Consider the following 55,962-nt stretch of genomic DNA (forward strand, 5'->3'; position numbering starts at 1 on the left):
CCAACGTGGCGCTGTTTCACCGCTTCGACACGGCGGAGCGGTCGATGGCGGGCTTCGACGTCGGGCCCAGTCTGTTTGCCGTGGCGATCGCCGGTGGCCTGCTCGTGAGCCTGCTCGCCAAGTGGGCACCGACGATCCGCGGACATGGGATCCCCGAGGCGATGGAGGTGATCCTCACCAAGCAGAGCAGGATCGCGCCGCGTACCGCGGTGGCCAAGCCGGTCTCGGCCGCGGTGGCCATCGGCACCGGCGCGCCGTTCGGCGCCGAGGGCCCGATCATCGTGACCGGCGGAGCCCTCGGCTCGCTGGTCGGCCAGATCCTTCCGGTCTCGCCCTCCGAGCGCAAGATCCTCCTCGCCGCCGGCGCTGCCGCCGGTATGTCGGCGACGTTCGGCGCTCCACTCGCCGCCGTCGTGCTGGCGATCGAGCTCCTCCTCTTCGAGTTCTCCGTGCGCGCCTTCGTTCCACTCGTGGTCGCCACCTCGATCGCCGGGGCGATGCACTCCGCCCTGTTCGAGGACGGCCCACTGTTCCACGTGCCATCCCACGACGTCGCCGGCCTCGACGTCCTGCCGGCGTTCGTCCTGCTGGGGCTGGCCTGCGGCGTGCTCGCCATCGTCATCAGCCGAGGGCTGTTCCTCGTCGAGGACGGCTACCGGCGTCTGCCGATCTCCGAGTTCTGGCACCCGGCGATCGGCGCCGTCGGCTTCGCCACGGTCGCCCTCTTCGTCCCGCGTGTCCTCGGCGTGGGCTACGACAGCATCGGCGACATCCTCGACGAGCGGCTCGCCCTCGGAACCGTCGCGGCCCTCGGCGCCGGGAAGCTCGTCGCCTGGTGGCTTGCCCTCGGCTCGGGCACGTCTGGCGGCACCCTCGCCCCGGTCCTGATGATCAGTGCCTCCTTCGGCACGGTCGTCGGCTCGGGTATCAACCACGCGCTGCCCGGCCCCGACGTCGCCCTCGGCGCCTTCGCCGTCGTCGCCATGGCCGCCACGTTCGGCGCCGCCACCCAGGCCACGTTCACGGCGATGGTGTTCGTGTTCGAGCTGACCCGCGACTACGACGTGATCCTGCCCCTGATGCTCGCCACCGTCGTCGCCGATCTCGTGTACTCGGCGGTCAACGACGACAGCCTGATGACCGAGAAGCTCCGCCGCCGGGGCCTGCGCATCGGCCGGCACTACGCCGCCGACCCGTTCGCCAGCGCATCGGTGGAGTCGATCATGACCCGCCGGGTCGACACGCTCGACGCCGCGTGCACGGTCGGCGCTGCTCGGGACCGCTTCGCCGGTGGCCGCCACGGCGCCTACCCGGTGCTCGACGGCGGCCGGCTGGTCGGCATCGTGGCTCGCGGCGACCTGCTCGAGCTGGACGCCGACGACAGCGCGCCGCTCATCGACCACACCACGCGCGACGTCGTCACGGCGCGGCCGGGCGATTCGGCGCACGACGCCTTGCGGCTGATGGTGGACGAACACGTCGAGCACGTCCCCGTCGTCGACGACGACCGGCTCGTCGGCATCTGCACCCGCACCGACCTCCTCAAGGTCCGCCGCAGCCAGCTCGACCTGGAGCGGCGACCAGCCCGACCAGCGCGGGCCGGACGCGTGTTTTTCAGCTGACCGCTAGATATACCGGGTGCGTGAGGACACCGCACGCCGATCTCGACACCGCCGAGGCGATCGACACGCTGGTGCGCCGGTTCTACGCCGACGTCGCCGTCGACGACGTGCTCGGCCCGATGTTCAACGACGTCGCCCGCGTCGACTGGTCCGAACACATCCCCAAACTGGCGGCGTTCTGGCGGCGAGCCCTCCTCAGCCGTCCCGGGTACGAGGGCAACCCGTACCGTGTCCACCAGCTCGTCCATGCCAAACGGCCGATGACGCCCGAGCACTTCGTGCGGTGGCTCGAGCTGTTCCACGACGTCGTCGACTCGGGATGGCGTGGCCCACGCGCCGAAGACGCCAAGGACCTCGCCCGCCGCGTCGCCGACGTCCACTGCCGGCAGATCGTCGGCCGTCCCGTGCCGTTCTCGCCGCCTCCGGTACCGGGCCGGGGCGATCCCCTCGACGAGGGCGGAGAGGCCGCGTGCTGGGCGCACCTGTTCCTCGTCGACAGCGAGGGCGAGCCACGATGAGCCCCGATCGCCGACAGCGCGATGGCCGGCTGTCGGAGCAGGCACGGGCGCTCGGCGACCCCACCCGGTTCGCCGTGTTCCGCTACATCGACGAGTCGACGCTGCCGGTGGGCGTCGCCGAGCTGACGCGACACTTCGGGCTCAACCACAACGCGATCCGCCAGCATCTCGCCAAGCTCCGCGACGCCGGGCTCGTCGTCGAGGAGAGCAACGCCCCGAGGGGACCGGGACGTCCGTCGCTCTCGTACCGGCCGACGCCCGGCGCGGCGGAGCGTTGGGAGGGAAACGGCGCCTACCAGCGCCTCGCATCGCTGCTCATCGACGTGCTGGGCGGGGCGAGCATCCACGACGTCGGCTACGCCGCCGGTCGCGAGCTCGCCCGATCACTCTCCGGCGACGTGCCGGCGGCCGATGCCCTCGAAACCATCACCCGCCGCCTCGGCTTCGAGCCGCGTCGCGCCACAGGCGACGGCGACGGCGACGGGGTGACGATCGTGCTCGACCACTGCCCGTTCGCCTCGCTGGCCGAGCACGCCCCGCACGTGGTGTGCGAGCTCCACCGCAGCCTCGCGGCCGGCATCGCCGACGGGACGGCCGCCGACATGGCCGTCACCGGCCTGGAGATCCGGCCGCCCGCCCTCGCCGGGTGCCGCGTCCAGCTCACTGCCGTCTGATCGGTCGGCGCCCGACGCCCCTTCGGTCCGACATCGGCGCGTCTTGCTCAATATTTCGATCGTTGACTAGATTTATTAAGTGACGATCGCAGACCCCCGGTCGACCACCCCGGTCGGCGCCCCCTCCCGTTCCCTGCCGCCCGCTGCTGTCGAGACGGCCCCGCCCGGCACGTGGCGCGGGCGTCCGGTCTCGGGGTGGCGAGCGTGGCTGGTGACCGTCGACCACAAGCGCATCGGGCTGATGTACGGCACCGCGGCCCTGGCCTTCTTCGTGATCGGCGGTGTCGAGGCCCTACTGATCCGGGCCCAACTCGCCGGACCCGACGGGCGGGTCCTGTCCGCCGACCTCTACAACCAGATGTTCACGATGCACGCGACCTCGATGATCTTCCTGTTCGCCATGCCGATGGCCGCGGCGTTCGGCAACTACCTCGTCCCGCTCCAGATCGGGGCACGGGACGTCGCCTTCCCCCGACTCAACGCCTTCAGCTTCTGGTGCTTCCTGTTCGGCGCGCTCGTCACCAACTCGTCGTGGATCCTCGGCGGCGCCGCCGACGGCGGCTGGTTCATGTACGCGCCCAACTCCAGCGTCACGTTCTCACCCAGCCACGGGATCGACCTGTGGGCGATCGGGCTGCAGATCACCGGCATCGCCTCGCTCACCGGGGCGATCAACCTCATCGTGACCGTCCTCAACATGCGCACCAAGGGGATGACGATCATGCGCATGCCGACGTTGACGTGGATGACGATGGTGACGCAGTTCATCCTGCTGTTCGCCATCCCCGTGATCACCGTGGCCCTGTTCCTGCTGACGTTCCAGCGCACGTTCGGCGCCCGGTTCTTCGACGTCGAGGCCGGCGCCGACCCGCTGTTGTGGCAGCACCTGTTCTGGATCTTCGGCCACCCCGAGGTGTACATCCTCATCCTCCCCGCCTTCGGCATCGTCTCGGAGGTCCTGCCGGTGTTCTCGCGCAAGCCGCTGTTCGGCTACCCGTTCGTGGTCCTGTCGGGCGCCGCGATCGGTTTCGCCGGATGGGGCGTGTGGGCCCACCACATGTTCGCCTCAGGCGTCGGCCCCGTGACCGTCGCCGTGTTCTCGGTGTCGAGCATGGCGATCGCGGTGCCGACCGGCGTCAAGATCGTCAACTGGACGCTCACCATGTGGGGCGGCAAGCTGTCGTTCACGACGCCGATGCTCTTCGCCGCGGCGATGATCGTCGAGTTCACCATCGGTGGTCTCTCCGGGGTCACCCACGCCGTCTCGCCGTCGGACACCCAGCAGACCGACACCTACTACATCGTCGCCCACATCCACTACGTCCTGTTCGGCGGTGCCGTCCTCGCGTTCTTCTCCGCCTTCTACTACTGGTGGCCGAAGATCTTCGGCAAGTGCCTCGACGAGCGGCTCGGCAGGTGGAACTTCTGGCTGATGATCGTCGGCATGAACCTGACGTTCGCCCCGATGCACATCATCGGCCTCCAGGGCCAGCCCCGCCGGATGTACGTGTGGACCGAGGCCCGTGCCGGCAGCGGGGTCTTCGACCTCGGCTTCTGGAACCTCGTGGCGAGCATCGGGGCGTTCGTCCTCGCCGCCGGCATCGCCGTGTTCTTCCTCAACGTCGTCCGCACCCACCGCCGGGCGCCACGGGCACCACGCGATCCGTGGGACGCCCGCACGCTCGAGTGGCTCACCGAGTCACCGCCGGCGCCGCACAACTTCGACGTGCTTCCCGAGGTGCACCACCTCGACGAGTTCTTCCACCGCAAGTACGCCGACGTCGGCACCGGCTCGACCCACGACATGCGCCGCGTGGCGACCGCCGACGAGGTCATCGCCGCCGAGGCGCTGCGGCCGCGACAGCCCATCCACCTCCCGTCGCCGTCGTACTGGCCGGTGCTGGTGGCCCTGATGCTCCCGGTGATCGCGTTCGGGGTGATCTTCTTCGTGCCGGCGGCGATCGCCGGGACCGCTGGCGTGGTGATCTGTCTGTTCGGCTGGGCCCTCGAGCCCTCCGTCGAACCCACGCCCCACTGACGTTCGCATCGCCAGCGCGGAAGCCGCATCCGGTCGGCCTCCGTGCCACGCTCCGACTCCGTCGGGGGGTTCGGGGGGCGGTAGCCCCCCCGATGCGGCGGAGTAGTCAGCTTGCTGGCTACCGCCAGCACGGCCGGCTTTGCCGGCCGCCGCCTGCAGCTGAGCGCGGCGAAACCGCTCTTCGCAACTCGACCGCTGCAGCGAGGAGCGAAGCGACGATGCGGAAGCGGTCGAAACTAGACCAGACCTAACGCGACCATGGCGTGGGCGACGCGTTGGAAGCCGGCGATGTTGGCGCCCTTGACGAGGTCGCCGGGCGCTCCGAACTCCTCGGCGGTCTCGTCGCAGAGCTGGTGGATGTTGCGCATGATCTCGGCCAGGCGGGCCTCGGTGTGCTCGAACGTCCACGAGTCGCGCGAGGCGTTCTGCTGCATTTCGAGCGCCGAGGTCGCCACACCGCCGGCGTTGGCCGCCTTGCCCGGCCCGAAGGCCACACCGGCGTCGGCGAACACCCGGATCGCAGCCGGCGTGGTGGGCATGTTGGCGCCCTCGGCGACGGCGACACATCCGTTCTTCACCAGGGCCACGGCGTCGGACTCGTGCAGCTCGTTCTGCGTGGCGCTGGGGACGGCGAGGTCACACGGCACCTCCCAGACCGAGGCGCCGGCGACGAACCGGGCATCGCGCCGCCGCTCGGCGTACTGGCTGATCCGGGCCCGCTCGATTTCCTTCACCTGCTGCAGGAGCTCGAGGTCGATGCCGGCCGGATCGTGCACGTACCCCGACGAGTCCGAGCAGGCGACCACCTTGGCACCGAGCGCGTGGAGCTTCTCGATGGCGTAGATCGCCACGTTGCCCGAACCCGACACGATCGCGGTCCGGCCCTCGATGCCCTCGCCGCGCCGCCTCAGCATCTCGTTGAGGAAGTACACGGCGCCGTACCCGGTGGCCTCGGTACGCACCAGGGCACCGCCCCAGTCGAGTCCCTTGCCCGTGATCACGCCGGATTCGTAGCGGTTGGTGATGCGCTTGTACTGGCCGAACAGGTAACCGATCTCCCGGCCGCCGACGCCGATGTCGCCCGCCGGCACGTCGGTGTACTCGCCGAGGTGGCGGTACAGCTCGGTCATGAAGCTCTGGCAGAAGCGCATGATCTCGCCGTCGGAGCGGCCCTTGGGGTCGAAGTCGGCGCCGCCTTTGCCGCCGCCGATCGGCATGCCGGTGAGGGCGTTCTTGAAGATCTGCTCGAACCCGAGGAACTTGACGATGCCGAGGTTGACCGACGGGTGGAAGCGCAGGCCGCCCTTGTACGGCCCGAGCGCGCTGGAGAACTCGACCCGCATGCCCCGATTGATGTGCACCTCACCGCGGTCGTCGGTCCACGGCACGCGGAAGATGATCTGCCGCTCGGGCTCGCAGATCCGCTGGATGATCTTGTGGTCGGCGAACTCGGGGTGCTTGGCGATGACCGGACCGAGGCAGTCGAGCACCTCACGGGCCGCCTGATGGAACTCGACCTCCGCCGGGTTGCGGGCGATGACCTCGTTGAGGATCAGTTCGATCCGCTCGTCGAGATCGGCGTGGTGGGCAGCCGGCGGGGAGAACGTCGTGGACATCGGGGACCTCATCAATCAACTGGAACAGCGACACGAAGTTGCCGACGAGGCGCGCTCGCCGGCGCACGTGTTCGCGGGCTCGACGACGTTGGCGAGGCACCGACCGTGCAGGGCCGCACTGTAGGGACCACCCTCGGCGCCGCCCAGCGCCGACAGCACTGCTGTTGTGGCGCGACGGCTCAGTCGCGCACGATCCAGTAGAACGACGCCGGATCGGCCCGGAGGTTGCGCCAACCGCTGAGTGGGGCGGTCGTGGCGAGCAGCGAATCTCCCGCCCGCAGCACGGGTGTGTCCTCACCGACGTCGACCTGCACGAGGCCCGACGCGATCGCCACCAGCTCGGTCCCTTTGTGGGCGAACGGCGGGACGCCGCGCTCGTTGGCGTCCAGCGTGACGAAGTAGGCGCGCAGGCCGAGCGCCGGGTCGTCGGCCAACGGGGCGACCCGCGAGTCGGTCCGCACACGGCGGTCGTGCCGGGCCAGTTGGTAGCCGGGTGACACGGTGCCGCTGACGAGACGATCGAGCGACACGCCGAGGCGATCGGAGAGGGTGAGCAGGGTGTCGAGCGACAGCCCGCGGGCGCCCGATTCGGCCTGGGAGACGGCGCTCGGTGTCACGCCGGCGGCGGCGGCGAGCTGGGCCTGGGTCAGGCCGAGATCGCGCCGGGCCGCCGCGAGACCGCGGGCGAGACGACCGCCGGCGACGTTGGGCGACAGGGTGAGTGGGCCCCCTCCCTCGGGCGCGATGTGGTGCACCGAGTCGAGCACCGTCGCCGGCCGCCCCTCGGCCTTGACGACGCGCAGCCGCCCGTCGCGGACGTCGAGGAGGCACTGAGTGACCTGACGCACCCGATCGATGAACGGCGCCCCCAACGTCCGCGGGATCCGCCAGTACGTGATCGCCCCGGCCTGCAGCATGCTCGGGCAGGACCGCACGAAGAAGGCCAGGGCGGCATCGCGTCCCCACCGACGGGCGAGGAGGGCCAGCCCGTCGATGAGGATCGTCCAGCGCCGCCCGTCGTGGAACCGCTGCTCGAGCTCGTCGGCGAGCGGACCGGGCCGGGCGAGACGTCCACCGGGCGAGGCGTCGATGACCTCCACCGTGCCCGGCCACGCGCGACGGAGTTCGGTCCGGCTGACGGCGACGACCAGGGTGGGGGCGGGCGCGGCGGCGACGAACGCCGTCTCGATCGCCGCGTAGGTCTCGTCGCGCTCGCTGACCCACACGACGTTGTCGCCGGCGATCAGTCCGCCGAGCAGCTCGTCGAGGGCGGCGACGCCGGTGGTGGCCACACCACCACGTTAGCGGTGCTAACGAAGCTGCGTCAGACCGTGACGGCAGCCTTGCGGGTGAAGCCGCCGCGGACGGCGTTGTCGACGATCGCCTCGATGATCTCCTCCCAGCGCGGGCGGGGCAGATCGTGGCCCATGTCGGGGAACATCAGCAGTCGTGATCCGGGGATGGCCCGGGCTGTGGCGATGCCGCCGCTCGGCCGGACCAACGGGTCGACGAGCCCGTGGACGACGAGCGTGGGGGCGGTGACGCGGCGCAGGTCGGCCGTGCGGTCGGGGCTGGCGAGGATGGCGAGCAGCTGCCTCGACGTGCCGTCGGAGTCGAAATGGCGGTCCAGCGCCTCTTGGGCCATCGCACGGATTTCGGCCTCGTCGAAGTGCGGTCCCGAGATCAGCCGGAACACCTGGACGGTTCCCTCCACGTAGCCCTCGGGCCCCGTCGGCCGAAGGCGCCGGAACTGGCGCAGCAGGGCGGGCGCCGGTACTCCGTGTCGTCGATCGCCGGTGTTCGACATGATCGAGGTGAGACTGGCCACCTTGCCGGGGTATTGGATGGCCACGGCCTGACTGATCATGCCGCCCATGGACACGCCGACGAGGTGGGCGCGCTCGATGCCGAGGTGGTCGAGCAGGCCGGCGGCATCGTCGGCCATGTCGCTGATGCGGTACGGGGCGTCCGATGTCCGGTGGCGCCGGACGATCGCTCGGGCCAGGCGCGGGATCCCCACGGGGCCGGCGGCGTCGAAGGTGGTCGACAGCCCGATGTCGCGGTTGTCGAAGCGGATGACCCGGAATCCGGCGTCGACCAGGAGATTGACCCAGTCCAACGGCCACGAGATCATCTGCCCGGCAAGTCCCATCTCCAGGAGGAGGGGCTCGCCGTCGCCGTAGATCTCGTACTCGATCCTGATCCCGTTGACGTCGGCAGCAGTCATGCCAAAACGTTACGCGCCGTTACACCGGTCCGCTCCGCGACACGGGCGCTTCTCTCCCCACGCGCGGCTCACCGGATACGGTGGCGGCCGACATGTCGTTCTTCGGCCGCTCCAAGAAACCCAACGAGCTCGCCCGCGTGCGGGCCGAGGTCGCCCGTCTCCACCAGGCCTTCGTCGAGCAGGCAGAAGCCCGCGCCGCCATGCAAGAAGCGCTCGACGCCGCCAAGGCCGACCGGGCTGCGGCCGAGGCCGCCGCCGCGGAGGCCGCCGCCGAAGATCCCGTGGCCACTCTGTACGCCCGAATCGACGGTCTCGCCGAGCAGATCGCCACGCTCGAGGCCAGGCTCACGTCGGTGTCCACCGAGCTGGTCAACCAGCTGAGCGAGCTCGGCAGCGACATCGACGCGCTGCAGAACCGGCCCGACCCCCAACCGCTCGACGACGAGACGATCGAGACGCTGCGCGACACGCAGACCCGTCTCGCCAACGAGCAGGCGAGGTATCAGATCGCCTTCCGCGCCGACCTCGCCCGGCTCGCCGAGCAGGTCCGCAAGGCCCGCTGAGCGGGTCGCCGCGTCACTCGTCGCCCGTCGTCGGCGTTGGCACCGACGATGCCGGGAGCGATGCCGACACCTCGGCGAGCACGTCGTCGGGGAGGTACTGCTGCAGCAGGGCCGTGGCCTCGTCCACCTTATCCTGATAGGCACCCATGTCGGGAAGCGCGGCGTCGGCCTCGTTGAGCAGTTGGAACACGCGGCGGAGCACGTCGTCGGGGACGTCGTCGGGCCCCACCGTCGTCGTCGGCTCGGAGGAAGCGGGCTCCTCATCGGGGTCGATCACGTCGGGCACGGGCTCGCCGAGCTCGCTCTCCTCGTCGGGCGAGCCGATCCGCTCGCCGACGTCGAAGTCGTCACCGAGCGATGGGAACAGCTGGGCGAGGGCGCCGCCGATCGTCTCGGCCATCGCCACCTCGCCGTTGTGGACGATGATGATCTGCTGGTAGCGGACGACCACCGTGGCCGAGTCGGGCTGCTGGCTCGCCACGTAGAACGGCCGGGCCCAGATGAGGCCGTCGGCGACCGGGACCAGCTGCAGGTCGCCGAAGCGCACGCGGTTGGAGCCGCCGGCCTGGACGTTGGTCACCGCCTCGGTGACCTCTTGGTCGGCCTCGACGGTGGTGGCGATGTCGCGCGGCCCGCGGGGCCGCTGGCCTTCGGTGACGTACACCGTCAGGGTCCCATAGCTGTCGACGTCGCTCGAGGCGGTCATGAAGGCGGTCAGTTCGGTGCGGTCGTCCTCGCGAGAGAACGGTACGAACGGACGGAGCAGCACGAAGTCCTCGTCGCCGTCGACACCCCCGCCCTGAACCCCGTCGAAGAGCGTGTAATACGGAATGAACCGGGCGTTCGACGACTCGGTGGCCAGTTCGGCGGAGCCGGCGCTCTGCGCCTCGGCGGTCTCGGCGGCCGTGACCGCGGAGTCGCGCACCGCCCCGCTCGGCGACTGGGCGATCGACCACGCGCCCGTGCGCTCGAAGAAGTCCTCCGCTTCCAACCGGTACTTGGAATACACGTTGGTCTGCACCCGGAAGAGATCCTCCGGGTAGCGCAGGTGCTCGCGCAGCTCGAGGGGCATCTCCTCGCCCGGCGTGAAGAGGTCGGGAAAGGCCGACATCCACGCCCGCACGATCGGGTCCTCGTCGTCCACGACGTAGAGCTGCACGCTGCCGTCGTAGGCGTCCACGACGGCCTTCACGCTGTTGCGGATGTAGTTGGCGTCGCGCGGGATCCCGCTGTCCTCGAGGAGCTGCACGTCACCCCCGACCGCCTCGGCGTACGGATACCGGCTGGTCGACGTGTAGGCGTCGATGACCCATTTCACGCCACCATCCACCTGCACGGGGTAGGGGTCGCCGTCGTAGGTGAGGAAGGGAGCGAGCTTCTCGACCCGGTCGCGCACGTTGCGGTTCCACAGCATCTGCGCGTCGCCACTTCCCACGGCTCCGGAACCGATGAGGTTGTAGTCCATGAACGCCAGGCCGAACGCGGCCTGACGCACCCACGACGAGAGCTCGACCCCAGCCTCGCCCGAATAGCGCTCCTCGTCGGGACCGCAGGCCTGCTCGGTCTCGTCGGTGCCGGCGACGGCCCAGCCGTCGATGCCCGGGCTGAAGTAGATCTGTGGTCGGGTGAGCTCGACGTCGAGGAAGTCGGGGTCGGAGTTGGCGCGCACCCGGCTCGCCGGAGCCATCACGAGGCCGCAGCCGTGGGTGTAGATGAGGTGGCGGCCCTGCCAGCTCTGGTTGGCCGCACCTTGCAGGTCGAGCTCGCGCGCGGCGATGAGGACCTGCTGCAGCTCGCCGTCGCCGTCGATGTCGTAGCGGTCGACGTCGAGGTCGTTGATGCTCAGCCCGGCTTCCTCCCCTTCGGCGCGCTGGAAGCTCGTGCGCGCCTCGGTGGGGTTGAGGAGCCGGACCCGTTGCAGGGGACGCTGATCGGCCTCGATCTCAGCCCCGCTGAGCGACCCGTACTCGACGGCGACGACCTGGATGTCGTTGATACCCATCGCCGCTCGCGTGGCCTCGACGTTGTGTTCGATGTACGGCGCCTCGCGCGATTTCTGGTTGGGCCGCACGACGAGTGACTGGATGACCGCCGGGTAGGCATACCCGCCGACGATGGCCAGCACCATCCAGACCGCCGACGCGACGAGCGGGATGCGCCACGCCTGCGTCTTCAGCGTCGAGAGGTAGAGACCGGCCGTGACGAGGGCGACGACGGCGAGCAGCAGCAGGGCCGGCATCTGGGCGTTGACGACCGAGTAGGTGGGCCCCTGGACGAACCCGCGACGGACGTTGGTGAGTTCGTAGCGGCGGATCCAGTAGTCGGCGCCCTTGAGGGCGGCGATGACCGCGACGAGCACGGCGATGTGCCCCTTCATCGCCTGGCTCAGCGACGGGATCGGCGACGCGAAGACGACGCCGCCGTTGAGGATGTGGGTGATCACCGTGATGACGAGCACGATGATCATGGCGAAGAACCACCAGTCGAGCACGAAGCTCAGGAACGGCAGCTCGAACACGTAGAAGCCGACGTCGGCCCCGAACCGGGCGTCGGGCGTGCCGAACGATTGGCTGTTGCGGTAGAGCAGCCACGACTGCCATTGCGTGGTCGTCGGCAGGGCTATCAACACGGCGACGAGAGCCGCGGCCAGGTACCGGTACAGCCGCAGGCGGCGTCCGAACAGGTCGTGGAAGCGCTCGACGAACGGGTGCACGTTCACCGGAAAGCGCGAGGGGGCGAGCCGGTCGGCGACGAACAGGTTGACGCCGGCGGCGATGGCGAAGGCGACGAAGAAGATGGCGAAGAGGGTGAGGCGGGCCCAGAGCGCCGACCAGAACACGCCCGACTGGCCGATCGCGTCGAACCACAGCTCGTCGATGTAGAAGCGGGCCAGTGCCCGACCGAGCACGACCACCAGGATGAGGAACGCCGCCGCGCCGATCACGGTCCATCGGGTGGCCTTCCGGAGGCGCGTATGACCCCGCGGCCGGCGGGGCAGATCGGACGGTCGCCGCACGGGCGCGAACGCTACAAGCGGAGCCGGTGAAGCGGCGGTCAGCGCTCGGCGAGCACGACGGAACAGCGGCAGCCGGAGTGGGCGGGCGCGGTCACGTGGCCCGTCGGGAAGGCGTCACCGGCGGGAACGGCACCCTGCAGGGTGTTGTCCTCGCACTCCGAGCAGGCGCCGACCGACGGGTCGGCGATCCAGCGAACCGGCGTCCCGGCCGGCACGGCCGCCAGCGCGCCCCGGTTGTACGCGATGCGCAGGAGATCGTCGAGATGGTCGTCGATGTGCTTGGTCTTCCACTCGCGGTAGATGGCCCGGGCGCTCTTGGCCACCGCTTCGTTGTCGCCGGCGCCGCTGGCGATGCGCTCGGCGAGACGTTCGCGCAGGGGGCGGATGAGGTCGTCGCGCAGCGCCTGTCCGGCCGGGGCGAGGACGGTGCCGGCCACGTCACCCGAGCCCAGCGACGCCGATCCGGCCGTGGCCGCGGTCATCAGCTCGGTCGAGATGGCGTCGTAGTAGCGACCGAGATGCGTGACCTCGTCACCGACGAGGGCGTCGAGGGTGGTGATGGGATCGTTGCGCCGCAGGAGGTCGAGGGCGGCGTTCTGCTCGTCGGCGAGCACCCGCTTGACCTTGCGACCGCTGGCCACGATGAGCGGGGTGAGGGCTTCGTCGCGGCGCTCGAAGACGGCGCTGGCGGTCGGTCCGGCGGCGTCGGCGGCGACCGGCACCGTTTCGTCCTGTTGGGCGCGCAGCCGGGCGAACAGGCTGTCGACGTCGGACGCCGTGACGTCGTCGTCGTCGATCTCGTCGGCGCCGGTCACCTCGGCGTCAGGTGTGTCGGCCGTGTCCGTCGCGTCGGCCGTGTCGTCGACGCCGGGCGTGTCGTCGGCCGGGACGGCGGCGACGCGGGCCGCCGGGAACTGCAGGACGGTCGCGTTGCGCCCCACGCCCTCGGCGGAGGCCTTTTCAGCGGGCGCGTCCTCGGCGGCGTTCTCGCTGACGGGGGTGGTCGGCTCGTCGGCAGGCGCTTCCGCGGGTTCGACGGCGTCGGGTGCGACCGCCGCCTGCGCCGGCTCGGCGTGGGCGGCGGCGTCGGTGATCGCCGGACCGCCCTCGGTGGACTCGGCGGGCTCGGTGGCCGCCGAGTCGTCGGCGTCGGCGCCCGTGACGTCTCCTTGCGCCCCCGTGGCAGTCGGCTCCGCCACGATCTCTGCGGTCGAGTCGCCAGACGTGTCCTCGGCGGGTTGTTCGTCGGGGTCGGCCCGGAGACGCAAGGCGTCGTCACTGATCGCCGAGGCATCGGCCAGGCGAGACGCCGGCACCATCATCGGCACCGGGCCGGTGGTGGGCGTGAGGTTCACGTACTCGTCGAATTCGCCGAGCGGGGCCAGTTCGGCGACCACGTCGGCCGCGGCGAGGCGGGCCCGCTCGAACGCCTGCACCAACCGCTCTCGGGCGTGGACGAGGTGGTCGATCTGCTGGCGGGCGAGGTCACGGCGACGGGCCAGTTCGCTGAGCGCCTTCTCCCGGTAGGCGCGCGCCTCCTCGACCATCTCTCGACCCTGCTGCTTGGCACTCTCCAGCTCGGCGGCGGCCTCGTTCTCCGAGTCCTTGCGGCGTCGGGCGACCTCGGTCTCGATGTCCTCCCGCATGCGCTGGGCTTCCTCGCGAGCATCACGCAACAGTCGGTCGGCGGCCTCCTCGGCCTTTGCCCGCGTGGCCGCCGAGCTCTCCCTGGCGGCCTGGAGGATACGCGTGGTCTCCTCGCCGAGGAGGCGGGCCACCGTCTCGTCGTCGAGCTCGACGGGGAGGGCGGCGGCCTGAGGCTCCTGGCGGCGCGCCCTCACTTCCTGCTCGAGATAGCGCTCCCGTTCCTGGGAGCGGGCGAGCTCGGCCGCGACCATCCGGAGGAAGTCGCGAACCTGCTGCTGGTCGAAGCCGCGGCGAGACGTGGGAAAGTTGGCGTCGGCAACCGCCGCCGGTGAAGACGGGTCGGGCCGCGAGAAGGAGATGGCCACGCCAGGCAGCGTAGATGCGTACAACACCCAGATGGTGGCAATGAATCGCGCCGGCCGGGGTTTCCGGCCGGCGTCGCTCGGGCCGGTTCAGCGGACGAGGATCTCGGGCGGATCGCCGCCGAGCTCCTCGAGGGCGGCGATCGCCTCGTCGACGGTGCTCACCGGGATGATCTCGACGTCGTCGCCCGCCACCTCGCGGGCCCGTGCCAGGTCGTCGTCGCTCTGTGTCGCCGGAACGATGAAGTAGTCCAAGCCGGCCTGCCGGACGGCCGAGGCCTTCTGGGCCAGACCGCCGATGGCCCCGACGTTGCCCTGGATCCCGATGCTGCCCGTCACGGCGACGTCGAGGCCGCCGAGCAGATCGCCGCCGGTGAGCTCGTCGAGCAGCGTCAGCGTGAAGGCCAGGCCGGCGCTCGGCCCGCCGATGTCGCCGGTGTCGATCCGCACCTCGAACGGCAGCGACACCGCATCGGTGTCGAACGGGGCGAAGCCGAAGATGACACGGCCGGTCCCGTCCTCGGCTGAGATCAGCTCCACGGCATCGACCTCGACCGACGCGACATCGCCGGTCTGGGCGTCGACGCGGTCGACCACCACGTCGACCGTGTCTCCCGGCTGCTTCCCGTCGAGCACGGCACTGAGATCATCGCGGTCGGCGATCGGCGTGCCGTCGACCTCGGTGATCGTGTCGCCGACCTCGAGCTGGGCCTCACTCGGCACCCACGTCCCGCACGTCTCGTCGTCGATGACCTCGAGACAGTAGAAGTACTCCACCTGCACCGGACCGGGCACGATCTCGGCGTCGAAGCCGGCCCGGCTCAGCGCGACGTACTGGGCCACCTGGCCCGAGGTGCGCATCATCTGGAGCGACACGGTGCGCCGCTGCGTGGGCGTCTGGTCGCCGTACTTGTCGCGCCGGCTGAGCGTCTCGATCTCCGGCCCGCCTCCCCAGAGGAAGTGGCCGAGCACCGACTGAGTGGGCTCTTGGATCGTGACGAAGTACACCCGGCCGTCGGGATCGGTGTCAGCCTCGACGCCCTGCATCCCTGCGGCGTCGAGATCCCCGAAGGACACCCGCTCGGCCACCGGCTGGGCCGCGGCCGGCACCCTGGCGTAGGGCGCGGCGACTTCCACGTACTCGCCCGGGTTGTCGGGGTCAGGATCGAGGTTGGTGGCGACGAGCGACGCCGGCAGGAGGGCCGTGACCACGATCACCACGACGATCAGCCCGGCCAGCACCGCCAGCGGCACGGCCCAGTAGCGGTGTGAGCGCCGCGGGGCGATGACCGCGGTCGCCGCCCAGCCACCGCCGAGCGGGCGTGCCGGTGATCCGGACGCTTCGCCGTCTAGCGTTGGGAACTGCGTGTCGGTCAACGATCTCACCATCCGTGCGGCGCTCGTCGTCGGGCTGGCGCTCGTTGCGCTGCTGCTGACGGGCTGGCGTAAGACTGCCAGGGCGACGCCGAAAACGTCGCGCGGCGGCCAGTCGGGTCCCCGCCAGGTTCCGTTCGCGGTGGTGCGCGAGCCGACCCCGGCCTACACGCCGCCCAATCCGCTCAAACGTCTGTGGTCATTGCTCGCCAGCGGCGGCCTGGCCCTCGTCGTCGGCGCCGTGATCGCCACGTCGCTCGCCTTCGCGGTGTCGCTGATCGTGATCCGCATGACCGATCTGCTGAAGCAGTGAGCGCAAAGCGAGCCCGCCATCGACGCGCCGCCTGACCGGCGGGCCGTCGCCCTGGCCGGACACACCGGCGACGCCCGCACCGCCCGGGCCGGCCTCGTTGCCGACGACCCGTCGGTGCGCGCCGCCGCGCTCGGCGCGCTCGCCCGGCTCGACCTGCTGGACGACGACACGGTGCGCGCGTACCTCACCGACCCCGACGCCGGCGTCCGCCGCCGCGCCGTCACGCTCGCCGCCACCCGGCCCGGTGTCGACCTGATCCCGGCGCTGTCCGACGCCGACGCGTCCGTCGTCGAGGTGGCGGCGTGGGCGTGCGGCGAGCGGGACACGGCGCCCACCGCGGTGGTCGACCGGCTGGTGACCCTCGCCGGCTCGGCCGCTGACCCCCTCGTGCGCGAGGCCAGCGTCGCCGCCTTGGGTGCGCTGGGCTCCGACCGCGGCCTCACCGCCATCCTGGCCGCCACCGAGGACAAGCCGGCCGTGCGGCGACGCGCCGTGCTCGCCCTCGCCCCGTTCCTCGACCCGGAGTACGGGCGCGCCGCCGAGGTCACCGCTGCGCTGCAGCGCGCACTCGCCGACCGCGATTGGCAGGTGCGCCAGGCCGCCGAGGACCTGATCCCTCACGACGAGTGACCGGTCGTCACCCGTCAGTCCGCTGACGCCGCGGCTCGGACACGGTCGAGCAGGCCGGCGAGTTGGCGCAGCTCGGGGTCGGCAAGCGCCCCGTCGATCGCCAGGTTCACCGACGCGAACAGGGCACCGGCGCGTTCTGACGCCTGCCGACCGGCGGCCGTGAGCTCCAGCGTGCGCGAACGCCGGTCGGACCCCTCGACGCGCCGCACCATGCCCTCGGCCTCGAGGCGCTGCACCATCGGCGTGACCGCTGACTCGTTGATCGCCAGCTGGGCGGCGACCCGCCGCTGCAGGACCGGCCCCTGGTCGCCCACGATCGCCAGCACGGCGAGCTGGGACGTCGACAGACCCGTCGGCGCCACCACGGTGTCGGCGAGCTTCTTGAGCACGTGAGCGGTGGTCTGGATCCGGTGATACAGGCGGAGCTCGTGGGCGGACGTCACCGCCGCATCGTACGCGTCCTTCATTTCTGAAGTATTATTGCTTCAGAACTGAAGTCATGAGAGACGTCAAGGAGGACCGATGTCGCACACCGTGGATGCCTGGGCACAGATGCCGACCGAGCGGATGCTGACCGAGCCGTGGCTGGAGCCGCTGCTCCGCTGGACCCGCCAGACGGGCGAGGCACTGGAGGCGACGAGCGACGCCACCGTCGCCGCGATGGATGCGGCCGGCGTCGAGCTCGCGCTCTTGTCGGCTTGGTACGGACCGACCGGGAGCCTGATCAGCAACGAGGAGGTCGCGGCGCAGGTCGAGAGCGCACCGACACGGTTCCGCGGGCTTGCCGGGGTCGACCTCCGGCGGCCGATGGATGCCGTGCGCGCGATCCGCGACGTGGCGACCGACGAACGCTTCGTCGGCGTGCGGATCGTCCCGTGGTTGTGGGAGCTCCCGCCCGATCACCGGTCCTACTACCCCGTGTACACCGCGTGCGTGGACGCCGGCTTCCCGATCTGCACCCAGATCGGCCACACGGGGCCGCTGCGGACGTCGGAGACCGGCCGGCTGATCCCCTACCTCGAGCGGGTGATGCTGGACTTCCCCGAACTCGTCGTCGTCGGCGGCCACGTTGGGGCCCCGTGGATCGACGAGGTGCACACGATGACCGCCAAGTTTCCGAACTTCTACGTCGACACGTCGGCGTACGCCGTCCACCGCCTGCCGCCGGCGTTCGTCCAGCACCTCCACGGCATCGGTCGCCACCGCGTCATGTTCGGGACGAACTGGCCGATGCTCTCGCCACAGCGCTGCCTGGCCGGATTGGCCGAACTCGGCCTCGACGCCGACGGCGAGACGGCCTTCCTCGGCGGTACCGCGCGCGAGGTGTTCGGCCTCAACTGACGGGCGGCGCGGTCAGAGGGCGTAGCGGTAGACGTTGGTCGTGCGCGGCTCGAAGCCGATGCGGGAGTAGAGGCGATTGGCCGCCTCGCGATCGGGACGGCTCGTGAGGTCCACCGACTTGGCGCCGCGCGCCCGAGCCTCCTCGATGGCGGTGCGGCTCAGCAGCTCGCCGATCCCCCGCCGGCTCGCTGCCGAGTCGACAACCACATCGTCGATCCACGCCTTGAGACCGGTGGGGATGCGGTAGAAGGCGAGTGTGAGACTGCCGACGATCTCGCCTCCCAGCCGGGCGACGTAGAGCACCGTATCGGCGCACGACACGATCTGGCTCAGCTCCTCGCGCCCCGGCGGCGGTGACGACCGCGACAGCTGCGGGACCAGTCGGGCAAATGCTGCCAGCAGTTCGTCGTCGACGGCGTCGACGACCTCGATCGTCACGGGGCGGTCGTTGTCGGCCTGTTCGGTCACGTCGTGACGCTACCGCTGGTCAGGCGTATCGTTGAGGTCGATGGAGCACGTCCGCCTGGCGGCCACCCCCAACCTGCGCAACCCCGTGATGCTCTACGCCTTCTCCGGGTGGAACGACGCGGGCGAGGCGGCGTCCACCGCCGTGCGCACGATGGTGTCGCATTGGGGAGCGGCCCCGCTCGGCGAGATCGACCCCGAACCGTTCACCGACTTTGCCACCGTCCGGCCGGGCGTCTACCTCGCGGACGGCCGACGGCGCATCCGCTGGCCCAGCGTGCAGCTCTGGTCGGCATCGCTGCCGGGCGCCGACGCCATCTTCATCCTCGGCCCCGAGCCGGCGCTGCAGTGGCGCCGGTTCTCGCAGCAGATCGTCGGGCTCGCCGAGCACTTCGACGCGTCGATGACGATCAGCCTCGGCGCCCTCCTCGCCGACTATCCGCACACGTACCCGGTGCAGGTCATCGGTACCGCCACCGACGCCGAGCTGGTCGACCGTCACGATCTGCGACGCTCCACCTACGAAGGACCGACGGGAATCGTCGGTGTGCTCGGCGACGCGTTCAGCACCGCCGGTCGCCCTGCCGTGTCGCTGTGGGCCACGGTGCCCGGCTACACCGCGCAGATGCCCTGGCCCAAGGCGTCGGCCGCGCTCGTGAGCGCAGCGTGCGGCATCATCGGCGCCGAGCCGCCCATCGACGCGCTCGGTCCGGCGATCGCCAAGTACGACCAGCGCGTCGCCGGCATGATGGCCGAGAACGAGGACCTCGCCGCCTACGTCACCCGCCTCGAGGTGCTGATGGCCGACGCCACCGAGGACGACCTCGATGACGATGACGACGACGACACCGTCGGCGGCGAGCGGGGCGCCGACGAGCGCGTCGGTGACGAGGCCGACGTCGAGGACCTCGTCGCCGAGGTCGAACGTTTCCTGCAGCAGGGCGGACCCGAGGGCGCCACCGGCGACGACTGACCGCGCTCGGCGGCCAGTCGCCCGTCGACCGGCGACGACTGGTGTCAACTCCTCCAGATCGGTGACCGCACGTCGTCGAACAACGTCGCCGGCCGTTCGCCGGTGATCGCCGCGAACGCCATCGGCGCCCACCAGTCGGCGCCGGCCGTGGCGTCGGGAAGCCGGTCGGCGGCGAACCAGCCGACGTCGGCCGTCTCCAGCGGGTGCCCCTGCAGCGAGCCGCCGACCGCCGTGCAGTGGAACAGCAGCATGTACATGCCGAAGCGGCTGAAGCCACGCCGCTGACCATCGACGACCGAGAGCAGTTGCACCGGCTCGCACTCGATGCCCGTCTCCTCGTGCACCTCCTTCACCGCCACCTCTGCCGGCGAGTAGCCGACGTCGGCCCACCCCGTGGGGAACAGCCAGATCCCCGAATCGGCGCGCTGCACGAGCAGGACCTCGCCGGCGTCGTTGCCGACGATGACCCCGATGGCCACCTTGGGGGTCACGTATCCGGGCACACCGTTGCCGACGGACCGCAGCCACTCCTGGACGTGCTGATCGTGCTCGACTGGTGTCGCCGTGGGGTCGAGCAGGCGATCGACCGCCATCTTGATGTCGGCGGCGACGTGGAGCACCTCCTCGAACCGCTCGCGCTCGTAGAGGTTCTGCGTGAACCCCAGCCCGGTCCGGGCGATCGCAGCCAACGCCTCGCTCCAGCGGACCAGATCTCGGGTCAGGAGGGGCTCGGCGGAATCGGCAGACACGACGTCAAGCTAGTGCCGTGGTCCTCACGGCCGGCGAGGCGCCGGCACGTCACGCTCGCCCCCTTCACGCCCGCCCGTCACCGCCGACGGCGCTGTCGCCTCCTCCGGAGGCCGACGGATCAGTAGGGTGGAGCTGATGCGTCGCCGGCCGGGTTCTCTGCTGCTCGCTCCGGCGGCGGCCGCCGCGCTCGGCCTCGTGTCGTGCGCGGCCGGCCCCGGTTCGGCCAGCGTGACGCCGGCAACGGGAACGCCTGCGAGCGCCCCGACCGAACCAGCGATCGAGCCCCCGGCATCCTCCGACGGCTCGCACGTCGACCGCGACGACGGCGTGTTGCGCATCGGCCTCCTCCTCCCGCAGACCGGCGCCGGCGCCGACATCGGCATTCCCGCCAACAACGCCGCCGAGTTCGCCATCCGGCGCATCAACGACACCACGATGTTCCACGGGGAGCCCGTCGAGCTCGTGAAGGCCGATGAGGGCGCCGACGCCGAGTCCGCGTCTGCGGCCATCGACGAGCTGCTCGCCCAGGGGGTCGACGCCGTGGTCGGGCCGGCCTCGTCGACCGTCGCCGTGCAGGTGCTCGGGCAGCTGACCGAAGCCGGCGTGCTCACGTGCAGCCCGACGGCATCGACGATGATGCTCGACCTCCACCCCGACCGCAACGGGCTGTTCTTCCGCACCATTCCCAGCGAGTCCGGCCAGATGGCCGCGATCGCCTACTCGGCGAACCGCGAGGGTGTGTCCAACGTGGTCGTGCTCTACCGCGACGACGAGTACGGCCAGGGACTCCGCCGCGCCGCCGCCCGCAACCTCGAATCCTGGCGTCTCAACATCACCGACGAGATCCCGCTGTCGACCACCGACACCGAGTTCGACGACGAGATCGCCCGGGTCGCGACCGACTCGCCGGAGAGCACGATCATCGTGCTGTCCGACGGCATCCAGGGCATGCAGGTGATGGACGCCATCGCCCGCAACGTCGAAGTGCTCGGCGGTGACGACCTCCCGCGGGTCATGGTGAACGAGGCGATCACCGCGGCCGATCCGTCGGTGTACGCCTCGTGGCCGCAGGCCCTGATCGACAACTGGGTCCGCTATGCCCCCGTCGCAGGCGTCCCCGCCGCGCCGGCACCCGTCGTCGAGCCCACCCCCACCGGCGCCGACTCGTCGCCGCCGACCACCGAGGCCGATCCCGACGCGACGATCCCCGAAGGTCCGTTCGCCCTCAACACGTTCGACTGCATCAACCTCATCGTGCTCAGCGCGATCACCAAGGACACCGACGATCCGACGCTCATCGCCCAGCAGATGCCACTCACGGCCGATGGCGGCGTGCCGTGCGACACGTTCAATCACTGCATCGCCCGCCTCGATGAAGGCCGCGAGATCGACTACAACGGCGTGAACACCACCAACGTCGTGAAGCCGTTCACCGCCACCGGCGACCCCGGCCGTACGACCGTCATGACGTACGTGATCGATCCCGGGCTGATCGTCGAGGTGACCTACGGGACCGTCACTTCCGGCACCGGCTGAGCCGCACGAACATGTGCGGCGCCCGCTCAGGCGCGGCCGAGCGCTTCGGCGAGATCTGTGAGGTAGCCCACGTAGAACCGGCCGAACTCGCCGTAGAGCGCCGAGGCCTTGTCGAAGCGCATCGTGTACACGACCTCCTTGACCACCTCGGGAGTGACGGCGAACAGCGTGACGCCCCACTCGAAGTCGTCGAGGCCGGTAGACCCCGTGATCAGCTGGGTGACCTTGCCGGCGAACGTGCGGCCGCTCGCCCCGTGCTCGCGCATCATCTCGTTGCGCTCGTCGTACGGCGTGGCGTACCAGTTGGCGGTGTCACCGCGCCGCTTGGTCATCGGGTAGAAGCAGAAGATCGGCTTGCCCTCGGGCGGCAGCGACGGGTAGAGCCGCTCGCGGAGCATGTGTTCGGGCATGCCCTTGGCGTACTCGCTGACCTCGGTGATGCTGACGTAGCTGTCGACGACACGGAGCCCCGCCACCTGCAGGGCGGTCTGGAGGCGGCGCAGCACCGTCCAGTCCGGGTGCAGCGCCATGATCGCCACGTCGCACTTGTGGCCGAGGATCGACGACACCAGCACCTGGGCGTCGGACGACCGGGCGTCCTTGATCGCCGAATCGGCCGCCTCGACATCGACGTCACCCGCGGGGACACAGAACAGGTGGAGGACGCCAAGTCCGGTCTCGACACGCATGCCTCCACCCTATGGGGCACCGCCGGAATGACCGCAAGCTCCCGGCCGCTGGGACTAGGGGGCGTAGACGTTGAAGCCGTCGGCGCGGACGAAACCGGCGAGCACGAGGTTGGCTCGCTGCGCCGCTTCGACGGCCAGGGAGGTCGGGGCACTGACGGCCACGAGCGCCCGGAACCCGCCGGCCCAGGCCTTCTGCACCATCTCGATCGACGCCCGGCCACTCACGAACAGACCGCGCGCCGGTCCGTCGGCGGCGAGCGCCGGCAGGACGCCGTCGAGGAGCAGGCGACCGATCACCTTGTCGACGGCATTGTGGCGACCGACGTCCTCGCGGGTCACCAGCACAGTGCCGTCGGCGTCGAACGCAGCGGCTGCGTGCACCGCCCCCGTCGACGTGAACAGTCCCTGGCCGCCGAGCACCCGATCGGGCATCCTTCCGAGCACGGCGACGTCGATCGACGGACCCTCGGGCAGCGGCGCGAGGCGGCCGGCGAGCTCGTCGAGCTGGTCGCTGCCGCACCAGCCGCAGCTCGACGACGTCGACACGAGGCGAGGGGCGGGGATCGGTGCCCGCCCTCCCGTCTCGACCGTGACGACGTTGAACTCGCTGGCCATCGCCGACCCGTTGGCGCAGTAGCGGACGCCGGTGACCGGGGCGCCGCCGAGCAGGCCCTCGGTGAAGCACCAGCCGACGGCCAGCTCGAAGTCGTTGCCCGGCGTGCGCATGGTGGTGCTCACCACCTCACCGTCGAGCTGGATCGTCATCGGCTCCTCGACGATCAGCTCGTCGGGCCGCCGTCTGGTCCCGTCCGGCGTGACTCGGGTCACGAGCAGGCGTTTCGTCCGCGATCGAGCCACGGCCGCCACGGTACCCGCGGCAATACTGGCGCCAATGGAGATCGCCCGCCTGCTCGACGCCAACGCCCACTACGCCGGGGCACGCGCCCGCGTGCACGAGGCCAGGCCGAGCCGCCAACTCGCCGTCGTCACCTGCATGGACGCACGCATCGACGTGTTCGCCGTGCTCGGCCTGTATCTCGGCGAGGCCCACGTCATCCGCAACGCCGGCGGACGGGTGGACGACGACGTCGTGCGCAGCCTCGCTCTGTCCAGCCACGTGCTCGGCGTGAACACCGTGGTCGTCATGCAGCACACCAAGTGTGGTCTGGCGGGCGTGACCGAGGAGCAGCTCCACGAGCTCACCGGCGCCGACATCGAGTTCCACGCCATCGCCGACCACCACGAGGCACTCGCCGAGGACGTCGAGATCATCCGCTCGTCGCCGTACCTGACGCCGATCAACGTCATCGCCGGCTTCGTGTACGACGTCGAGACGGGGGAGATCACCGAGTCGACGCGGTACGAGCGGATCCCGACGTGATCCGGGGCGCGGTGGCCGCGGCCGTCGCTGCTGCGCTCGTGCCGGTCGGCGCGGGTATCGCTCTCGCCGCCACCGCCACCGCCACCGCCACCGCCACCGCCACCGCTTCACCCGTCTCGACCGCCTCGACCGCCTCCGATGACGTCACGCTCACGTTCGACTGGCCACTCGACTGCGCCGTCGCCGTGACGCAGACGTACGTCGACGCCCAGCTCACGATCGACGTCGACTACGAGGCGACAGCCGACGTACGAGACGGCGTCGTCCTCGTCGAGTTCTCCGACGCCGTGCTCACGGCCACCGACGGCCTCGGCGGTGATCGCGACGCCGAACTGGCGGCGTTCTTCACCAACCCGACCATCGAGGTCGAACGCGACGGCTCACCCGTCGAGGCGGCCGGCTTCGAGCAGTGGTTCGAGAGGTTCGAAGCCAGCGGCGCGACGGGCGACGAGGCGGCCCTCGAGCGGGAGGTGATGCACCGCACGGCGACGATCGTGTGGGACACGTGGGCCGGCCTGTGGGCCGAGCTCGGGTCGGTCGGCGAGGAGCTGCGGTACGAGGACGTGCCGTACCTCGACGAGGGTCTCGACGAGCGGGTCGCCGACCTCGACGTCGTGGCCGATGCGAGTGCTGCCGGCGAGGTCGCCCTGGTCGCCGAGCGATCGGTCGATGACCGCACCGAGACCATCACGGCGACGGGCGACCCGGCGACGCTGGCCCCGTCGTCGGCGGGGTACGAACTGACCGAGGGCGACGATCTCGTCCTGGCCTACGAGTGGGCGTTCGACTGGCCCGACGACTGCGACGGTCCGTCGGTCGCCGACGCCACGTCCACGACGCCACCGCCGACCACGTCGACGGGCCAGGCCGAGCCGGACGGCGAAGGCGGCGTGGACGTCGTCGTGCCGCCGGGATTCGACACCGTCACGTACAACGAGCTGCCACCCGAGGCGCTCGACACCCTGGCGCTGATCGCATCGGACGGGCCCTTCCGGTATCGCCAGGACGGGGCGGTCTTCCAGAACCGCGAAGGCATCCTCCCCGACGAACCCGACGGCTACTACCACGAATACACGGTGGAGACGCCGGGTAGCGACGACCGCGGAGCCCGGCGGATCGTCACGGGCGAAGGAGGCGAGGTGTTCTACACCGACGACCACTACGACTCGTTCCGGGTGGTGGTGCCGTGACCGGCCTGGCCACGTTGCTGACCGGACCCGCCCCGGCCGGCGTCTACCGCCTTCCCGCGGCGTCGAGCGCCGACACGGCGCGGCGGGTCGCCGAGGCGGCCGGGTGGCGCGTCGTCGACGCCGACACGTCGGCCGCCGCCGACCGTCGCGCCGTGTTCGCCGCCCTCAAGACGGCGTTCGGCTTCCCCGACTGGTTCGGCCACAACCTCGACGCCCTCGCCGACAGCCTCGGCGACCTCGACGCCGAACCGGGCACGCTGCTCGTGTGGTCGGGGTCGACCACCTTCGCCCGGTCGGCGCCCGATCAGTTCCGCGCCATCCTCGCTGTCCTGCGCGACCGCGCCAACGACGCCGGCGCCCCCACCCGCCTCCTCACCCTCCTCGCCTGAATCTCGATGCTCAGCTCTCGTTCGTCGCGTTTTCGGGCGCTCCTGTCGCTTCGTGGGTCCTGAACGGTGGAAGTGCCTACGGGGTGTGCCTCTGGAGCGCGCCGGGTCGGCACTTCGGCGGGGCCGTCGCGCCTCTCTCGTCTTCTGCTCGCGGGAGGTCGGTCCGCTTCGCCGGTGACGGCTGCTGCTCCGAAGGTGACGTGATCGACATCAGTGGCCGGGTGCACGCTGGACACCGTCGAGAATCTGGGGCTCGATCGTGCCATTCGGTGATCGAGGGCTGGATCGTGACGAAAACCGTCACGATCCAGCCCCCGAAACATCGACGTGAGCAGTACAGGAGTTGCGGGGCGTCGGTTCAGGCGGCGCGATAGACGCTGACGTGGCGAACGGAACGGGCGTCGAAGGGTTCGCCACGCCAGCCGCCCCACCGCTCGACGAGACGGAGGCCGGCGAGACGGGCCATCAGGTCGAGCTCGCTCGGGGGTGCCAGGCGGCACACGATCGGCCCGAATCGGATCCCTTCGGGCGTCAGCTCGACGTGGTTCTCGTCGAGCAGTTGCGTCACCGGGTCGTAACGGCAGACGTCGAAGACGACCCGGTCGACCCCGACGTGCTCGGCGTCGACGTAGTTGTCCCGGCGCACCCACGCGTCGGGAATGCCGGCCTCGACCACGAACGCGCCGTCGGTCGTCAAGTGGTGCGCCGCGTTCTCGAAGCAGCGCACCTGATCGTCCTGGGTCAGCAGGTTGAAGATCGTGTTGAACACCAGGTACACGAGCGAGTACCGGCCGTCGAGCCGCGTCGTCGACATGTCGCCGACCGTCACGCCGATCGCGTCTCCGCCCGGCTTGGCCCGCAGCCGCTCGATCATCGCCTCGGACACTTCGATCCCGTCCACGGCGATCCCGCCGGCAGCGAGCGGCACGGCGATGCGCCCGGTCCCGACGGCGAACTCGAGAGCCGGCCCGGCGCCGGCGACGCGAACGAGGAAGGCGACGGCGTCGTCCTCATCGCCCCGAAGTCCGTCGTCGTACCGGCTGGCGACGGCCGGCCCGAAGGCCCGGAACGGATCGAATCGCTCCACGCCGTCGAGTCTCATCGCCCGACCCCGCGCGTCACGAGCGCGTTTCGCGGCTCGAACCTGATTGATCGGTCGTCGGCCCGCACGCCAGGCTGGCAGGATGCCGCAGCTGTGGACCGAGGAGCCGCGCCTGGTCGTGACGTACGACGTCGAGTGCGCCGGACGCGTGGACCACGACTTCTATCTCGCCCTCGCCGCCCAGTTGGGCGCGACCGACGTCGTCGACATCGGTTGTGGCACCGGCGTATTCTGCACCGACCTCGCCACCCGCGGGTTCCGGGCGACCGGTGTCGATCCGGCGACGGCGATGGTCGAAGCGGCGCGGCGCCGCCCCGGGGCCGAAAGGGTGACGTGGATCCACGGAACCGCGGCCGACGTGCCGCCGGCGTTGGCTGATCTGGTCGTGATGTCGGGCCACGTCGCCCAGTACTTCGTGACGGACGAGGAGTGGACAGCAACGCTCGCCCAATGCCGGACGATGTTGCGACCCGGCGGCCATCTGGCGTTCGAGAGCCGTGACCCGCGGGCCCGGGAGTGGGAGCGCTGGACACCCGACGACACGCGGCGGACCTACCCGCATCCCGACGGCGGCACGTTCGAGTCGTGGGTCGAGGTCGTCGACGTGTCGGGACCGGGCGATGCGCCCATCGAGACCCACCAGGGTCACACGGTCCTGCCCAGCGGTGAGCACCTGGTGAGCACCGAGACGCTCCGCTTCCGCTCGGCGCCGGAGATCGTCGGGACGCTCGCCGGGGCCGGCCTCGATCTCGTCGAGATGTGGGGCGACTGGCGACGGTCCCCGGTGTCCGATGCGACCGGCGAACTGATCGTGGTCGCCGGCCGCCCGGCGTCGCAGTCGCCGGGCTGAGAAGTTCGGACGACGATGTCGATTCGGGCTTCCCAGTTCGTGGTGGTGATGAGCCGGCAACCGCCGGACTGATCACTCCACCAGGAGGACACCATGCCCGCCACCTACACGTACGACATCTTCTCCACCCTCGACGGGTTCGGGTCCTACGGCCCGGGCGGCGACTGGGGCGGGTACTGGGGCAAGCAAGGCCCCGAACTGCTCGAGCACCGCTACGCGATCTACGGCGAGCCTCAGCGACTGGTCCTCGGGGCCAACACGTACCGGGACTTCGCCCAGATGCTCGCCGAGAGCAGCGAGGATGCCGATGTCCGCGACCCGTGGGTCACCCGCATGCGCCATCTGCCCACGACCGTGGTGTCGACCACCCTGGAAGCACCACTCGACTGGCCCGACGCCACGCTGGTCCGCGGCGATGCGATCGACGTCGTCGCCCAGCTGAAGGCGGAGTCCGACCTGCCGCTGCGCTCGCACGGCAGCGTGTCGATGAACCGCGCGCTCCTCGACGCCGGTCTTGTCGACTTCGTCCAGGTGACCGTGTTCCCCGTCATCTCCGGCCGCGTCGGGACCGTGCCGATCTTTCGCGGTGCCGCCGACTTCGATCTCGACCTGGTCGACAGCCGGACGTTCGACGGTCGCACGCAGGAGCTCACCTACCGTCCGACGCTGCACTGACCCGGCTGCCCGACGACGACCGGCCGGCGTGGTCCGGGACGTGCCGACAGTCGACCGACGCCGTCCCGGCACGCACGGTCCCGGGGCTGTGGGGCAACATGACCGTCATGGTGCCCAGGCCCGACGCCGCTCCCGACGCTTCCGCCACCTCCGCCGCTTCTGCCGCTTCCTCCGCTCCGGCCGGTCCGCCCGGTCCGGCGACGACCGGAGGGTTCGCCGGCTCCGCCGGTTCCCTCCACGAGGCCGTCGCCGAAGTACGACGGCGGTTCGCCGCCCGGCGGCCGCGGAGCGCGGCGCTGCACACCCGGGCGGCGGCCGTGATGCCAGGGGGCAACACCCGCACCGTGCTGTTCCACGAGCCGTTCCCGTTGCGGGTGTCGCACGCGTTCGACGCGAGGATCGTCGACGCCGACGGCATCGAGTACGTCGATCTGCTCGGTGACTACACGGCCGGGCTGCTCGGACACTCGGCCGCGCCGATCCAGGCGGCAATCACCCAGGCCGCGGCGGGCGGGCTGAGCTTCGGAGCCCACGGCCGCCGAGAGGTGGAGCTCGCCGAACTGGTGTGCCGCCGGTTTCCGGCGATCGAGTCGGTGCGGTTCACCAACTCGGGCACCGAGGCCAACCTGATGGCCGTGGCCACGGCGCGGGTCGCCACCGGTCGCAGCGACGTCGTCGTGTTCGACGGCGGCTACCACGGCGGCCTGCTGTCGTTCGGCGGCGGCGGCTCGCCGCTCAACGCGCCGTATCCGTTCCACGTCGCCACCTACAACGACCTCGACAGTGTCACCGCTGTCTTCGCCGAGCACGGCTCGCGGATCGCCGCCGTCCTGGTGGAGCCGATGCTCGGCTCCGGCGGCTGCCTGCCCGCCGCCGCCGGGTTCCTCGACGGACTGCGCCGGCTCACGAGCGGGCACGGCGCCCTCCTCATCGCCGACGAGGTGATGACGTCGCGGCTGTCTCCCACCGGCGCGGCCGACGCCGCCGGGGTGCGCCCGGATCTACTGACGCTCGGCAAGTACGTCGGCGGCGGCATGTCGTTCGGTGCGTTCGGCGGCGCCGCCGACGTGATGGCTCGCTTCGATCCGTCACGGCCCGGGGCGCTGGCGCACGCCGGCACGTTCAACAACAACGTGCTGTCGATGTCTGCCGGCGTCGCAGCACTGACCGAGGTCTACCCGCCCGAGCTGGCCGTCACCCACAACCGACGGGGCGACGAACTGCGTGCCCGCCTCAATGCCGTGTGTGCATCCCGAGAGGTGGCCGTGCACATCACCGGTCAGGGGTCGCTGATGAACGTCCACCCGCTCGCCGGCCCGCTCGCGTCGGTCGCCGCCCTGGCTGCCGCCGACGACCGCCGGCGTGAGCTGCTCTATCTCGACCTGCTCGAGGCGGGCTGCTACATCGCCCGCCGCGGCTTCATCGCCCTCAGCCTGGCCCTCACCGACGCCGACCTCGACCACTTCGTCGCCGCCTTCGACGACGTCCTCACCTCCCGCCGCCCCCTCTTCGCCGAAGTGTGACGTCATGACGCGGAAACCTGCCGTCGGAACTCACACTTCGGCGTCGGGTCCGGCGGGGCGATGAGCGATGAGGCCGGTTGGCGGCCTCATCGCTCATCGCGGCCGGAAATGGGCGAGGCCCCGTGGGCGCCGGCCGGAGCCGGGCCCACGGGGCCTCGTCGGGGGGACTCGGTCGAGTCGCTGGGACTTCCTCGCTTCGCTCAGAAGTCGAGTCGCTGGGGACTTCCTCGCTTCGCTCAGAAGTCGAGTCGCTGGGGACTTCCTCGCTTCGCTCAGAAGTCCATGTCACCGCCGCCGCCGGGCATGGCGGGGGCGGGCTCGGGCTTGTCGGCGACCACGGCCTCGGTGGTCAGGAACAGGGCGGCGATCGACGCTGCGTTCTGCAGGGCCGAGCGGGTGACCTTGGCGGCTTCGATGACGCCGGCCTTCACCAGGTCCTCGTACTCGCCGGTGGCGGCGTTGAGGCCGTTGGCGCCCTTCAGGCTGCGCACCTTGTCGACGATGACGCCACCCTCGAAGCCGGCGTTCTCGGCGATCTGCTTGAGCGGGGCCTCGAGCGCCTTGGCGACGGCGGCCGCACCGGTCGCCTCGTCGCCCTCGAGCTCGGCAACGGCCTTCTGAACGGCGGTCTGGGCACGAAGCAGCGCAACGCCGCCGCCGGGCACGACGCCCTCTTCGATCGCAGCCTTCGCCGTGGAGACGGCGTCCTCGATGCGGTGCTTCTTCTCCTTCAGCTCCACCTCGGTGGCGGCGCCGACCTTGAGCACGGCAACGCCGCCCGACAGCTTGGCGAGACGCTCCTGGAGCTTCTCACGGTCGTAGTCGGAGTCGGTGTTCTCGATCTCGGCCTTGATCTGGTTGATGCGGCCCTTGACGTCGTCGCCGGCGCCGGCACCCTCGACGATGGTGGTCTCGTCCTTGGTGATGATGACGCGCTTGGCCGAACCGAGCAGGTCGAGCGTGACGTTCTCGAGCTTGAGGCCGACTTCCTCGGAGATGACCTGGCCACCGGTGAGGATGGCGATGTCCTGGAGGATGGCCTTGCGGCGGTCGCCGAAGCCGGGGGCCTTGACGGCGACCGACTTGAACGTGCCACGGATCTTGTTGACGACGAGCGTGGCGAGCGCCTCGCCCTCGACGTCCTCGGCGATGATGACGAGCGGGCGACCACCCTGCATCACCTTCTCGAGCACCGGTACGAGGTCACGGACCGACGAGATCTTCGACGAGACGAGGAGGATGTAGGCGTCGTCGAGGCTGGCCTCCATGCGCTCGGTGTCGGTCACGAAGTACGGCGAGATGTAGCCCTTGTCGAAGCGCATACCCTCGACCAGGTCGATCTCGATGCCGAACGTGTTCGACTCCTCGACGGTGATGACGCCGTCCTTGCCGACCTTGTCGATGGCCTCGGCGATCTTGGCGCCGATCTCCGTGTCGGCGGCGGAGATGCCGGCGACCTGGGCGATCTGCTCGGTCTCGTCGACGTCCTTGGCGATCTTGCGGATCGTGTCGACGGCCGTCTCGACACCCTGCTCGATGCCGCGCTTCAGGCCCACCGGGTTGGCGCCGGCGGCGAGGTTGCGAAGGCCCTCGTGGACGAGCGCCCAGGCGAGCACCGTGGCGGTGGTGGTTCCGTCACCGGCGACGTCGTCGGTCTTCTTGGCGACTTCCTTGACCAGCTCGGCGCCGATGCGCTCGTAGGGGTCCTCGAGCTCGATCTCCTTGGCGATCGAGACGCCGTCATTGGTGATCGTGGGGGCGCCCCACTTCTTCTCCAGCACGACGTTGCGGCCCTTGGGCCCGAGCGTGACGCGCACGGCGTCGGCGAGCTTGTTCATGCCCGCTTCCAGCCCCTTGCGAGCCTCGGTGTCGAACGCGATCAGCTTGGCCATCAGTGTCCCTCCATTGGGTTGTTGGCGTCGGACGAGTAGTTAGCACTCAAAGACGGTGAGTGCTAGCACTCTATGCCAGCGAGCGCCAGCGAGCAACGCTGCGGAGCGCCAGCGAGCAACGCTGCGGAGCGCCAGCGAGCAACGCTGCGGAGCGCCAGCGAGCAACGCTGCGGAGCGCCAGCGAACAACGCTGCGGAGCGCCAGCGAACAACGCTGCGGAGCGCCAGCGAACAAAGGCAGCGGAGCGCCAGCGAACAAAGGCAGCGGAGCGCCAGCGAACAAAGGCAGCGGAGCGCCAGCGAGCAGCGGCACCGAGGGTCGAAACCCACCGAGGCCCGGTGCCGTGGACCCCTGGCGACAACACACGTTCTGCAGGAGCCACAAGGCCCTCGCACCGCCTCTTTGCTCCACCAGAAACGGTGCCCCCGCAGCGGGCGCTGGCCGAGCGACCGCGCGGCACACTGGAGGCAGCGTGTTCTGCAGGCGCGAAAGGCCCGTGGTGCAGCCTTCCTGCTCCAGCAGAACGGTGCGGCCGCGGCCCTCAGCCGCCGGCGACGGCGGGGATGATGCTGACGGTCTGGCCGTCGGGCACCACGGTGTCGAGGCCCTGGAGGTAGCGCACGTCGTCGTCGTCGACGAAGACGTTCACGAAGCGGCGCAACGCCCCGTCCTCGAGCAGGCGGTCCTCGAAGCCGGGGTGGGCGGTCTCGAGGGCCTTGACGATCTCGGCCAGCGTGCCGGCCTCGACCTCGACGGTGGACGCACCGCCGGAGATCGGACGCATGGTGGTGGGGATTCGCACGGTGACGGCCATGCCGTCACGCTACCGGTGATTCCCCACCTTGCCGGTCGGGTATCGGCAGCCTCCGTCGACGAAACGGTTCGCAGCCATCCTGTCGCCGGGCGAACAACGGTCGGCTCGCCCGACCAGGCAGTACTGTCGTCGACCGATGCGGGTGCTCGCGGCGCTGGACAAGTTTCGAGGGACGGCAACGGCCGCCGAGGCCACCGCCGCGGTCGGTCAGGCCGGCTGGACGCTGGGCGTCGACGTCGACGAGGTGCCGATGTCCGACGGAGGCGAAGGGATCTTGGAGGTGTTGGGCGGCGCCAACCGCACGAGCCTGGTGACCGGGCCCTCGGGCCAACCCGTCCAGGCCGGGTGGCGCCTCCAGAATCGCCGGGCGGTCATCGAGATGGCCGCAGCGAGCGGGCTCCTGCTCGCGGGCGGCGCCGAGCGCAACGACCCGCTGGCGGCCACGACTCGTGGCACGGGCGAGCTCATCGCCCAAGCCGCCGAGCAGGGCGCCCGCACCATCGTGGTGGGCCTCGGCGGATCGGCCACCACCGACGGCGGCCTCGGCGCCATCGAGGCGATGCACAGCCCGGCCCGCTACAAGTCGATCGACCTGCAGGTGGCCTGCGACGTGCGCACCCGATTCGTCGACGCGGCAGCGGTGTTCGCCCCCCAGAAGGGCGCCACGCCGGCCCAGGTGGCACTGCTCACGGCTCGTCTCAACCAGCTCGCCGAGCGCTACCTGGCCGACTACGGCGTGGATGTGCGTGAGGTCGATGGCACCGGTGCCGCCGGCGGACTCGCCGGGGGCCTGCTGGCGATGGGCGGACGGATCATCGGCGGCTTCGACGTCGTCGCCGACCACTTCGACCTCGACGAGCGCCTCGAGTCGGTCGACGCGGTCGTCACCGGCGAGGGCTATCTCGACGAGCAGAGCCTCGACGGCAAGGTGGTCGGTTCGCTCGCCTCACTCGCGGTCGGCGCCGGGCGACCCGTGGTGGCCGTCGTGGGGGCCGCCGACGACGCGGCCGCCGCCCGGCTCGTCGCGCTCGGGACGGCGGATGCCCCCGTCACCGTCGTGTCGTTGGTGCAGGAGTTCGGTGAACAGCGCGCGTTCGCAGAACCCCAGTGGTGCATCGAGCACGCCGCCGAACAGGCGTTGCGCGCCCTCGCCTAGCCTGCGGGGCCGTCTCGCCGACCCCACCCGCCCGACGATCTGGACACCGATCGTGCCACCGACGGCACGAACCGTGCCCGGCCCGGAGGACTACGCCGCAGTCGTGGTGGTCGGCGCCGGAGTGTTCACCGTTGGCGCCGTGGTGGCCGTGGGCAGGTCCTTGCCGGCCAGGTCCGTCCCGAGCATCACGAACACGGTGGCTGCCCCCGTGCTGTCGTCGCTCGGGAAGGGATCCGGCACCTCCTGTGGAGGGCCGACGCCGAGATCGTTGGCAAGCGCCTGTGCCACGGCCAGCGTCGCCGGATTGCCGGTCCCTGCGTTGTAGTACACGACGGTCGTGTCGATGGCGCCGGCGTTACTGGTGATGCCCTCGCCCTCCATCGTGTACGTGAGCGCAGCCAGCTTCTCCGTCATGTCGCCGGCCACGCCGCCGATCCCGGCGGCGTTGACGACCACCACCGTCGCTCCGGTTCGGGTGACGGCGGCCGTCGTGGGAGGCGCCGCTGTGGTCGGACTACCGGGTGCCTGGGTCACCACGGTGTTGCCCTGGGCGTCGGTGGGCGTGGGGATCGTGATCTCGGTGTCGGGCAGGCCGCCGGCGTTGCCGCCTCCACCGTCGATGGTGCGGAAGATCAAGAACCCCACCACGACGGCCACGACGGCCAAGATGATGGTGAGGGGTGAGCCGACCGGGGAGCCGTTGTCGCCCACCCGGGCGTAGCGGCTGCTGGCGCGTTCGGCCTGCGCCGCACCCACGCCGCCCGGATCGGTTGGATCACTCATTCGCTGACCCCTCGTTGAGAGACGTTGCTCGACGTGCTGAGTGTGCGACGCCGCCGGGCCCGGCGACGCTGGAAGCGACGCACGACCAGCGGGTCGTGCTCCATCGCTCCGGGAAGGTCGAGCACCTGGTTCAGTTCGACATAGTACTCGTCGGTGCTCACGCCGAACCGCGCGCGGATGAGGTCGTCGCGGGGCTCGTCGGACTGCCACCACGTGCGCTCGAAGTCGAGCATCTCCCGCTGCCGATCCGTCAGCCCGCCTTGCGCCCGCTGTTCGTTGCCCGCCTGATCCACGCCGGAGTCCTGGTCCATCCGCCCCAGTCTGACCGACCGAGGCCCGAAATGGTTGGATAGCTGGGTGATTTCGACGCTGCCCGACCGTCCGTTCCTCATCGGCGTCGCCGGCGGCTCGTCGTCGGGCAAGACCACCGTGGCCGAGCGCCTCGCCGAGCTGGCCGGCGCTGATTCGCTGGCCCTTCTCAAGCTCGACTCCTACTACGTCCACCTCGACGTCCCGCTCGAGGAGCGCAGGATGTTCAACTACGACCATCCCGACGCCTTCGACTGGCCGCTGCTCAACGACCACATCGCAGCCCTGGTCGCCGGCGCTCCCGTGCCCGTTCCGGTGTACGACTACGTCGACCACAACCGGTCGACGGAGGTGCGGATCGTGCACCCGGCGAAGATCGTGGTCGTCGAGGGAATCCTCGTGCTCTGGGAACCGGCCCTCCGAGAGCGTTTCGATCTCAAGGTGTTCCTCGACACCGACGCCGACCTGCGCCTCATCCGCCGCATCGAGCGCGACGTCGCCGAGCGGGGCCGCACCGTGGAGAGCGTGATCGAGCAGTACCTGACGACGGTCCGGCCCGCCCACGAGCAGTTCATCGAGCCGTCCAAGCGCTACGCCGACGTGATCATCCCCAAAGGCGGGCTCAACCGGCCGGCTCTGGACGTGCTGCTCGCCCGGGTCCGGGAGCTCGCTGGCGACGACCGTCCGGGCCCGTCACCGGCACATGACGGGTCCGTGACGGCGAGCACACAGAAATCGCGAAATTTCTCGAGGAACCGCGTCACGATCGCCCGGCTGCCCACTCCTGATACATGACGCATGCAACGTTTGGAGCGCGTTGCCGCGCGAGGACGCGGCCGCAGATGGGGCGACGGCGGTTATCACCCCGTCTGCGGCCGGGTCCACCCGACCCACCCATCTGCGGCCGGGTCCGCTCGCTCCGCATCTGCTTGTATCTGGGGATGAGTGAGACGACGTCAGGTGGGCCGTCCGACGGGCCGTCCGGTGGACGACCGAGTGCCCCGACGATCGTCGGGCAGCTGGCTGATGCCGATCGGCGGCGCGTGCTGGCCACGATCGAACTGGGAGCCACCAACCTCGTCGAGGTGACGGCCGCCGCCGACCTTCCCGAGCACCGGGCGGCCAAGGCCCTCGGACGGCTCGTCGACGCCGGCCTCGTGGTGAGTGGCGACGGCGGCCTGACCGTCGCCGGCGAGGTGTTCGCCCTGGCCGCCCGGGAGGCGATCGTCCGGCCGACGGACACCTCACACGATGACCAGCCCGGCGACACCCGCAAGGTGCTGTTGGCCTTCGCCCCGCACGGTCGCCTGGCCACGATCCCGACGGCCCCGGCCAAGCGGCTCGTGGTGCTCGATTGGCTCTGCCAGCAGTTCGAGCCGGGCCGCCGCTACACCGAGCGCGAGGTCACCGAGGCGCTCGACGGCCACGCGGTGGACGCCGTGACCCTGCGCCGCTTCCTCGTCGACGCCGAGTTGCTCGACCGCGACACCACCGGGCAGTACTGGCGCGCCGGCGGATCGACCGTCTGACACCTCGGCCCGGCGCCGCCACCGCCAGCACGAACAGCGCGACGGCAGCACCGGTTACCCGACGGGTAATCGCCGGCCGCTCCCGAGTCGTTCATCGTGGGGCACATGACCACCGACACCCCCACCACCGCAACCGGTACCCCCGTCGTCAGTGCCGCCCAGCAGGCCGCCATCGACGCCTACGTCGCCGCCTGGAACGAAACGGATGCCGCCAAGCGCGCCGCCCTGCTCGAAGACGGCACAGGCGAGGATCTCTGGTACCGGGACCCCATGCTCGAGGCCGACAGCCGCGATGCCTTCGCCGCCGTGCTCGGAGCCGTCCAGCAGCAGCTGCCCGGTCACGTCCTCACCCGCACGAGCGACGTCGACGCCCATCACGACCTGGTGCGCTTCAACTGGGCGCTCGGCGTTCCGGGCGAGGCGCCGACGTTCTCCGGCGTCGACATCGCCAAGTTCGACGGCGACGACAAGCTGCACCGCATCATCGGGTTCGCCGGCGAGAGCGTCGGCGCCTGAGCCGACGGCTGGAAGACTGGCCCCGTGCCCACCACCACCGCTTCGAGCACGGCGACCACATCGAGAACCGGCGGAGTCGGCGAGATGCTTCGGGATTGGCGGGAGGACCGCCGCCGCAGTCAGCTCGACCTCGCCCTCGAGGTCGGCGTCTCGACGAGGCACCTCAGCTTCGTCGAGACCGGCAAGTCCAAGCCGTCACCGGAACTGGTGCTGGCGATCGCCGAACGCCTCGCCGTCCCGCTGCGTGAGCGCAACTCGATGTTGCTCGCTGCTGGTTACGCCCCCCGCTACCAGCACACGCCGTTGGACGGCGAGGCCTTGGCCAGCGTGCGCGGCGCCCTCGACCAGCTCATCCAGGCTCACGATCCGTTCCCCGCCGTCGTCGTCGATCGTCACTGGAACATGGTGATGGCCAACCCCGGCGCCCTCGCCCTCACCGCCGGGGTTGCGCCGGACCTGGCGGAGCCGCCGGTGAACGTGTACCGCATGACGCTGCACCCCGACGGCATGGCCCCGATGATCGAGAACCTCGACGAGTGGGCGCACCACCTCCTCTCGACGCTCGACCGCCAGGTCGCAGCGACGCGGGATCCGGAGCTCCGGGACCTGCTCGACGAGGTGTCGTCGTATCCCAACATCGCCCACATCGACCGGGCGTGGCGGACCCGTTCGTCCGTGCCCACTGTCGTCGTGCCGCTACGCCTGCGGGCACCCGACGGCAAGGGCGGCACCGTCGTGCAGTCGTGGTTCTCGACGAACACGTCGATCGGGACCCCTGCCGACATCACCCTCGACGAGCTCCACATCGAGCTCTTCCACCCCGCCGACGCCGCCACCGCGGCCATGGTCCGCGGCTGAGCCTCGCCCCCGCCCGCAGCGATGCCGCGCGGAGGCCAGGCCCGGTCGGCCCCGCGGCGTCGGCACCACCTCCGTCGGGGGGTGCTTGCGGGGGGATTCCCCCCGCAATGCGGCGATCAGCGCAGCTTGCTGCGCCGCCGCCTCTTTCGACTCGTCGTGCGAGCGAAGCGAGCTCGATCAACCTCGCCGCAGGCGAGCGAGCGAAGGATGCTCGCCGAGGACGAATCGTCAGGCGGGGGTGAGGGAGACGGGGATGCCGTTGAGCACCGAGGTGCCGGTGAGCGGGTCGACCGCCTCGTCGTCGGTGAGGACGTTGGAGTTGACGCCGGCGTGTTCGGCCGCGACGCGCATCTGCGTTCCGGGCACGCCGTGACCCCAGCCGTGGGGCAGGCTGACGACGCCGGGCCGGATGCCCTCGAACAGCTCGACGGGCACCGTGACCTCACCGACCCGGCTCGCCACCACGGCCGGCGCCCCGTCGACGAGACCGAGCGCGGCGGCGTCGTCGGGGTGCACCTGCACCGTGCAGCGCGGCTTGCCCTTCACGAGCACGTTGACGTTGTGCATCCACGAGTTGTTGGACCGCAGGTCCCGCCGGCCGATGAGCAGAAATGGCCGATCCCCAGCACGTTCGCCCGCTTCGGTGGCAGCGGCGAGGGCGCCGTGCATCCGGGAAACGTCGCCGAGGATCTCGGGCGGCGCCAGCTCGATCTTGCCCGACGGCGTGCGGAGCACCTCGGGGAGGCGGGGCTCGAGGGCGCCGAGGTCGATGCCGTGTGGATTGGCCAGCAGATCGTCGAGCGTCAGGTCGTACGGACCCGTGCGCAGCATCAGATCGACGATGCGGGCCGGACCGGTGCGGCCGGCCGCGGCGACGGCGGCGACGACCTCGGGCGCGGCGTGCTTGGCGAGGTTGTCGAACACGAGGTCGTCGAACGTCGCGACGTCGGCATCGGGCCCGGCGCCGGCGGCGATGAGCGCCAGCTTGGCGAGCACCTCCCACTCGTCGGGCTGCACGACGCCGTCGGGACCGACGTCGAGGGGCAGGATCGGCTCGGACCAGTTGGTCACGTTGCGCAGGGCGAGTTGCAGGAGCGCGAGGTCGTAGTGCGGCTTCTGCAGCGCGCTCGGCACGGGCAGGATCACGTCAGCATGACGCGTGGTCTCATTGACGTAGATGTCCACGCTCACCATGAACTCGAGCGTGTCCAGTGCCCGGTCGAGACGATGGCCGACCGGGTTGGAGAGCACGGGGTTGCCGGCGACGGTGAGCATCGCCCGGATCTGCCCCTCACCCGGCGTCTCGATCTCGCCGGCGAGGGCGGCGACCGGCAACTCGCCGAGGGTCTCGGGCAACCCCTTGACCCGGCTCTGGCGACGGTTGATGCGCAGGCCGCGCCCGACCCCGGGCGTGCCGCGCGTGTTGGCCTGCCCGGCGGCCGCCTTGGTGAACATCGCCCCACCCGGCCGGTCGAGGTTGCCGGTGACGACGTTGACGACGTCGATCAGCCAACTGGTGAGGGAGCCGAACGCCTGTGTGGTGGTGCCCATCCGGCCGTAGACGGCGGCGGTCGGCGCTGCGGCCAGCCGGCGGGCGAGGTCGCGGATGGTCGCCGCGTCGATACCTGTGACCGCGGCGACCGACTCGGGGGTGAACGCAGCGACGGCCGCGACCGCCTCGTCGTAGCCCGCCACGTGGTCGACGAGCCGTCCGGGGGCCGCCAGGCCTTCGTCGACGAGGACGCTGACGATCGCGGCCAGGAGGAAGGCGTCGGTGCCGGGCCGGATCGCCAACCACTGCGTCGCCCCCTCGGCGGTGCGGGTGCGGCGGGGATCGACGACGACCACCTCGCCCCCGCGAGCGATGATCGCCTCCAGCCGGCCGGGCCAGTCGGGTGCGGTGGCGAGGCTGCCATTGCTCGCGTACGGGTTGGCGCCGAGCATCAGCAGGAAGTCCGTGCGGTCGATGTCGGGCACGGGCACGGTGAACCCGCCGAACATCAGCCCGGCGGACACCTCTTTGGGCCGCTGGTCGACCGTGCTCGCCGAGTACACGTTGGTCGTCCCGAGCGCCTTGGCCAGGCCCGACGTGTAGAGCATGGCACCGATGCTGTGGGCACTCGGATTGCCGAGGTACAGGGCGACGGCATCGCGACCGTGACGATCGACGACTCCGCGCAGGCCGGCGTCGACGGCGGCGAACGCCTCGGCCCAGCTGACCTCGACGAACTCGCCGCCGCGCTTCACGACCGGCCGGCGCAGCCTGTCGGGGTCCTCGTGCAGGTGCTTGAGCGTCGACCCCTTGGGACAGATGAAACCCTTGCTGTACACGTCGTCGAGGTCCCCGCGTATGCGCTGCACGACCTCACGCGCCCCTGCCGGCCCCGAGCCGGCGGCCTCCTCGCGGCGCAACGTGATCTCCAGACCGCAGCCGGCCTCACAGAGCGGGCAGGTGCGGAACGCCGTGCGTGTCCCCGTCATGCCGTCACCGTACGCCACCACGACGTGAGTTCTCGACACGAACTCTGACCGCGTCCGGAATCCTCCAGCCGCGCCACACTGGTGTGCGTGGCGACGCTGGACGACGTGCGGCCGTTGGGGTCGAGCCTCGAACGCTCCTACGAGGTCTACGTGCGCGACCGGTTGAAGTTCCGGGTGGGCAACATCGTCTACGCGGCGTTCTCGGCCGACGAGACGATCATGGGCTTCGGGTTCCCCAAGGACGAGCGCGACGCGCTCGTCGCCGGCGAGCCGCACAAGTTCCTCCTGCCGCGGACGTCCGACCTGCGGTTCCACTGGGTGCACGCTCGCCTCACCGCGCTCGATCCGGCGGAGGCGCGCGAGCTCGTCGTCGACGCGTGGCGCATGTGCGTGCCGCAGAAGGTGTGGCGCGCGTACGACCTCACCCATCCCGACGGGCCGGGCTGACCTGCACGCCCGGCCGTCACGACCGCCGGCGCCGCGACCGTTGCGAACGGCGGTGGGCGGAGCCGTGACACACTCGCGACCGTGAACGACAACGAGAAGGAAGAGATCGGCCGGCTGGCGGGACTCGGGGCGGGCATGTTGAGCGGGGCACGCATCGGCGCGATCGTCCCGATACCGCTGGTGGGTACATTCGCCGGCGCCGTCATCGGCGGCGTGCTCGGCAGCGAGGTCGGCAAGAAGGTCGGCAAGGCCGTGATCAACGGCGCCACCGAGTTCGTCGACACCATGAAGAACGAGTTCGGTACCCCCGACATCGTCGACACCACGGCCGCCGACTAACCCACGCAGGCTCGGCACGCGGCCTGACGTCGGGATGCGATCGGGGACCCGATCGGTCCGCGCGGCCTCCAGGCACCACCCGTCAGATGTCAGGCGGCGGGGCGGTGGCGGCGACGGGCCACGGCGCGCACGATGGCGCCGGCGGCGACGAGTGCGGCGGCCACCGCGACGATGCCGCCCATGGCCGCGCCGGTCCGCGAGAGCGGGTTCGGAGGGGTGGGGTCGGCCGGGCGGTCCGGTGCGGACGGGCTGGACGGGCCGCCGGGGGCGACGGGAACGATGGCGACCGCGTCGCGTAGGCGGATCTCGAGGGCAACGGAGAACGACCGGCGCTGGGCGTCGTTGCCGGCAGTGGCGTCGAGATGCACCGTGACGGCGACGAGGCGCGACGTACCGGCCGCCATCGGCTCGGCGATGCCGAAGTCCGGCGTGGACCGGGCAGCCGCGAACGTGCGGGACGCGGCCGCCGGGGACGTGCCACCCGCCGATGGGGACACGGCGAGCTCGATGCGCAGCTGAGCGGGGTCGAAGCCCGCCGCGTCGACGGCGGTGGCGGCGACGCGCAACTCGGCGCCGCCGTCGCTGGCGTTGCGGACGTGGAACACCGCCGTCGCCGTGCCACCGGGGACGAGGGACACGGCGTCGTCGAAGAGCGGCTCGTCGAGCCGGTCGGCCCACGACAGTCCGTCGCGGCTGAGCTGGAGCTCACCGGCAGCGGCGACCCGAGCGGGAGCGACGAGGAAGGCCACGAGCACCGCCGCGGCGACGGCGACGGCGAGGGCGCGGCTCACGTCTGCTCCGCCGCACCGGTCGCGCGCCGGCGCCGGTCGAGGGCAGAGCCGCCGACCAACCACGCGGCCCAGGCGATGAGGGCGCCGCCGCCGGCGCGCGTGACGACTCCGCGCTGGTCGAGATCGAGTCGGCTCGTGAGACGGCCGACGACGGGCACGACGTACCAGACCTTGCCGCGCACCTGGATCGGCTGCACCGGTTCGGGGTCGTCCGCCGCGTTGGCGTCGCCCCGGGTGATGAACGTCGTGCCGGCGGCGCTGCGGGCGACGCCGACGACGCGGTGTGTCACGAGCGTCGGATCGCCCGAGCGCGGTTGGTAGGTGATCACGTCGCCGACGCCCAGGGCATCGACGTCGACCGGCCGGACGACGACGAGGGCGCCGGGCGGGATGGCGGGGCGCATCGAGCCGCTGAGCACGGCGAGCGGCGCCGATCCCGACGCCCGCGGCACGACGACGAGGGCGAGCACGAGGAACACGACGAGCGAGAAGGCGGCGAAGACGACGGCAGTGCGCGCCCATCGCAGGAGCGAGCGGGCGGTCATGGCTCGTCACCGCCGGTGACCTCCCCCGCGGCCACCGGCGGAGTCGTCGCCGCCTCGGGCGAGGCTGTCGTGGTCGTCGTCCCGACAGTCGTGGACGCAGCTGTCGTGGTCGGTGCCACCGTCGTTGCCGTCGGGGCCGCGGTCGGCGGCGGAGCGAGCGGGGGCTCCGAGGCAGGCGTCGTGACCGGCGACGGCGACGTGGTGGCCGGCGCCGTGGAGGTCGTCGGCTCCGCCGTCGTGGACGTGGACGTGCTGGTCGACGTGGCCGTCGTGGTCGTCGTGGTCGTCGTGGTGGTCGGCGGGGCCATGCGCGCGCCCGACTCGTACGGGGCACACACTGCGCCCAGGGGAAGGAGGTGATGGACGAGCTGATAGGTGGGCGGCGCCGAGGACTCGTAGGCCCCGTACACGGAGTTGACGTGGATGGTGACCACGTCGCCGCCGAGCAGGAGGTCGAGAAGGTTGGCGATCAGCCCCGTCAGCAGGCCCTGTGTCATCGAGACGCTGTAGTTGCCGCTGCCACCGGAGTTGCCCGCCACCTCGACGAGCAGCTGGGGCTCGTTGTCGTTCCGCTGCAGGTACACCCGGTACCAGGCCGGTTCGGGAGACAGGGCCGGGTCGGGCCGCTGCCAGGTGAGGGTGGACACGGGAACCAATGCGCCGCTCCACGAGCACGACACGTTGCGCGGCGCCGGGATGGTGGGCAGGGCGACGTTGACGGTGGGGCGGACGGTGGTCGACGCGGTGAATCGGGCGGCGACCACGCCGCCCGACAGGAGCGCGGCGACGGCGACGAGGGCGGTGACGACGCGGGACGTCACGGCGCCACGCTCCGGGCCGCGAACGACAGGGTGACCGGGTCGGAGCCGACGGCGAAGGCCGGGTCGGTCACGGCCGGCACGGTCAGCGCCAGGCACAGCACGTCGCTGTCCGTCGCGGGCACGAGGATCCAGTCGACGAACGACTGGCCGATCAGCATGGCGGCGTCACCTGGCGCGGTGGTGAGATGCTGCGCCGGGAGCGTGCCCGGCGCGCACGCGCCGGCCGTCGCCACGGCATAGAAGCGACCGGTCACCGTGGTGCCGACGAGCGCGCCGGTGTGGGTGACGCCGGCGAGGCGGTACTCGAGCGTCGCCGTGCCGCTGTTGGCGAGCGTGATCGCCCTGGTGACGGTGGTGGGCCCTTCCAGCGAGCCGACCACGTCGACGTCGAACGTGACGCTGGGCGACGCGGTGAGCTCGACCGTCGCCGAGCGAAGCTGGCCGGAGGCGGCCGGGCGCGTCTGGCCCCACGCGGCCAGCGCGGTCGTCGCGCCGAGCGCGACGACCACAGCGGCGGCCGTCGCGAAGGCGCGACCCCACCACCTCCGGTGTGGACCGAGCATCGGAGCCCCGGCTACAGCGTCTGGCGGAGATCGAAGGTCACGGTGCTGAGATCGACCGACTGGCCCTGGGCGAGCTGGCCCCAGTCGACCGCACCGTTCTGATCGGGGAAGGCGATCGTCAGCACGACCGGCACCGCAATGGGGGTGTCACTCTGGCTGGAGTTGAACTCGGCGGCAGCGAAGTCGTAGCTGTCGTCACCGTCGCTCGTCCAGCCGGACGGCAGCGGCGTCACGGCCAGGTCGATGTCGAGCGCGGCGACGAGCTCGTCGTCGCCGGAGAGCGCCGTGGCATCGAACGAGAACGTCGCCTCCAGCGTGTCGCCGACGGCGACGATGTTGACGTTCTGGGTGAGCGTGAGGGTGTCGCCCGGCACGACCTGGTACTCGGCAGGGACGATCGCGGTACTTGCCTGGTTGACCCATACGGCGTCGGAGAGGCTGAACGACAGCTCACCGGAGTTGACGGAGCCGCCGTCGACACCTTCGGTCTGGTACCAGACGGCGAACGTGCCTCCTCCGAGGAGCATGGCGAGGCCAGCGGCCCCGACGATCGTGCCCTTGAGGAGGCGGCGGTCGCCTCGGGGCGCGGACGGTTCAGCGGGCAGGGGGGACTGCATGGCGGATTCCCTTCGGAACGGCGGAGTTCGGGTTCCCGGGGCGGCGTGTCCGTCGCCACCTGGTGCCCCGGCGGGGGCACGGTCCACCGTATGGACCGCCACCAGGCTCCGCCGGAGGCGAAGGTCCTTCCGACGCGTGACCAACGGCCGTTCGGCGCTCGTCTGACGGATGGCGGTGCACCGACGTGGCGACGGGCCGACAACGCCTCGTCGATCGCTGACCGGGAGCGGTCATGTGCGACGCCTGGAGAGTGCGCGCACAGGCGCTCCTGAGGCCTGGACGGGCACATCCCGGCGGACGGGCCGGGGGCGTCGGAACTCAGCCGGCGACGAGCGGCGACGGACGGGCGTCTCGCCACGCCCGGGCCAGCCGGTCGGCCCCCTCACGAAGGAGGTCGAGCGGGCGGTCGACGCAGATGCGCAGGTACGGACCGGGCAGGCGTCCGGTCACGCAGATGCTCCCTGGCGCGACGTGGACGCCATGCCGCCGGGCGAGACTGACGAACGGCCCGGAATCGGCGATGGGCAGCTCGGTCCACAGCACCGACCCGCCCTCGGGCCGGCCGATCACCGCCTCGGGCATCGCCTCCGATAGCAGTGCGTGGCCGTACTCCACGGCCTCGACCAGGCGTCGGCGCCGCTCGGCGGCGATGTCGTCGAGATGCGGGAGCAGGCTCAGGGCGATCAACTGGGATGGGGCCGAGGCCCCGAGGTCGATCGACAGTCGGCGGTACATCGTCTGTTCGATCAGCGGCTGCGGCGCGCGGATCCAACCGAGCCGAAGGCCGGCCCAGCACACCTTGCTGAGCGAGCCGATCGACACCACAGGAGCTGAGCGGCATGCGTCGAGGAACGTCTCGGGCCGGCTGACACCAGGGAACGTCAGGGCGGCGAGCGTGTTGTCCTCGATCACCGCGACGTCGTACCGGTCGACGATCTCGGCGAGGGCGCGAACGCGAGCCGGCGGCAGCACCTTGCCCGTCGGATTGTGCGGCCCGACCTGTACGTAGAGGGCGGCCGGGCGCTGCTCGACGATGACCTGTTCGAGCGACTCGGGGAGCATGCCGGCGCTGTCGATGCCGACCGGCGCGGCGCGCAGACCCTGACCGTCGAGGATGTCGAAGATCCCCGGGTAGTTGAGCTGGGCGAGGGCGAGCGGTCGATCGCGCCCGACCAGCGCCGCGATGAGCAGTGACATCGCCTGGTGCGCCCCCGACGTGATGTGGATCTCGTCGGCATCGGTCCGACGCGGCGGGCCCGTGAAGCCGCCCCGTCGATAGAGGTCGGCCACCGCCTCGGCCATCGCCGGCAGACCCATCACGTAGACGCCCGGACCGCCGCCCGACGCCGTGAGGAGGCTCATGTCGATCTCGACGTTGGGAAGATGCGACAGGTCGGGCGGGTTCCCGGTGGCGAGGTCGACGCCCCGGCCCACCGAGAGGTGGTCGGCGACGCGGGTCCCCACGGGCGCCGCCTGCACCGGGCTGGAGACGAACGTGCCACGCCCCTGGGTGGACCTGAGCAGGCCCTCGCCACGCAGTTCGTCGAGCGCCTCCGAGATGGTGGTGCGACTGACGGCGAGCGACTCGGCGAGCTGGCGTTCGGGCGGGAGCCGCCAGCCGGTGGGTAGGACCCCGGATTGGATCGCCCGTCTCAGGGCGTGGGCCAGACGGCGGGGCAGCGTTCCGTGCCCGACGTCGGCCCAGCCGGAAAGCAGCCCGCCGAGGTCGGGCACCGCGACCGCCAACGCGGTGACGTCGCCTGGCGACGGGCGGTCGGGATTGGCCCGCCGATTGGTCTGCGAATCCACCAGCCAATCGTACGCGATTGGCCCGGGCATCGCCAGTCCGCAAGGAGGACGATGGTCGACATGTTCGCTCCCTACTGCCCCACCTGCCGCCGCCGCATGCTGCTCGGCACCCGCCGCATCGTCACCGCCGATCTGCAGGAGGGCAGCCACTTCCGCGTCCTGCTCCGCTGCTTCTGCGACACCGTGGTCCACCACGACAATCCCGTCCCGTCCGTGGCCGACCCCCCGACCACCCGGGTCGCCTGATCCCGGGTCGCGATCGCGCGAGTGTGGGGGCGATGACGACCACGACAGTGCGCTGGGGCATCGCCGCCACCGGCCGGATCGCCGCCTCGTTCGTCGAGGATCTCGCCCTGCTCGACGGCCACGAGGTCGTCGCCGTCGGCTCGCGGACCGCCGCCGGTGCCGAGGCGTTCGGCGAGCGTTGCGGGATCCCCCACCGCCACGGAGCGTACGCCGACCTCGCCACCGACCCCGATGTCGACGTCGTCTACGTCGCATCGCCTCAGGCGGGCCACGCGCCGCACACGCTGCTGTTCCTCGAGGCGGGCAAGCACGTGCTGTGCGAGAAGCCGTTCGCCCTCAACGCCGCCGAGGCGGCAGCGATGATCGACGCGGCCACGAGCCGCGGGCTGTTCGTCATGGAGGCGCTGTGGAGCCGATTCCTGCCGGCCTACGTCGAGTTGCGCCGTCTGCTCGACATCGGCCAGATCGGCACACCGCAGGTCGTCGACTCCGACTTCGGCTTCCGCCTCCCCATCGACCCGGGACATCGGCTCTTCGATCTCGAGCGAGGCGGTGGGGCGTTGCTCGATCTCGGCATCTACCCACTGCAGCTCGCCACGCTCGTCCTGGGCGCCCCGGCGTCGGTGGTCGCCGCCGCGCACCTCGGCGAGACCGGCGTCGACGAATCGACGTTCGCCGTGGTCACCCACGAGGGCGGCGGCCACAGTGTGTCGAAGGCGTCGATCCGCACGCCGTTCGCCGGCCGCGCCCGCATCGCCGGCACCGACGGGGTGATCGAACTGCCGTCGCCGATGCACGTCCCGCGATCGCTGACGCTCACCGTGGGCGACGACGTCCAGCGGATCGAGACGCCGTTCGACGGCAACGGCCTGCGCTTCCAGGCGGTCGAGGTGGCCGCACGGATCGCCGCCGGCGACGTCGAGAGCCCGGTGATGCCGCACGCCGAAACCCTGCGCCTCGCCATGTTGATGGACGAGATCCGCACCACGATCGGCTTGCGGTTCCCGGGCGAATGAAGCGGCTCGGTCCTGCGTTCTTCGGGCGCGACTCCCCGGTGGTCGCGCCCGAGCTGCTCAATAAGCTGTTCCGGTTCGGCGGCTGTTCCGGCCGGATCGTCGAGGTCGAGGCCTACACGTCCGACGACCCCGCCAGCCATACGTTCCGCGGCAAGACCGCGCGCAACGCCGCGATGTTCGGCCCACCGGGTCGCCTCTACGTGTACTTCACGTACGGCATGCACCACTGCGTGAACATCAGCACCGGCCGCGACGGCGACGGCCAGGGCGTGCTCCTGCGCGCCGTGATCCCGGTGGAAGGCATCGAGCTCATGCGGATGCGTCGCGGTCCCGTGCGCGACCGCGATCTCACCAACGGTCCAGGAAAGCTCACCCAGGCGTTCGCCCTCGACCTGTCGCACAACGGCGAGCGGGCCGAGGTCTACGACGACGGCGCGGCGTCAGCCGGACCGACCCTCGTCGGTCCGCGCGTCGGCATCAGCAAGGCCGTGGACTGGCCCCGGCGCTTCCGCATCACCACCTGAGCCCAGCGCACCGCCACCGGTCGTCCACCGCCACCTGTCGAGCTGGCGGTAGTCGGGCTTGAAGCCGTTCTCCACGCCCCACAACACCGCCTGCGACCGGCTCGAGATCTTCAGTGTGCGGTACGCGCTGCGGATGTACGTCTTCGGTGGACTCCCGGGCGCGCCGTGCCGGTGGCCGCCGCGGGCTGGAGCGGAACGGTGCCCATGGCACCGCTCACGCTACAAGTGGTCGGGGCCGGCGGTGCTGCCGCGTCACCGGCCGGCCGACGACGTCAGGGCAGGACGCCCGCGTGGGCCAGCGCCAGACGAAGGAGGCGGTCGTGGCCGCCGGTCATCTGCTCGCGGACCGTCTCGCTCACCGCCTCGGCCGGCGTGAACCACGTGAGGTCGAGCGCCTCCTGCGTCGGCATGCAGTCGCCGGCGACGGGGACGACGTAGGCCAGGCTGACGGCGTGGTGGCGCGGGTCGTGGAAGCCCGACACGGACGGATCGGGGAAGTACTCGACGACGGTGAAGGGCGCCGGATTGGGCGGCACGTCGGGCAACGCCAGTGGACCGAGGTCCTTCTCGAGGTGGCGCAGCAGGGCGTCACGGACGCGTTCGCCGAACAGGACCCGGCCCGTCACCACCATGCGGCTGATCGACCCGTCGGCCGCCACTCGCAGCAGCAGGCCGACCTGGGTCACCTCGCCGCGCCCGTCCACGCGCACCGGGACGGCGTCGATGTAGACGAGCGGGACGTGGGCGCGTACCTGCTCCAGGTCTTCGGGCGAGAGCCATCCGACCGACGTTCTGGTGGTGATGTCGGTGTCGCTCACGAAAGGCGGGATCCGGCCGGCAACATGGCGCCGAGTCTGGCAGATCTCACCCCGTGGAACCGAGAACGGGTCCCGCCCGGGGCTGCCGCTACCGCCCCGACCAGTTCGGCGGGCGCTTCTCGGCGAACGCCCGCGGCCCCTCCTTGGCGTCCTCGGACTGGAAGACCTCGGGGACCAGTTCGGCCTGATGGGCCCAGAACTCTGCCTCGGTGCGGCCCGTGCGGTCGCGGATGAGCCGCTTGCTCATCGCCGTGGACAGCGGCGCGTTGGCGGCGATCCGTTCGGCCAGCTCGACGGCCGTGGCCACCGCCTCCCCCGGCTCGACGAGGCGCGACACCAGGCCGTACTGGTGGGCGACCTCGGCGGTGATCGGGTCACCGGTGAGGGCCATCTCGATGGCGACCGCTTCGGGCACGCGCCCGGGCAGGCGCAGCAGCGCGCCACCGGCGGCGAAGAGACCGACCTTGACCTCGGGGATCCCGAGCTTGACCCCCTTGGCAGCGACGAGGAGATCGCACGTGAGGGCGATCTCGAGGCCGCCGGCGAGGGCGAATCCCTCGACGGCCGCGATGAGCGGCTTGCGTGACCCGTCGGTGAGGAAGTCCCCGAAGCCACGGGGCGGGCCCTCGGCGGCGAAGGCCTTGAGGTCCATGCCCGCCGAGAAGCCGCGGCCGGCACCCGTGAGCACACCGACGCTGAGGCCGTCGTCGGTGTCGAGGTGTTCGATCGCCGCGCTCAGCTGCGTGGCGAGCGCCGTGTTGACTGCGTTCATCGCGTCCGGGCGGTTCAACGTGATGACGAGGACCCGACCTCGGGTCTCGGTGAGCACAGCGGCGTCGTCAGACATGGATCGACAGTACCGAGGCCTCGGCGGCCGCCACGTGTCGGGGTCGTCGCCGAGCGGGCACGCTCGTCGACGGCGCAATACGATCGACCTCGCATGTTCACCGGAATCGTCGAAGAACTCGGAACGGTCGTCAGCATCGACGGCGGCCGCATCCGCATCGGAGCCTCCACCGTGCTCGAAGACGTCGAATTGGGCGCCTCGATCGCCGTCAACGGCTGCTGCCTCACCGTCGTCGAGTGGGACGACGGAGATCCCGCGGCCGGGCGACCGGGCTGGTGGGAGTGCGAGGCGACTGAGGAGACGTTCAGCCGCACGAACCTCGATTCGATCCAACCCGGCGACCGCGTGAACCTCGAACGGCCGGTCCGGTTGTCCGATCGTCTCGGCGGCCACCTGGTCCAGGGCCACGTCGACGGCGTCGGCGAGATCGTCGTGCCGATTCCCGATCTCCAGGTGCGTTGCGATCCCGGGCTGCTGCGCTACGTCGTGGAGAAGGGATCGATCACCGTCGACGGTGTGAGCCTCACCGTGGTCGACGTGCTGTCCGACGGCTTCACCGTCGCCGTGATCCCGCACACCGGGGCGATCACCACGCTGGGGGTCAAGGGGCCCGGCGCGCGCGTCAATCTCGAGGTCGACGTCACCGCCAAGTACGTCGAGCGCCTGCTCTCCTGGAAGGTCGAGTCGCCGCAGCCGGTTGCGGCCTCGTCGTGACGACCCCGGGCGCCTAGTGGTCTGTCGCCGTGCTGGCCGCGACCCTCGACGAGCTGCGCACGGTCGCCGTCGCGGCGGAGGACGCGTCGGGGTACTTCCCGGCGATGTACGCCCGGGTCACCGACCGCATCCGGCGGGCCGCGGCCGACGGCCGGTTCGATGACGGCGACAAGATGATGCGGTTCGCCCGCGCCTTCGCCGACCTCTATCTCCGGCCCCGGCGCGGCGAGGTGGCGCCGCCGGGATGCTGGGAGGCGGCGTGGAGCGTCTCCGGCGACCGGCGGCTGCTGATCGTGCAGCACCTGCTGCTCGGCATGAACGCCCACATCAATCACGACCTGCCCCTGGTGGTGGTGCAACTCGCCGACGAACACGACGGGATCGATCCGTTGCGCGTGGACTTCGACGCCGTCAACGCGGTCCTCTCCGAGACGATGCCCGACGTGCTGGGCGACCTCGGCCGGGTGTCGCGCTGGGTCAACCTGGCGGCGGCGATCGGTGGCGGATCCGCCTTCAACTTCTCGCTGCGCGCGGCACGCACGCAGGCGTGGCGGACGGCGCAGCGCCAGCACCGGCTCGGTGCCGAGGAGCGACGCCGCGACACGGTTGCGCTCGACGAGTTGGTCCGCGTCCTCGCCTACCTGATCACCAAGCCGGCGTGGCCGGCCCGCTGGCTCGTCCCCATCGGGCGCCTGCTCGAGGACGACGACGCTCCTCGGGTGACGAAGAGCCTGCTCGGCCCGCTCGCCTGACGCGACCACGGTCGGCGAGCGCGACCGCGGACCGCTACCTTGTCCCGCCATGCATGTGACCGTGCTGGGGGCCGGATCATGGGGGACGACCATGGCGTCGTTGCTCGCGGCGCGCCATCCGACGCTGCTCTGGGCGCGCAACCCCGACACCGCCGACGAGATCAACGAGGACCACACCAACGCTGGCTACCTGCCCGGGCACACACTCAACCGCAAGCTGACGGCGACGTCCGACCTCGAGAAGGCGGTCAAGCACGCCGAGTTGCTCATCGTCGGCGTGCCGACGTCGGCCGTGCGGTCGACGATGGAGCTGATCGCGCCGTGGGTCCACCCGTGGATCCCCATCGTCAGCCTCTCGAAGGGGCTCGAGCAGAAGACCCTGATGCGCATGACCCAGGTGATCGCCGACGTCCTGCCGGGCCGGCCCGTCGCGGCACTGACCGGTCCGAACATCGCGAGGGAGATCCTGGCCGGCCAGGCGGCCGCGGCGGTGATCGCCACCAAGGACCTCGCCGTCGCCCGGGCGATCCAGAGCGTGCTGACCCGGGGCGTCTTCCGGGTGTACACCAATCACGACGTCATCGGCTGCGAGCTCGGCGGCGCCCTGAAGAACGTCGTCGCCATCGCGTCGGGCATCGCCCAGGGGCTCGGCGTCGGCGACAACACCCGCGCGATGGTGATGACCCGCGGGCTGGCCGAGCTCACACGCCTCGGCGTCGCCATGGGAGGTGAGCTGGCCACGTTCGCTGGGCTCGCCGGCATGGGCGACCTCATCACCACGTGCATCAGCCCGCACAGCCGCAACCGCCACGTGGGCGAACAGCTCGGCCAGGGCCGCAAACTCCCCGACGTCCTCGGCGAGATGAACATGGTCGCCGAGGGCGTCAAGACGGCGACCACCGCCCGGGAACTGGCGAAGCGCTTCGACGTGCCGATGCCGGTGTGCGACCAGATCTACAAGGTCGTCAGCGGCAAGACGAGCGCGGCGCGGGCGTACGCCGGCCTGCTCGTGCGCCCCGGCCACGAGAGCGACCCCGGCTGACCCGACGTCGCGACGCCGGCCACCTTCGCCGCCGTCGGAGCAGGACTACCATCCCGCCGTGGCGTTCGAGACGGTGACCGGCTACTGCTGGCCGCAGTCGGTGGCGGCCCCCGACCGCGTGGCCGTGCACCTCAGCTCGGCCGGGGGCCGGCCCGTCGCCGTCGAGGTGGCGCGGGTGGGGGCCCGCCGCGAGCTCGTGTGGTCGGCCGACGCGGTCCCCGCCGAGTACCACGTGACACCGCCCGACGCCGATCGCAACGGCTGCGATTGGCCCGCCGCGCTCACCATCGACATCCCCGAGGGTTGGCGCTCCGGGTACTACGAGGTCGTCCTGTCGATCGACGCCGACGGGCGACTGCGGCGGAGCCACGCCTTCTTCGTGGTCCGCCCGGCCGCGACGAGCACGGCGCCGATCCTGCTCGCCCTCTCGACGAACACGTGGCACGCATACAACGACTTCGGCGGCCGCAACCTCTACACCGGCGGCACCACGGTCTCGCTGCGGCGACCGATGTCGCCGGGATTCCTGTTCAAGCCCGACGGTGCCGGCCGGCGCGTCACGGTGATCTCGCCGCCCGACCGTTCGATGGCCGCCCACGTCGGCTACCTCCAGCTCAACCACCTGTCGCCGTGGGCCGGTTCGGCGGGGTGGCCGGATTGGGAGGAACCGTTCCTCGCCTGGGCGGAACGGGAGGGCTACGCGATCGACGTCGTCACCAACGCCGACCTCGCCGACCATCCCGAGCTGCTGGACGACGGCCGGTACCGGCTCTACCTGTCGGTCGGCCACGACGAGTACTGGTCGGCGGGGATGCGTGACACGGTGGAACGGTTCATCGCCAACGGCGGCAACGCCGCGTTCCTGTCCGGCAACACGTCGTTCTGGCAGGTCCGCCTCGAACCATCGAACACCGACGAGCCGGCCGACCGGATGGTCGGCTACAAGGGCCGGTTCCGGGACGACCCCGTGTTCGGCACCGACCGGCAGGCGCTGCTCACGGCGATGTGGTCCGACGTCCTCGTCGGGCGACCGGAGAACTCGATGACCGGCGTGAGCTTCACGCGCGGCGGCTATCACCGGATCGGCAAGCGCGTCACCCTCGGCGCCGGCGGCTACACGATGTACCGGCCGGAGCACTGGCTGTTCGACGGCACCGGGCTCGACTACGGCGACGTCCTGGGGAGCGATGCGACCGTCGTCGGGTACGAATGCGACGGTTGCGACTTCACGTTCCGCGACGGCCTCCCGTACCCCACCGGACGAGACGGGACACCGGCGGGGTTCGAGATCCTGGCCCTCGCGCCGGCGGCCCACTTCACCCGCGACACCGCCACCAGGCCGCCGGCCCCGAACGAGCCGAGCGAGCTCGAGTTCATCGCGTCGCGCGTCGACGGCGGTGGCCGCGATCCGGCATCGGTCGCGCGCCTGGCCCATGGCCACGCGGTGTTCGGCACGTACACCTCACCCTCCGGGGGAACGGTCGTGACCACCGGATCGACCGACTGGGCGCACGGCCTCGCCGCCCGTCACCCGATGGTCGAGCAGGTCACCCGCAATCTCCTCGACCGTCTCTCGTCGCGTCCTGACTGAGTCTGCCCGCCGCCGCGTGGCGGGCCGCGCGGTCAGCGAACGCGGTTGACGAGCTCGCCGACGCCGTCGATCACGGTGTGCACGATGTCTCCCGGACGCAGGAAGTTGCCGGTCGGCAGGCCGACGCCCGACGGCGTCCCGGTGAACACCAGATCGCCGGGCCGCAGCGTCAGCTGCGACGAGAGGTACGCCACGAGCGCCGGGACGTCGAAGATCAGGTTGGCGGTGGTGTCGTTCTGTCGCACCTCACCGTTCACCTCGCATCGGATCGCCAGTGCGTCCCGATCGGGGAGCAGGTCGGTCGACACGACGAAGGGACCCGTCGGTCCGTAGGTGTCGTGCGACTTGCCGAGTGTGAACTGCGGCCGCTGGCCGGCGTTCTGCAGCTCGCGATCGGACACGTCCTGGCCGACCATGACGCCGGCGACGACGTCCCACGCCGAGGCGCTGGGTACGTCACGTGCCTCGGCGCCGATGACGAGCACCAGCTCGGCCTCGTAGTCGGTGGTGGCCGACGCCAGCACGATGTCGTCGGTCGGCCCGGCCAGGCAGCTGGCCACCTTGGCGAACACGAGCGGTGCCGGGGGCAGCGCGTGACCGGTCTCGGCCGCGTGGTCGCGGTAGTTCACGCCGATGCCGAGCACGCTGCGAGGAGTCGGGACCGGCGGTCCGAGCACCACATCGGCGAGCCGGTGGTCGGCGGTCGCCGGATCGAGACCTCCGGCCACCTCGTGCAGCGCGTCGGTCGCCGCCAGCGCGGCGACGGCTTCGGGCCCGAGCCGGCCGCCGCTCGCCCGCTCGAGGTCGAAGACCCCGTCACCCTCCACCAGAACCGCCCGACCGTCGACGTTGCCCAACCGGAATCCCATGGCACGAGTCTCCCAGGGCGCGGCCCGCGATCTCATGTCCACCGGACCGCGTCACGGTGGGGAACCCGGCACGGTCATCGGCGCCAGGAGTCGATGCGGCGGTGCTCGACGCGGAAGCCGTGGTCGATCGCCCACAGCACGGCCTGCGTCCGATTGACGGCGTCGATCTTCCGATACAGGTTGCGGATGTGCGACTTCACGGAGTTGATGCTGAGATGCATGAGCCGGGCAATCTCCACGTTGCTGCGCCCCTGTGAGATGAGCGCCAGCACCTCGGACTCGCGCTCGGTGAGCCCTTCGGTGCGCCCGGGCCAGTCGAGCCCCACCACGGGTCCCCGCGCCCGCGGCCGCAGGACGACGGTCTCGCCGGCGTCGACCCGCTCGAGCGCGTCCACCAGCTCGGCCGCCGTGCTCGCCTTGGAGATGTAGCCGGCGGCGCCGCGACGCAGGGCCTCGTCGATCAGGCTCTGATCGACCGCCCACGAATAGACGACCACGTACCTGGCGTGAGGGTTCCGGAGGAGCACCTCGAGGTCGGGCCCGTCGGCCTCGCCCTGGGCGAACGTGTCGTAGAGGGCGACGTCGACGTCGGAGGTGACGCTCGCGTCGACATCGATCTCGACGACCTCGATGCGGTCGCGGTAGTGCTCGAACATCTGGGCGACACCAGCGAGGACGAGCTCGTAGTCGTCGACGAGGGCCACCCTCACGGCGCCGTTGGTGCCCGTTCCCATCGCCCCTTTATAACCACCCGTGGGGGTGATGTATATCCCCCGATGGGGTGGTTCACTCGACAGAGTGTCCGACGACGTGGCGCACGAGCCATTCCCGTCCTGCTCCCCACCTCTCGTACGCCTGGAGATCGAAGGCGACGGTCCGGGCGGCGTGGTGCTGCGCGGCGAGGTGGACGCGTCGACATCGTGGGGGTTGGCCCGGGCGCTGGACGATCCCGACATCGTCCGGCTCGATTGCTCCGGTGTGACGTTCTTCGGCGGTGCCGGCATCCGGGTCCTGCTCGAGGCGGCGCGAGATCGCCGATTGGTCCTGCGCTGCCCGTCCGCGGCCATGATGCGGGTGCTGACCGCTGCCGGCCAGGCCGGCGAGTTCGCGATCGAGCACTGACCCGTCGGCTCATCAGTCGGAGTGCGGTGCTCCCACTCCGAGCTCGCGCTCGAGTCGTTCGAGCCGGGAGGCCACGGCGCCGATGACCGAGGCGAGCTGTTCGACACGCTCGGCCAGGGCGGCGACGTCGATCGCGGGCGGTGGCGGCGAGGCGGGCGACGCGATCGGCGCCGGCGCGGCAGCGCCGTCGCTGTCCGGTCGGCCGGCACGAGCGAACGTCCTCGGAAGGTCGGCGGTCGAGTCGTCGAGCTCGACGCTGTCCAGCGCCGAGACCGCCGACTCGTCGAGCGGCCCCGACAAGAGGGCCACCCAACGGTCCTCGCGCTCGCCCGGCCGGCGCCCGATCCTGGCGGCGAACGGCTCGGGGCTGCGGGCGGCCAGGGTGTCGAGCATCGCTTCGACGCTCGACGTCTCGTCGGCGGGCACCAGGCGCTCGATCCGCGACCGGACGTCGTTGGCGGTCTGCGGGCCACGCAGCGCCAGCGCCGACAGGGTCAAGAGCTCACCCGGTGACAGCCGCCAACGTTCGCCGGCCGTGTGCCGGTAGCGGGTGGTGCGACCGCCGTGTGACGGGTGGACGAAGCGCACGAGGCCCACGGACTTCAGCTCCACGAGCGCGTTCTCCACGGTGCGGTCGTCGTACGACACGACGGGACGGCGGTTGGTCGCCTGATTGCACGCCAGCC

59 protein-coding genes (2 of these 59 cut by a window edge) are annotated in these 55,962 nt (G+C 70.9%); 31 read left to right on the forward strand and 28 right to left on the reverse strand.

The features are described 5' to 3' along the window. The 4 genes from DN771_RS09310 to ctaD form a co-directional block, all read left to right on the forward strand. Positions 1 to 1,622, forward strand: partial view of a chloride channel protein gene (locus tag DN771_RS09310; protein ID WP_116997096.1) — the 3' portion only. Its footprint begins 127 nt before the window's first position; the window shows 1,622 of its 1,749 coding nt (coding positions 128-1,749); its start codon lies beyond the left edge, outside the window; the stop codon is at positions 1,620 to 1,622. 20 nt (positions 1,623 to 1,642) lie between these two features. Beyond that, complete coding sequence (locus DN771_RS29420; RefSeq protein WP_162941739.1) at positions 1,643 to 2,140, forward strand: group III truncated hemoglobin; 498 nt, start codon at positions 1,643 to 1,645, stop codon at positions 2,138 to 2,140. Continuing rightward, on the forward strand, positions 2,137 to 2,814 hold the full coding sequence (locus tag DN771_RS09315; protein WP_162941740.1) for a helix-turn-helix transcriptional regulator: 678 nt from the start codon (positions 2,137 to 2,139) through the stop codon (positions 2,812 to 2,814). The genes DN771_RS29420 and DN771_RS09315 overlap by 4 nt, the downstream gene beginning before the upstream one ends. A gap of 79 nt (positions 2,815 to 2,893) precedes the next feature. Further along, entirely contained in the window at positions 2,894 to 4,852 is a 1,959-nt protein-coding gene (gene ctaD, locus DN771_RS09320; RefSeq protein WP_227462297.1) for a cytochrome c oxidase subunit I, read from the forward strand. Between the two features lie 236 nt (positions 4,853 to 5,088). Here the strand turns inward: ctaD and gdhA are convergent, their stop codons facing one another. The 3 genes from gdhA to DN771_RS09335 all read right to left on the reverse strand — a co-directional run bounded on the left by gdhA (position 5,089) and on the right by DN771_RS09335 (position 8,695). Then, positions 5,089 to 6,468 (reverse strand): NADP-specific glutamate dehydrogenase, encoded by a 1,380-nt coding sequence (gene gdhA, locus DN771_RS09325; protein WP_116997098.1) that lies wholly within the window; start codon positions 6,466 to 6,468, stop codon positions 5,089 to 5,091. A 179-nt stretch (positions 6,469 to 6,647) separates the two neighbouring features. Further along, entirely contained in the window at positions 6,648 to 7,760 is a 1,113-nt protein-coding gene (locus tag DN771_RS09330; RefSeq protein ID WP_116997099.1) for a cupin domain-containing protein, read from the reverse strand. A 32-nt stretch (positions 7,761 to 7,792) separates the two neighbouring features. Continuing rightward, the gene (locus DN771_RS09335; RefSeq protein ID WP_116997100.1) at positions 7,793 to 8,695 is read right to left on the reverse strand and encodes an alpha/beta fold hydrolase; all 903 of its coding nucleotides are present in this window, start codon (positions 8,693 to 8,695) and stop codon (positions 7,793 to 7,795) included. Between the two features lie 92 nt (positions 8,696 to 8,787). Here DN771_RS09335 and DN771_RS09340 point away from each other — a divergent pair, with 92 nt between their 5' ends. After that, positions 8,788 to 9,258 (forward strand): hypothetical protein, encoded by a 471-nt coding sequence (locus tag DN771_RS09340; protein ID WP_116997101.1) that lies wholly within the window; start codon positions 8,788 to 8,790, stop codon positions 9,256 to 9,258. 13 nt (positions 9,259 to 9,271) lie between these two features. Here the strand turns inward: DN771_RS09340 and DN771_RS09345 are convergent, their stop codons facing one another. The 3 genes from DN771_RS09345 to DN771_RS09355 form a co-directional block, all read right to left on the reverse strand. Continuing rightward, entirely contained in the window at positions 9,272 to 12,274 is a 3,003-nt protein-coding gene (locus DN771_RS09345) for a UPF0182 family protein (RefSeq protein WP_205528502.1), read from the reverse strand. Between the two features lie 38 nt (positions 12,275 to 12,312). Next, on the reverse strand, positions 12,313 to 14,286 hold the full coding sequence (locus tag DN771_RS09350) for a DivIVA domain-containing protein (protein ID WP_162941742.1): 1,974 nt from the start codon (positions 14,284 to 14,286) through the stop codon (positions 12,313 to 12,315). Positions 14,287 to 14,373: 87 nt separating this feature from the next. Next, a complete protein-coding gene (locus DN771_RS09355) occupies positions 14,374 to 15,660 on the reverse strand; it encodes a S16 family serine protease (protein ID WP_162941743.1) in 1,287 nt (428 codons plus the stop codon). Here DN771_RS09355 and DN771_RS09360 point away from each other — a divergent pair. Next, positions 15,650 to 15,970, forward strand: a complete 321-nt coding sequence (locus tag DN771_RS09360) for a hypothetical protein (protein ID WP_116997105.1) — start codon at positions 15,650 to 15,652, stop codon at positions 15,968 to 15,970. The two genes, DN771_RS09355 and DN771_RS09360, sit on opposite strands and share 11 nt — an antisense overlap. Positions 15,971 to 16,084: 114 nt before the next feature. Beyond that, positions 16,085 to 16,600: a HEAT repeat domain-containing protein gene (locus DN771_RS09365; RefSeq protein ID WP_116997106.1), complete on the forward strand. Its 516-nt coding sequence runs from the start codon at positions 16,085 to 16,087 to the stop codon at positions 16,598 to 16,600. A gap of 14 nt (positions 16,601 to 16,614) precedes the next feature. Here the strand turns inward: DN771_RS09365 and DN771_RS09370 are convergent, their stop codons facing one another. Continuing rightward, positions 16,615 to 17,043, reverse strand: coding sequence for a MarR family winged helix-turn-helix transcriptional regulator (locus DN771_RS09370; RefSeq protein ID WP_162941744.1), 429 nt, complete (start codon positions 17,041 to 17,043; stop codon positions 16,615 to 16,617). A 79-nt stretch (positions 17,044 to 17,122) separates the two neighbouring features. Between DN771_RS09370 and DN771_RS09375 the strand changes: the two genes are divergently transcribed. Beyond that, complete coding sequence (locus DN771_RS09375; protein WP_116997108.1) at positions 17,123 to 17,941, forward strand: amidohydrolase family protein; 819 nt, start codon at positions 17,123 to 17,125, stop codon at positions 17,939 to 17,941. 12 nt (positions 17,942 to 17,953) lie between these two features. Here the strand turns inward: DN771_RS09375 and DN771_RS09380 are convergent, their stop codons facing one another. After that, positions 17,954 to 18,409, reverse strand: a complete 456-nt coding sequence (locus tag DN771_RS09380) for a GNAT family N-acetyltransferase (RefSeq protein WP_227462298.1) — start codon at positions 18,407 to 18,409, stop codon at positions 17,954 to 17,956. A gap of 40 nt (positions 18,410 to 18,449) precedes the next feature. On the opposite strand from DN771_RS09380, the gene DN771_RS09385 reads away from it, so the two are divergent. Then, the gene (locus DN771_RS09385) at positions 18,450 to 19,379 is read left to right on the forward strand and encodes a PAC2 family protein (protein WP_116997109.1); all 930 of its coding nucleotides are present in this window, start codon (positions 18,450 to 18,452) and stop codon (positions 19,377 to 19,379) included. A 44-nt stretch (positions 19,380 to 19,423) separates the two neighbouring features. Here the strand turns inward: DN771_RS09385 and DN771_RS09390 are convergent, their stop codons facing one another. Next, positions 19,424 to 20,128, reverse strand: coding sequence for an NUDIX hydrolase N-terminal domain-containing protein (locus DN771_RS09390; RefSeq protein ID WP_227462299.1), 705 nt, complete (start codon positions 20,126 to 20,128; stop codon positions 19,424 to 19,426). A 136-nt stretch (positions 20,129 to 20,264) separates the two neighbouring features. Between DN771_RS09390 and DN771_RS09395 the strand changes: the two genes are divergently transcribed. Further along, a complete protein-coding gene (locus DN771_RS09395) occupies positions 20,265 to 21,665 on the forward strand; it encodes an ABC transporter substrate-binding protein (RefSeq protein WP_162941745.1) in 1,401 nt (466 codons plus the stop codon). 26 nt (positions 21,666 to 21,691) lie between these two features. Here DN771_RS09395 and DN771_RS09400 read toward each other — a convergent pair whose 3' ends face one another. Next, positions 21,692 to 22,354 carry a chlorite dismutase family protein gene (locus tag DN771_RS09400; protein WP_116997111.1) on the reverse strand — a complete coding sequence of 221 codons (663 nt, stop codon included), beginning with the start codon at positions 22,352 to 22,354 and terminating at the stop codon, positions 21,692 to 21,694. 54 nt (positions 22,355 to 22,408) lie between these two features. After that, positions 22,409 to 23,212 (reverse strand): formate dehydrogenase accessory sulfurtransferase FdhD, encoded by an 804-nt coding sequence (fdhD, locus tag DN771_RS09405; RefSeq protein ID WP_116997260.1) that lies wholly within the window; start codon positions 23,210 to 23,212, stop codon positions 22,409 to 22,411. A gap of 34 nt (positions 23,213 to 23,246) precedes the next feature. On the opposite strand from fdhD, the gene DN771_RS09410 reads away from it, so the two are divergent. The 3 genes from DN771_RS09410 to DN771_RS09425 all read left to right on the forward strand — a co-directional run bounded on the left by DN771_RS09410 (position 23,247) and on the right by DN771_RS09425 (position 25,314). Beyond that, positions 23,247 to 23,735, forward strand: coding sequence for a beta-class carbonic anhydrase (locus DN771_RS09410; RefSeq protein WP_116997112.1), 489 nt, complete (start codon positions 23,247 to 23,249; stop codon positions 23,733 to 23,735). 764 nt (positions 23,736 to 24,499) lie between these two features. After that, positions 24,500 to 24,925, forward strand: a complete 426-nt coding sequence (locus tag DN771_RS30855) for a guanyl-specific ribonuclease (RefSeq protein WP_116997261.1) — start codon at positions 24,500 to 24,502, stop codon at positions 24,923 to 24,925. After that, positions 24,922 to 25,314 (forward strand): barstar family protein, encoded by a 393-nt coding sequence (locus DN771_RS09425; protein ID WP_116997113.1) that lies wholly within the window; start codon positions 24,922 to 24,924, stop codon positions 25,312 to 25,314. Before DN771_RS30855 ends, DN771_RS09425 begins: the two co-directional genes overlap by 4 nt. Before the next feature lie 358 nt (positions 25,315 to 25,672). Here the strand turns inward: DN771_RS09425 and DN771_RS09430 are convergent, their stop codons facing one another. After that, on the reverse strand, positions 25,673 to 26,416 hold the full coding sequence (locus DN771_RS09430) for a methyltransferase domain-containing protein (RefSeq protein WP_205528503.1): 744 nt from the start codon (positions 26,414 to 26,416) through the stop codon (positions 25,673 to 25,675). 82 nt (positions 26,417 to 26,498) lie between these two features. On the opposite strand from DN771_RS09430, the gene DN771_RS09435 reads away from it, so the two are divergent. From DN771_RS09435 to DN771_RS09445, 3 genes are all read left to right on the forward strand, one after another. Next, positions 26,499 to 27,266, forward strand: a complete 768-nt coding sequence (locus DN771_RS09435; protein WP_116997115.1) for a class I SAM-dependent methyltransferase — start codon at positions 26,499 to 26,501, stop codon at positions 27,264 to 27,266. Between the two features lie 93 nt (positions 27,267 to 27,359). Beyond that, a complete protein-coding gene (locus DN771_RS09440; protein WP_116997116.1) occupies positions 27,360 to 27,941 on the forward strand; it encodes a dihydrofolate reductase family protein in 582 nt (193 codons plus the stop codon). A gap of 107 nt (positions 27,942 to 28,048) precedes the next feature. Then, positions 28,049 to 29,464: an aspartate aminotransferase family protein gene (locus DN771_RS09445; protein ID WP_116997262.1), complete on the forward strand. Its 1,416-nt coding sequence runs from the start codon at positions 28,049 to 28,051 to the stop codon at positions 29,462 to 29,464. Between the two features lie 272 nt (positions 29,465 to 29,736). Here the strand turns inward: DN771_RS09445 and groL are convergent, their stop codons facing one another. Together groL and DN771_RS09455 are read right to left on the reverse strand one after the other, a co-directional pair. Continuing rightward, positions 29,737 to 31,356 (reverse strand): chaperonin GroEL, encoded by a 1,620-nt coding sequence (groL, locus tag DN771_RS09450; RefSeq protein ID WP_116997117.1) that lies wholly within the window; start codon positions 31,354 to 31,356, stop codon positions 29,737 to 29,739. Between the two features lie 541 nt (positions 31,357 to 31,897). Beyond that, positions 31,898 to 32,170, reverse strand: coding sequence for a MoaD/ThiS family protein (locus DN771_RS09455; RefSeq protein ID WP_116997118.1), 273 nt, complete (start codon positions 32,168 to 32,170; stop codon positions 31,898 to 31,900). Positions 32,171 to 32,306: 136 nt separating this feature from the next. Here DN771_RS09455 and DN771_RS09460 point away from each other — a divergent pair, with 136 nt between their 5' ends. Next, the gene (locus DN771_RS09460; RefSeq protein ID WP_116997119.1) at positions 32,307 to 33,326 is read left to right on the forward strand and encodes a glycerate kinase; all 1,020 of its coding nucleotides are present in this window, start codon (positions 32,307 to 32,309) and stop codon (positions 33,324 to 33,326) included. 90 nt (positions 33,327 to 33,416) lie between these two features. Here the strand turns inward: DN771_RS09460 and DN771_RS09465 are convergent, their stop codons facing one another. Together DN771_RS09465 and DN771_RS09470 are read right to left on the reverse strand one after the other, a co-directional pair. Further along, positions 33,417 to 34,109 (reverse strand): LytR C-terminal domain-containing protein, encoded by a 693-nt coding sequence (locus tag DN771_RS09465; RefSeq protein ID WP_116997120.1) that lies wholly within the window; start codon positions 34,107 to 34,109, stop codon positions 33,417 to 33,419. After that, positions 34,106 to 34,420, reverse strand: a complete 315-nt coding sequence (locus tag DN771_RS09470) for a DUF3263 domain-containing protein (protein ID WP_162941746.1) — start codon at positions 34,418 to 34,420, stop codon at positions 34,106 to 34,108. The genes DN771_RS09465 and DN771_RS09470 overlap by 4 nt, the downstream gene beginning before the upstream one ends. Before the next feature lie 46 nt (positions 34,421 to 34,466). On the opposite strand from DN771_RS09470, the gene udk reads away from it, so the two are divergent. From udk to DN771_RS09490, 4 genes are all read left to right on the forward strand, one after another. Continuing rightward, positions 34,467 to 35,213, forward strand: a complete 747-nt coding sequence (gene udk, locus DN771_RS09475) for a uridine kinase (RefSeq protein ID WP_227462301.1) — start codon at positions 34,467 to 34,469, stop codon at positions 35,211 to 35,213. 146 nt (positions 35,214 to 35,359) lie between these two features. Continuing rightward, positions 35,360 to 35,947, forward strand: coding sequence for a DUF2087 domain-containing protein (locus DN771_RS09480; RefSeq protein ID WP_162941747.1), 588 nt, complete (start codon positions 35,360 to 35,362; stop codon positions 35,945 to 35,947). 105 nt (positions 35,948 to 36,052) lie between these two features. Beyond that, on the forward strand, positions 36,053 to 36,463 hold the full coding sequence (locus tag DN771_RS09485; RefSeq protein WP_116997123.1) for a nuclear transport factor 2 family protein: 411 nt from the start codon (positions 36,053 to 36,055) through the stop codon (positions 36,461 to 36,463). A 24-nt stretch (positions 36,464 to 36,487) separates the two neighbouring features. After that, positions 36,488 to 37,321: a helix-turn-helix transcriptional regulator gene (locus tag DN771_RS09490; protein ID WP_205528504.1), complete on the forward strand. Its 834-nt coding sequence runs from the start codon at positions 36,488 to 36,490 to the stop codon at positions 37,319 to 37,321. A 228-nt stretch (positions 37,322 to 37,549) separates the two neighbouring features. Here the strand turns inward: DN771_RS09490 and DN771_RS09495 are convergent, their stop codons facing one another. Beyond that, positions 37,550 to 39,802 carry a molybdopterin oxidoreductase family protein gene (locus DN771_RS09495; protein ID WP_116997265.1) on the reverse strand — a complete coding sequence of 751 codons (2,253 nt, stop codon included), beginning with the start codon at positions 39,800 to 39,802 and terminating at the stop codon, positions 37,550 to 37,552. Between the two features lie 87 nt (positions 39,803 to 39,889). Between DN771_RS09495 and DN771_RS09500 the strand changes: the two genes are divergently transcribed. Together DN771_RS09500 and DN771_RS09505 are read left to right on the forward strand one after the other, a co-directional pair. After that, on the forward strand, positions 39,890 to 40,249 hold the full coding sequence (locus DN771_RS09500; protein WP_116997266.1) for an MmcQ/YjbR family DNA-binding protein: 360 nt from the start codon (positions 39,890 to 39,892) through the stop codon (positions 40,247 to 40,249). Between the two features lie 81 nt (positions 40,250 to 40,330). Beyond that, entirely contained in the window at positions 40,331 to 40,588 is a 258-nt protein-coding gene (locus DN771_RS09505; protein ID WP_116997124.1) for a hypothetical protein, read from the forward strand. A gap of 89 nt (positions 40,589 to 40,677) precedes the next feature. Here DN771_RS09505 and DN771_RS09510 read toward each other — a convergent pair whose 3' ends face one another. From DN771_RS09510 to DN771_RS09535, 6 genes are all read right to left on the reverse strand, one after another. Beyond that, on the reverse strand, positions 40,678 to 41,379 hold the full coding sequence (locus DN771_RS09510) for a hypothetical protein (protein ID WP_116997125.1): 702 nt from the start codon (positions 41,377 to 41,379) through the stop codon (positions 40,678 to 40,680). Next, positions 41,376 to 41,924: a signal peptidase I gene (locus tag DN771_RS09515; RefSeq protein ID WP_116997126.1), complete on the reverse strand. Its 549-nt coding sequence runs from the start codon at positions 41,922 to 41,924 to the stop codon at positions 41,376 to 41,378. The genes DN771_RS09510 and DN771_RS09515 overlap by 4 nt, the downstream gene beginning before the upstream one ends. Next, positions 41,921 to 42,745: a hypothetical protein gene (locus tag DN771_RS09520; protein ID WP_116997127.1), complete on the reverse strand. Its 825-nt coding sequence runs from the start codon at positions 42,743 to 42,745 to the stop codon at positions 41,921 to 41,923. Before DN771_RS09520 ends, DN771_RS09515 begins: the two co-directional genes overlap by 4 nt. Beyond that, the gene (locus tag DN771_RS09525; RefSeq protein ID WP_116997128.1) at positions 42,742 to 43,308 is read right to left on the reverse strand and encodes a hypothetical protein; all 567 of its coding nucleotides are present in this window, start codon (positions 43,306 to 43,308) and stop codon (positions 42,742 to 42,744) included. Before DN771_RS09525 ends, DN771_RS09520 begins: the two co-directional genes overlap by 4 nt. A gap of 11 nt (positions 43,309 to 43,319) precedes the next feature. Continuing rightward, positions 43,320 to 43,925, reverse strand: a complete 606-nt coding sequence (locus DN771_RS09530; RefSeq protein ID WP_116997129.1) for an alternate-type signal peptide domain-containing protein — start codon at positions 43,923 to 43,925, stop codon at positions 43,320 to 43,322. Between the two features lie 319 nt (positions 43,926 to 44,244). After that, positions 44,245 to 45,735: an aminotransferase-like domain-containing protein gene (locus DN771_RS09535; protein WP_162941748.1), complete on the reverse strand. Its 1,491-nt coding sequence runs from the start codon at positions 45,733 to 45,735 to the stop codon at positions 44,245 to 44,247. Between the two features lie 51 nt (positions 45,736 to 45,786). Here DN771_RS09535 and DN771_RS09540 point away from each other — a divergent pair, with 51 nt between their 5' ends. Genes DN771_RS09540 through DN771_RS09550 form a run of 3 tightly spaced genes read left to right on the forward strand, consistent with a single transcriptional unit; the run spans position 45,787 to position 47,521 of the window. Continuing rightward, positions 45,787 to 45,981 (forward strand): thioredoxin domain-containing protein, encoded by a 195-nt coding sequence (locus DN771_RS09540; protein WP_116997131.1) that lies wholly within the window; start codon positions 45,787 to 45,789, stop codon positions 45,979 to 45,981. A 32-nt stretch (positions 45,982 to 46,013) separates the two neighbouring features. Beyond that, positions 46,014 to 46,997 carry a Gfo/Idh/MocA family protein gene (locus DN771_RS09545; RefSeq protein ID WP_116997132.1) on the forward strand — a complete coding sequence of 328 codons (984 nt, stop codon included), beginning with the start codon at positions 46,014 to 46,016 and terminating at the stop codon, positions 46,995 to 46,997. Further along, positions 46,994 to 47,521 (forward strand): DNA-3-methyladenine glycosylase, encoded by a 528-nt coding sequence (locus DN771_RS09550; RefSeq protein ID WP_116997133.1) that lies wholly within the window; start codon positions 46,994 to 46,996, stop codon positions 47,519 to 47,521. Before DN771_RS09545 ends, DN771_RS09550 begins: the two co-directional genes overlap by 4 nt. A 272-nt stretch (positions 47,522 to 47,793) precedes the next feature. On the opposite strand, the gene DN771_RS09555 is transcribed toward DN771_RS09550, so the two are convergent. Next, positions 47,794 to 48,339 carry an NUDIX hydrolase family protein gene (locus DN771_RS09555; RefSeq protein WP_227462302.1) on the reverse strand — a complete coding sequence of 182 codons (546 nt, stop codon included), beginning with the start codon at positions 48,337 to 48,339 and terminating at the stop codon, positions 47,794 to 47,796. An 88-nt stretch (positions 48,340 to 48,427) separates the two neighbouring features. Further along, positions 48,428 to 49,186, reverse strand: coding sequence for a crotonase/enoyl-CoA hydratase family protein (locus tag DN771_RS09560; protein WP_116997134.1), 759 nt, complete (start codon positions 49,184 to 49,186; stop codon positions 48,428 to 48,430). Positions 49,187 to 49,279: 93 nt separating this feature from the next. Here DN771_RS09560 and DN771_RS09565 point away from each other — a divergent pair, with 93 nt between their 5' ends. The 4 genes from DN771_RS09565 to DN771_RS09580 are packed head-to-tail and all read left to right on the forward strand — an operon-like array spanning position 49,280 to position 53,285. After that, positions 49,280 to 49,900 carry a riboflavin synthase gene (locus DN771_RS09565; RefSeq protein WP_116997135.1) on the forward strand — a complete coding sequence of 207 codons (621 nt, stop codon included), beginning with the start codon at positions 49,280 to 49,282 and terminating at the stop codon, positions 49,898 to 49,900. 29 nt (positions 49,901 to 49,929) lie between these two features. Then, complete coding sequence (locus DN771_RS09570) at positions 49,930 to 50,652, forward strand: DUF5995 family protein (RefSeq protein WP_116997136.1); 723 nt, start codon at positions 49,930 to 49,932, stop codon at positions 50,650 to 50,652. 49 nt (positions 50,653 to 50,701) lie between these two features. Continuing rightward, a complete protein-coding gene (locus DN771_RS09575; protein WP_116997137.1) occupies positions 50,702 to 51,694 on the forward strand; it encodes an NAD(P)H-dependent glycerol-3-phosphate dehydrogenase in 993 nt (330 codons plus the stop codon). Between the two features lie 58 nt (positions 51,695 to 51,752). Beyond that, complete coding sequence (locus tag DN771_RS09580) at positions 51,753 to 53,285, forward strand: N,N-dimethylformamidase beta subunit family domain-containing protein (RefSeq protein WP_116997138.1); 1,533 nt, start codon at positions 51,753 to 51,755, stop codon at positions 53,283 to 53,285. 32 nt (positions 53,286 to 53,317) lie between these two features. On the opposite strand, the gene DN771_RS09585 is transcribed toward DN771_RS09580, so the two are convergent. Continuing rightward, a complete protein-coding gene (locus DN771_RS09585) occupies positions 53,318 to 54,154 on the reverse strand; it encodes a fumarylacetoacetate hydrolase family protein (RefSeq protein WP_116997139.1) in 837 nt (278 codons plus the stop codon). Between the two features lie 74 nt (positions 54,155 to 54,228). After that, on the reverse strand, positions 54,229 to 54,888 hold the full coding sequence (locus tag DN771_RS09590) for a response regulator transcription factor (protein WP_116997140.1): 660 nt from the start codon (positions 54,886 to 54,888) through the stop codon (positions 54,229 to 54,231). 64 nt (positions 54,889 to 54,952) lie between these two features. Between DN771_RS09590 and DN771_RS09595 the strand changes: the two genes are divergently transcribed. Next, positions 54,953 to 55,276, forward strand: coding sequence for an STAS domain-containing protein (locus DN771_RS09595; RefSeq protein WP_205528505.1), 324 nt, complete (start codon positions 54,953 to 54,955; stop codon positions 55,274 to 55,276). 12 nt (positions 55,277 to 55,288) lie between these two features. Here the strand turns inward: DN771_RS09595 and DN771_RS09600 are convergent, their stop codons facing one another. Continuing rightward, on the reverse strand, positions 55,289 to 55,962 hold the 3' portion of the coding sequence (locus tag DN771_RS09600; protein WP_162941749.1) for a DUF480 domain-containing protein. Its footprint extends 97 nt past the window's final position; only the last 674 of its 771 coding nucleotides appear in the window; its start codon lies beyond the right edge, outside the window; the stop codon is at positions 55,289 to 55,291.

The organism is Desertimonas flava, from assembly GCF_003426815.1.
Taxonomy (GTDB): domain Bacteria; phylum Actinomycetota; class Acidimicrobiia; order Acidimicrobiales; family Ilumatobacteraceae; genus Desertimonas; species Desertimonas flava.

Bases quoted from the DNA above. Each gene is read 5' to 3' on its own strand.
- DN771_RS09315 (WP_162941740.1), top strand. From the start codon at position 2,137: ATGAGCCCCGATCGCCGACAGCGCGATGGCCGGCTGTCGGAGCAGGCA.
- gdhA (WP_116997098.1), bottom strand. From the start codon at position 6,468: ATGTCCACGACGTTCTCCCCGCCGGCTGCCCACCACGCCGATCTCGAC.
- DN771_RS09335 (WP_116997100.1), bottom strand. From the start codon at position 8,695: ATGACTGCTGCCGACGTCAACGGGATCAGGATCGAGTACGAGATCTAC.
- DN771_RS09340 (WP_116997101.1), top strand. From the start codon at position 8,788: ATGTCGTTCTTCGGCCGCTCCAAGAAACCCAACGAGCTCGCCCGCGTG.
- DN771_RS09375 (WP_116997108.1), top strand. From the start codon at position 17,123: ATGTCGCACACCGTGGATGCCTGGGCACAGATGCCGACCGAGCGGATG.
- DN771_RS09385 (WP_116997109.1), top strand. From the start codon at position 18,450: ATGGAGCACGTCCGCCTGGCGGCCACCCCCAACCTGCGCAACCCCGTG.
- DN771_RS09395 (WP_162941745.1), top strand. From the start codon at position 20,265: ATGCGTCGCCGGCCGGGTTCTCTGCTGCTCGCTCCGGCGGCGGCCGCC.
- DN771_RS09400 (WP_116997111.1), bottom strand. From the start codon at position 22,354: ATGCGTGTCGAGACCGGACTTGGCGTCCTCCACCTGTTCTGTGTCCCC.
- DN771_RS09410 (WP_116997112.1), top strand. From the start codon at position 23,247: ATGGAGATCGCCCGCCTGCTCGACGCCAACGCCCACTACGCCGGGGCA.
- DN771_RS09430 (WP_205528503.1), bottom strand. From the start codon at position 26,416: ATGAGACTCGACGGCGTGGAGCGATTCGATCCGTTCCGGGCCTTCGGG.
- DN771_RS09435 (WP_116997115.1), top strand. From the start codon at position 26,499: ATGCCGCAGCTGTGGACCGAGGAGCCGCGCCTGGTCGTGACGTACGAC.
- DN771_RS09440 (WP_116997116.1), top strand. From the start codon at position 27,360: ATGCCCGCCACCTACACGTACGACATCTTCTCCACCCTCGACGGGTTC.
- DN771_RS09445 (WP_116997262.1), top strand. From the start codon at position 28,049: ATGGTGCCCAGGCCCGACGCCGCTCCCGACGCTTCCGCCACCTCCGCC.
- groL (WP_116997117.1), bottom strand. From the start codon at position 31,356: ATGGCCAAGCTGATCGCGTTCGACACCGAGGCTCGCAAGGGGCTGGAA.
- DN771_RS09455 (WP_116997118.1), bottom strand. From the start codon at position 32,170: ATGGCCGTCACCGTGCGAATCCCCACCACCATGCGTCCGATCTCCGGC.
- DN771_RS09460 (WP_116997119.1), top strand. From the start codon at position 32,307: ATGCGGGTGCTCGCGGCGCTGGACAAGTTTCGAGGGACGGCAACGGCC.
- DN771_RS09465 (WP_116997120.1), bottom strand. From the start codon at position 34,109: ATGAGTGATCCAACCGATCCGGGCGGCGTGGGTGCGGCGCAGGCCGAA.
- DN771_RS09470 (WP_162941746.1), bottom strand. From the start codon at position 34,420: ATGGACCAGGACTCCGGCGTGGATCAGGCGGGCAACGAACAGCGGGCG.
- DN771_RS09480 (WP_162941747.1), top strand. From the start codon at position 35,360: ATGAGTGAGACGACGTCAGGTGGGCCGTCCGACGGGCCGTCCGGTGGA.
- DN771_RS09485 (WP_116997123.1), top strand. From the start codon at position 36,053: ATGACCACCGACACCCCCACCACCGCAACCGGTACCCCCGTCGTCAGT.
- DN771_RS09495 (WP_116997265.1), bottom strand. From the start codon at position 39,802: ATGACGGGGACACGCACGGCGTTCCGCACCTGCCCGCTCTGTGAGGCC.
- DN771_RS09515 (WP_116997126.1), bottom strand. From the start codon at position 41,924: ATGACCGCCCGCTCGCTCCTGCGATGGGCGCGCACTGCCGTCGTCTTC.
- DN771_RS09525 (WP_116997128.1), bottom strand. From the start codon at position 43,308: ATGCTCGGTCCACACCGGAGGTGGTGGGGTCGCGCCTTCGCGACGGCC.
- DN771_RS09530 (WP_116997129.1), bottom strand. From the start codon at position 43,925: ATGCAGTCCCCCCTGCCCGCTGAACCGTCCGCGCCCCGAGGCGACCGC.
- DN771_RS09540 (WP_116997131.1), top strand. From the start codon at position 45,787: ATGGTCGACATGTTCGCTCCCTACTGCCCCACCTGCCGCCGCCGCATG.
- DN771_RS09545 (WP_116997132.1), top strand. From the start codon at position 46,014: ATGACGACCACGACAGTGCGCTGGGGCATCGCCGCCACCGGCCGGATC.
- DN771_RS09550 (WP_116997133.1), top strand. From the start codon at position 46,994: ATGAAGCGGCTCGGTCCTGCGTTCTTCGGGCGCGACTCCCCGGTGGTC.
- DN771_RS09560 (WP_116997134.1), bottom strand. From the start codon at position 49,186: ATGTCTGACGACGCCGCTGTGCTCACCGAGACCCGAGGTCGGGTCCTC.
- DN771_RS09565 (WP_116997135.1), top strand. From the start codon at position 49,280: ATGTTCACCGGAATCGTCGAAGAACTCGGAACGGTCGTCAGCATCGAC.
- DN771_RS09575 (WP_116997137.1), top strand. From the start codon at position 50,702: ATGCATGTGACCGTGCTGGGGGCCGGATCATGGGGGACGACCATGGCG.
- DN771_RS09585 (WP_116997139.1), bottom strand. From the start codon at position 54,154: ATGGGATTCCGGTTGGGCAACGTCGACGGTCGGGCGGTTCTGGTGGAG.
- DN771_RS09590 (WP_116997140.1), bottom strand. From the start codon at position 54,888: ATGGGAACGGGCACCAACGGCGCCGTGAGGGTGGCCCTCGTCGACGAC.